Source organism: Ruegeria sp. AL1, from assembly GCF_056540905.1.
This window is the reverse complement of record NZ_JBQFXP010000015.1, coordinates 1-56,367: the sequence shown is the minus strand read 5'-3', so window position 1 is coordinate 56,367 and position 56,367 is coordinate 1. Positions and strand designations below refer to the sequence as shown.

Sequence of the window (56,367 nt, the reverse complement as noted above, 5' to 3'; positions counted from 1 at the left end):
TTGGGATCAGGAAGGGCAGGCAGGCAAGGGCCACAACTTGCACCAAAGCGGAAATGTACCAGTAGAAATGGATTTTTGTGCCGTTGTTTCTGGTTTCATCGTAATTCCCGAACAACAACCACCAGTCAGCCTTTACTGGTGTCAAGGCGAAGTGCACAAGTATCAGGATCAGGTAATACCAAAGAAGCACCTTACCCATGGATCGCAAGGCGACGCGCAAAACGTCGCCCTTGAACAAAGACTCGCTCTGGAATCTGGCGATGGAATAGCCGCTGAGGACAAGCAGAAAATAGGCGCCACCGCCCAGATAAAACTGGGTCGAATGATTGGCCAATATCACACAAATGGCTGCGACCCTGAACACCATTTCCATCGGCACCGCGCGCGAGGGCTGAATGTCCTTGGGGGTCTCATTGCTTTCGAGTGCAACCAGGTCTGCAAGCGGTCTTCTTTCCCACCCTTCCGGAACATCGTGTCCCTTACTGCTCAGAAACAGCTCAACCTCGAGATAGGAAAGGCTGTCACCGCCGTAATCGCTGAAGGATTTCGACAGGTCGATGTATTCGACCCGCAAGGCATGTTTCAAGACCGACAGGAAATCGTCAGTGCTCGTATCGGAAGAAGCCTCAATTTTTTCGGCCTGTGTCCGAAGTGCACGGTAATCGATCTTGCCGGATGGCAATGTCGGCGCCTGGTCCAGATACTCAATCTTGACCTGATTGGTTCCAAGCTTGAACCTGTCCCTCAGGCGAACCTCAAGCGAGGGCTCCGATTGGGATCCAATCACAAAGACCGCCAGCAAATCGTCTGTTCCACTGCAATACGCAGCAATCTGATCCGATCTGAGATACGCCTCGACATCATCAAGGTTGATGCGCAGCCCGTTGGGCTTGATGAATCTGGACTTGCGGCCAACGATTCTGAAAAAGCCGTCCTTGGTCCTTTCGGCGATATCGCCGGTTCTCAGTTCGGACAATTCATGCCCGTGTCCAAGGTCTCTTCGACTGGTCGCATAGCCCATCATGACGTTCGGGCCCCGATAAACCAGTTCGCCGGCTGTATTGGTCGCGGAAATCACGCTTTGGTCTTCGGCTACGATCGTAAGCTCACCGCCGGGGATGGCCTGACCGATCGTGTCGATTTCATCTGGGGCCGCTCCGAGTGGGACATACGATATTCGAGGCGATGCCTCGGTCTGCCCGTACATCGGGATAAAGCCCCAGCCCTCACGAACCGATAACGATCTGAAGGAACGCGCGAGGTCCTGCGGCAGCTTGCCCCCGGCTTGTAAGATCAGGCGCAAGCTGGGCAGTTTTGTGTTGGTGAAGCCCGACTTTTCCAACAGTTCAATCTGCAGCGGCACCAGAGGCAGAACAGAGACGTCAAAGCGCCGTGCCAAATTCCAGAACTCATCCGCTGTCGTTGGATGGTCGGTCAGTATGCACGTCCCGCCCGCAGCCAGTTGTGTGTTCAGCACCGACATGCCGTATGAGTAAAACCAGGGCAAAGAGGTTATCGCAACATCCTCATCGGTCAGCGACAAATACGTGACAATGGACCAGGTATTCGAAGCGATATTCCGGTCTGAAAGGCGAACCAGTTTGGCCGAGCCGGTTGTTCCCGATGTCGACAACAGAATCCGAAGCTCGGGCGACATCTCGGCCTGCAGGCTCGAACCAACTTGCGTATTGAGTTTGCCGTCGCGGTGAGAAACCGTCAGGTTTGGCTCGAATGCGCGCTGTATGCTATCCCGCGCCGATGGGCGATTGGGCTCTGTCAGTATGATTGGCCAGTTTTGCCGCAAAGCGCCAAGATAGGCGACGACAGCCATAGGGTGGTTTGATGCTTCCAGCGAAACGATCGGGCGTTCTGTTCCACAAACTTTTTTCGCATCGACCGCCCATTTGTCGGCCTGTTCTGCCAAATCGAGATAGGTCATCGAACCGGAACAGTGAATCAGGGCGATTTTGTCTCCGAACGTCTCAAGGGTTTCCCAAAAGAACAGCTCGTGCCAATCTTCGTTCATTAAATTAGAGCCTTGTAATCACGTAAGAAATTTGAACCACATCACATACAAGCGGTTTGTGCTTTGCTATGCCACAACTTCGTATCTGAGCGTTTGTGTTGGGTTCAATGAGATGTCACAGCTATGTGCAGAAAGTGTGGCAATTTGGATGTTTTGCTCTGAGTGCTGCGGTTTTTTAGTTTCTGCTGTGCGTATCAAGACTTTGGATTTGATACTGAGCGCAATCGTCCACGCGGATAGCTGCACGGAGTCTCGCTTCTTGAGAGAAGACCAGTTCGTCGCAACGTGGAAACGGCTTCTGGCTCACAACAAAACATACAGCTAATTGAACTTGGACAAAGTTGTGTCGTGGCCACCATCTGGGGGAGGAAGGAGTAGGGGTGTTGAACCTGCGGCCCCGGATCACCTCTGTTGACATGGCTGCAGGCTTCAAGATCACGTGCACTGCGAAGAGGGGCTAGGTCCCGCCTGGCGTTCGTGCGTCGGACGGTATTGCCGGGGCTTTGGTTCCTCTTGTCTAGAATCTGAAGATGTTTACCAATGGGGCCGTCATACCGATTGGAGGCCTGTCCATCCACCGGTTGAAGGGGTGAATTGCTATGACAGCTGCATATGACTTTATCATCGTTGGCGGTGGATCGGCCGGCTGTGCGCTGGCCGCGCGGTTGTCAGAAAACCCGGATGTGCGCGTTCTGTTGCTGGAGGCGGGCGGCAGCGACCAGCATCCGTTTTATCATTTGCCCGCAGGTTTTGCGAAGATGACCAAGGGGATCGGGTCCTGGGGTTGGGAAACGGTCCCGCAAAGATACATGCAGAACCGGGTGTTCAACTATACGCAGGCTAAGGTCATTGGCGGTGGATCAGCCATTAACGCACAGATCTACACACGCGGCAATGCACAGGACTATGACGAATGGCGTCAGATGGGGTGCGAGGGTTGGTCTTATGACGATGTCCTGCCTTTTTTCCGCAGGGCCGAGGACAACGACACCTACAACAACAAATACCACGGGCAAGGCGGACCACTTGGCGTCTCGCAGCCCTCGGCTCCACTGCCGATTTGCGAGGCGTATTTTGAGGCCGCCGGGCAGCTGGGTATTCCCAGGAATGAGGATATCAACGGCGAAAAGCAGGATGGCGTCTGCTTCTATCAACTGAATCAGAAACATGCGCGCCGGTCCTCGGCGGCGATGGCCTATCTTGCGCCGATCCGGGGGCGCGGAAACCTGACCCGCAGGTTGGGGACGCAGGTCGCCCGGATTGTGGTGGAAAATGGGGTTGCCAGAGGCGTGCTGTTGATGGACGGAACAACCCTGCACGCGGACAAAGAGGTGATCCTTTCCAGCGGTGCCATTGGTACACCGCGTCTGCTGCAACTGTCAGGGATCGGTCCGGCGGATCATCTGCGCGGATTGGGGATCGACGTGGTACTGGATCAGGCCAATGTCGGCGAGAACCTTCAGGATCATCTGGACCTCTATTGTATCGCCGAAGTGACCGGCCCACATACCTATGACCGGTACACCAAGCCGCATTTGAGCTTGATTGCAGGTCTTCAATACCTGCTGACACGCACAGGCCCGGTGGCATCCAGCCTGTTTGAAACCGGTGGCTTCTGGTACGCAGACCCCGACGCGCGCTCGCCAGATATCCAGTTTCATCTGGGGCTGGGCACAGGCATCGAAAAAGGGGTTGAGGCAATGCCCAACGGCGGCGTCACTCTTAACTCTTGCTACTTGCGGCCACGGTCCCGCGGCACCGTACGTCTAAAAAGCGCTGACCCGGGCAAAGCGCCGCTCCTGGATCCCAATTATCTGCAAGATCCACAAGACCGAGAGATGTCGATCCGGGGGTTGAAACTGACACAAGAGATCCTCTCGCAAAGCGCGTTGGCCCCGTACGTCAAAGCCATCCGTTTGCCGGGGCCAGACGTCAAGACGGATGAGGAATACTTCAACCACATCTGCGAACACTCCAAAACCTCGCACCATTGCGCGGGAACCTGCCGAATGGGTGCGGATGAGGGTGCCGTTGTCGACCCTCGCCTGCGATTCAATGGGATCGAACGTCTGCGCGTGGTCGATAACTCGATCATGCCGACGGTTGTATCATCCAACACCAATGCTGCGGCGATCATGATCGGCGAAAAGGCCAGCGACATGATCCGCGAAGATCATTCTTTCTGAGGATAGTTAAGCAGTTTTGGACCCATACCCGAACTGCCGGAGATTATGCAGTGTGGAGTGATCCGCATGTTCATCTGCCGGAGCTATCAAACAACGAGGGATCGTTGCGTCTATCGGCCATTCGGCAGAATTGAGGCCAAAAAAGAGTGCGTTGCGAAATTTGTCACTGACTGTAGAAACCTCGCGTCCTGCCGTTCGTTGGGGCATTTATCCCCCGCAACGCCATGCTCACTGAGCTTTCGTAAAATGGTGCTGTGAAGGTCGATGATGACCGACAGAATGTGTGATGGTAGGAGTGTGACCAAGACTGGTTCGAATGTGTCTGGCATTAAACGGCAGGCTTCGCCTCGTCCGAAAATACCAACGTCCTGAAAACACTCAGGCCTTACAAATTAATCGATCCAGCATCTGGAATTTACGTTCGACAAACCTGAGAAACCGGTTCGAAGAAGCCGACATGACGCGATCGCGAAGTGTAAGGCAGCCCAAGTGTCTATCAGGGTCACCGATCTTAATTGGAAGTGAGGTCAGGGTATTCTGGCGCTGCATCATGAACACGACAGAAAACGGCAGCACAGTAAGCGAGTCCGAGCCTGTCAGAACATTGGCGACCGCGCTCAGTGATCCCCCGGTGAAGCTGATTTTGAGATCGCGAACTCCAATGCCGTCCAATGTGTTCCTCAAGTCCCGAAACAGCGGGCTGTTCGCTGGTGGTGCTATCCAGGAATATTCGGTGATGTCGTCCAGCTTGACTTCTTTTTTGCGCGCCAAGGGGTGGCCAGCACGGCAGGCGATGACATTGCGGCCCGGTAGAATCTGACGAAACTCGAATTCGTCAGCCACGTCTGCCGGACGAATTGGCAGGATTGCCACATCCAGAGTTTCACCAGAAAGCTGGGACAAAAGTTCGGCTGGATATCCGTAAGACTGATCAATCCTGATATTGGGATGATCGGCCTGAAACTCTGCAATCACACTTGAGATCACACCGTCCATAAAGATCGGAGTTCCGGCGACACGGACCGCGCCCGCCAAACCCTGACGGTATTCCTCTACCAGACGGCTGGCAATACGACCTGCATCCAAAATGCGACGACCTTCCTGCGCCAGTGCAAGCCCCAACTCGGTTGGTTGCAGCGGTCTGCGCGTCGGCAGGAAGAGCGGTTCTCCCACCCGCTCTTCCAGTAAAGACACGCTTCTGGATACGCTCGGTTGGGATTTTCCAAGTAAAACAGCGCCCTCTGTCAAACCGCCCGCTTCGACAATGGCGGCGAGAATTTCCAGGTGTCTTGGGTCCAGCTTCATAACCCGAAGTTATATTGAGCGTAGAGAATTCGATCAAGCGCGCATTCTTGGCCTGCTAGCGTCGCACCAACCCGCAATTTCACGCAGGACAGGAACCCGTCCCATGGCCCCCAACATAACCAGCATCAACGGACAGAAAGTCCAGTTTGGGCAGGGGGTACGCAATGCAATTTGCACTGAGCTGGCCGAGCTTGGGTCTGACAAGACGCTGGTACTTTCGACGCCGCAACAAGCGGACATGGCGATGGAACTGGCAACCACGATCGGTGATCGTGCGGCGGGTGTCTTTACCCGCGCTTCAATGCACACCCCGGTCGACGTGACCGCCGAAGCTGTCGAACATGCACAGTCCGTTCAAGCCGATAGCATCGTTTCCATCGGAGGTGGCTCGACCATTGGGTTGGGAAAAGCGATAGCACTGCGCACGGGGCTACCACAGATCGCCATTCCGACCACATATGCCGGCAGTGAGGCTACTCCGATCCTGGGTCAGACCGAAGGTGGTATCAAGACCACAGTCACGGACCGGACGGTTCTGCCGCGGGTCATTCTGTACGATCCCGAACTTGTGGCGTCATTGCCACCCGCAATGACTGTGACCAGCGCTTTGAACGCAATGGCTCATGCCGCCGAGGCGCTGTATGCCAAGGACCGAACAGCGCAGACCACAGAATTGGCTATCGACGGCCTGAGGGCGTTTGCAGAGGGTCTTCCAACCGTTGTCGAAAACCTCAACGACCTGCAAGCCAGAGAAGAAACGCTGCGTGGCGCATGGGCCTGCGGCACAGTGCTTGGCCTGGTCGGAATGGCGCTGCATCACAAGCTGTGCCACACGCTGGGTGGGTCCTTCAACCTGCCGCACGCGGAAACCCATGCGATCGTTCTGCCTCACGCAATCGCCTATAACGCAGAGGGTGAGCCAGACCTTCTAACCCCTGTCTCGCAGGCTCTGGGAGGCACCGAACCGGGGCAGGCGCTTTGGGATTTCGCTAAGAAAATGGGCGCACCGATGGCTTTGAAAGACCTTGGGCTTGCCGAGGCCGATCTGGATCGCGCCACCAAAATCGCACTCAAGAACCCGTATTGGAATCCGCGTCCCGTCACGGCTGACGGGCTGCGGGTGCTTCTGCAAAACGCTTGGGCGGGCACCGCCCCAAGCGTTTGAGTTCACCGTGTCAAGGGAGGGACACATGATCACACGTCGCAAATTGCTGCAATCCAGCGCCGCAACAGGCCTCGGGCTGGCCGCCGGCGCGCTCGCCGCACCCGCCATCGCGCAGGGAGCGAAGATCAAGCTGGGCTATGTCAGCCCGCAATCTGGCCCGCTGGCCGCGTTTTCCGAGGCAGACAAGTATATTCTGGACAACTTCGCCGCATCCGAGGCCGGCGCGAATTTCGAAGTTATCGTCAAGGACAGCCAGTCCAACCCGAACAGGGCAGCAGACGTCGCGGGTGAGTTGATCGTGGATGATGAGATCGACCTGATGTTGGTCGCCTCGACCCCCGAAACAACCAACCCTGTTGCGGCCACCTGCGAGGCCGAAGAACTGCCCTGCATCTCGACCGTTGCCCCGTGGCAGCCGTGGTTCATCGGCCAGCAAGGCAACCCGGGCGATCCAGCCAGTTGGGAGCCATTCTACTACGCCTATCATTTCTTCTGGGGGCTAGAGGATGTGATCTCAGTCTTCACCGCGATGTGGAACCAGCTGGAGACCAACAAACAGGTCGGCGCTTTGTTCCCGAATGACGGCGACGGCAACGCCTGGGGTGATCCCAATGTCGGCTTCCCTCCGGTTCTGTCCGAGTTGGGGTATTCTCTGACAGATCCCGGCCGGTACCAGAACCTGACCGACGATTTCTCGGCCCAGATCAACGCGTTCCGGCAGGCGAATGTTGAAATCGTCACCGGCGTTCCCATCCCGCCTGATTTCACAACGTTCTGGAGCCAGGCCAAGCAGCAAGGCTTTAACCCGAAAGCCGCAAGTATTGGCAAAGCCATCCTGTTTCCGCAAGCAGTCGAAGCCTTGGGCAATGCCGGAAACAACCTGAGCTCCGAAGTTTGGTGGTCGCCGACGCATCCCTTCTCATCGTCGCTGACTGGCGCAAGCTCGGCTGAATTGGCGCAAGGGTACATGGCCGCCACAAGTCGCCAGTGGACCCAACCCATCGGCTTTGTGCATGCGCTGTTTGAAATGGCTGCCAACGTCATGGGACGTGTGGATGACGCGGGTGACGGGGATGCAGTCGCCGAAGCAATTGCGGCCACTCAACTGGATTCAATTGTCGGCCGGATCGCCTTTGATGGGGCGGGCCTGCCGCCCTTTGCGGCACAGAACGTGGCAAAAACGCCTTTGGTCGGTGGGCAATGGCGGCTGCTCGACAATGGAAGCTATGACCTTGTGATCGTCGACAACTCTTCTGCGCCCGAGATTCCCACAGCGGGCGTGATGGAAGAAATCTCCTGATCGCAATGAAACCAGAGCCCCGGACCCAAGTCCGGGGCAGGAACACCGGTATGACCATTCTTTCGCTCAAAAACGTCTCCAAAAGCTTCGGAGCCCTGACCGTTACGGACGATGTCAGCTTTGACGTCGAACAGGGGCAAGCCCTTGGGATTATTGGTCCGAATGGGGCTGGAAAGTCGACTTTGTTCAATCTGATTACCGGCAACCTGACCTCTGATACTGGATCAATCCATTTCGACGGGGCTGACGTGACGCGCGTGCCATCCATGCAGCGATGCCTGTCGGGCATAGGTCGTTCGTTCCAGATCCCGCAGCCATTTGATCACCTGACGGTGTTCGAAAACCTGCTGGTGGCGGCGACGCACGGTCAGAGCAAATCTGAACAGGAGGTCGAACAGGCTTGTGCCCAAATTCTGGAGCAAACGGAATTGCTGGACGTGGCGAATGACCCGGCCAGCGGCTTGCGTTTGCTGCAACGTAAGCGGCTGGAGTTGGCCCGCGCAATGGCGACGAACCCTAAGCTGCTGTTGCTTGATGAAATCGCTGGAGGCCTGACTGACGCGGAATGCACCGCCCTGATCAACACGATCAAGGGGCTACACAGCAGTGGCGTGACGATCATCTGGATCGAACACGTCCTGCATGCGCTCACTTCGGTCGTTGAACGGCTGCTGGTTCTGGATTTCGGCAAGGTCATCGGTCTGGGTGACCCGGACGAGATCATGAACAGCCGGGAAGTCAAAGAAATCTATCTGGGGATCGAAGTCTGATGAGCCTGCTGGAAACCCACGCGCTGACCGCCCATTATGGCGATTTCCAAGCCCTGTTCGAGGTGGATATCAACCTGGACGAAGGCGAAACCGTTGCGATCATCGGCGCGAACGGCGCCGGGAAATCGACCCTCATGCGCTCGATCTCGGGTGTTCTGACCAACGGGTCTGATCAGGTGCGCTTTGACGGGCAACCCATCGGCGATCTGCCCGCAGATGAGATCATGGCGCGCGGGGCGGCAATGGTGCCTGAAGGGCGTCGCCTGTTTCCTTCCCTAAGCGTCGAGGAAAACTTGCTGATCGGCACCTATGGCCGAAAGGTATCGGGTCATTGGTCTTTGCAAACAATCTACGACCTGTTCCCGATCCTGAAAGAGCGCCGCAACCACCCGGGCACAGCCCTGTCTGGCGGGCAACAGCAGATGGTGGCCATTGGCCGCGCCCTGATGAGCAATCCGCGCGTTCTGTTGTGTGATGAGATCAGCCTTGGTCTCGCACCTGTGGTCATAAAGGACATCTACGACGCAGTCCCTCGCATTCAGGAGGCCGGAGCCAGCCTGATCGTGGTGGAGCAGGACATTGGCCAGGCGATGAAAGTCGCAGACCGCGTCTATTGCATGATGGAAGGCCGCGTCACGCTGGAAGGCACCGCAGACACGCTCAGCCGTGAGGCCATACACGACGCCTATTTCGGAGGGGCCGCGGCATGATCTGGATCGACACCATCATTCAGGGCGTGCTGCTGGGCGGGCTCTATGCGCTGTTCGCCGCAGGTCTGAGCCTTGTGTTCGGGATTATGCGGCTGGTCAATCTGGCCCACGGGGATCTGATCGTCTTTGCCGCGTATCTGATCCTTCTGCTGGTCTCACTGCTTGGGCTTTCTCCGTTCCTGGCAGCGACCATTGCCGCACCGATCATGTTTGGCGTCGGCTGGGCCTTGCAGAGACATGTGCTGAACCGCGTGCTGGGACCTGATATCCTACCGCCTTTGCTTGTGACATTCGGTCTGTCGGTCGTCTTGCAGAATGCTCTGCTCGAAGGGTTCTCAGCCGATAGCCAACGTTTGCCAGCGGGTGAGATCGCTACGGCTTCCGTTCAAATGGGCGCGCTGAACCTCGGCGTTCTGCCGCTGCTGACCTTTGCATCGGCAATCCTTGTCATCATCGGTCTGAACCAGCTTTTCTATCGCACGGAATTGGGGCGGGCGTTCCGCGCGACCTCGGACGATGCGGTGACAGCGGGTCTGATGGGTATCCGTCCAGAACGTATCTTCGCCACTGCGACCGCCATCGCAATGCTCGTGGTCACGTTGGCGGCGCTTTATCTTGGAATGCGGGCCAACTTTGACCCAAATATTGGTCCTGCGCGCCTGATCTACGCTTTTGAGGCCGTGATCATTGGTGGCCTCGGCAGCCTGTGGGGCACGCTGATCGGGGGCATCATCATCGGCGTCGCTCAGACTGTCGGGGCTGCAATCAACCCCGAATGGCAAATCCTGGCTGGCCACCTGGCGTTTCTTGTCGTGCTTCTGATCAAACCCAGAGGCCTGTTTCCAAGGGCGGTGGACTGATGACAGATACTTCGATGTACCGCGTCCAGACTCAGACTCGCGCATCTTACAGTGCCGGAGCTGTCTGTATCGCTCTGATCATCCTGTTCATTCTGCTGCCGACATTTGCCAGCCGAGGATTGATTCAAGACCTGTTCTTCATCTTCACCATGCTTGTACTGGCGCAGTTCTGGAACCTGCTGGCGGGGTATGGCGGGCTTGTGTCCGTCGGCCAGCAAGCGTTCGTTGGCATGGGGGCATACGCCATGTTCGGAGGTGTCATCCTGTGGGGTATAGACCCGGTTCCCGCGATCCTGCTGGGCGGCGTTGCAGCCCTGATTGTCGCCATACCCACAGCCTTCTTCGCCTTCCGCCTGCAAGGGGCCTATTTCGCCATCGGCACATGGGTCATCGCCGAGGTCATGCGCCTGCTGGTGGCGCAATGGAAAGTGCTCGGCGGTGGCACCGGAACCTCTCTGCCGCGCACGGCTACGCGTGAGATGTGGGCGACCGAATGGATTCAGACGACGTTTGACGTTCGCGGTGCGGCCGCGCGGGATATTCTGACGTACTGGCTGGCCTTGGCGCTGGTGATCGCAACAATCGCAAGTATCTACTGGCTGCTCAGAACAAAACGTGGGCTGGCACTGGCTGCTGTCCGAGACAACGTTGAAGCCGCGAAATCCGTCGGTGTGGATGCGGTGCGGATGAAATGGCTGGTCTATCTTGTCTCAGCCGCAGGAACCGGGCTGACGGGTGCGCTGATCTACGTTCAGAAGCTGCGGATTTCGCCTGATGCCGCGTTCTCGGTCACCGACTGGACGGCTTATGTGATCTTCATCGTCGTGATCGGAGGCATCGGCACCATCGAAGGCCCGATCCTGGGCGTGCTGATCTTCTTCATCCTGCAAAGCCTGCTGGCCGACTACGGCTCCTGGTATCTCATGGTGCTCGGGCTGATCGGCATCGCCGTCATGCTCTTCGCACCGCGCGGCATCTGGGGGCTGATCTCTGAGAAGACCGGACTTCAAATATTCCCCGTGCGCCGTCGTCTGGTGATTGGCGCGCAGTTGAACAAGGAGGATTGATCCATGAAAACACTCGCATTGACGGTCGCAGTCACAGCTTTGGGAACTGGCGCATTTGCTGGCAGTTCACTGCCGGGAATGACAGGTACAGACCACGTGGGGTTTACAGTCCCGAGCGTCGATGAGGCCGTTACCTTCTTTCAGGACGTGATCGGCTGCAATGTGTTCTACCCGCTCGGTCCGTTCTCGGGCGGCGACAGCACATGGATGGCAGACCATCTGAACGTGGACGCCAAGGCCGAGATCCCGACGATGCGGCTGGTGCGCTGCGGCAATGGCGCCAATTTCGAGATCTTCGAATACACCGCACCCGATCAGGATACGAAACTGCCGCGCAACTCGGATATCGGCGGGCATCACATCGCGTTTTACACCACCGATATGGAAGGTGCCGTCAGCTATTTGCAGGACAAGGGTATTCAGGTCCTCGGCAACCCGACCACCATGACCGACGGCCCAAGCGCCGGTGAAACATGGGTCTATTTCCTCGCCCCCTGGGGCATGCAGTTGGAACTGGTCAGCTACCCGGACGGCAAAGCCTATGAGACCGAATATGACGGGCGCCTCTGGGACCCACGGTCCTGAGAAATTCAAAGAACAAGGGAGAGAGTTTATGGCCACCATCACAACGGATGTCCTGATCATCGGGACCGGACCGGCGGGGTCTGCAACGGCGGCTTTGCTGTCGAGCTATGGCGTCGAGAACATGGTCATCAACCGCTATCGCTGGCTGGCCAATACACCGCGCGCGCATATCACCAATCAACGGACCATGGAGGTGTTGCGCGACCTTGGTCACGAGGTCGAAGCCGAGGCCTATATGCACGCCGCGCATCAGGATTTGATGGGTGAAAACGTGTTCTGCGAAAGCCTCGCCGGTGAGGAAATTGGACGGATGAAAAGCTGGGGCAATCATCCGCTTTCCAAGGCCGAACACCTGCTGTCCAGCCCGACCATGATGAACGATTTGCCTCAGACTTTCATGGAGCCGATCCTGTTCGGCACGGCCTGTCGCCGTGGGACTCAAGCGCGGATGAGCACCGAATACCTGCGTCATGAGCAAGACGCAGATGGTGTGACGACGATCTGTTTGGATCGTTTGTCGGGCGAAGAAATCACGATCCGATCGAAATACCTGGTCGGCGCGGACGGGGGTAATTCTCTGGTCGCCGAACATGTCGGTCTGCCGTTCGAAGGTCAGATGGGTGTCGGCGGGTCCATGAATATCCTGTTCCGTGCGGACCTCAGTAAATACGTCGCGCATCGGCCATCGGTCCTTTATTGGGTGATGCAGCCCGGTGCGAATGTGGGTGGCATCGGCATGGGTCTGGTCCGCATGGTCCGCCCGTGGAACGAATGGCTCATCGTTTGGGGCTATGACATCAACCAACCTGCGCCCGAAGTTGACGCGGCCATGGCCACACAGGTTGCGCGCCAGCTTGTTGGCGACCCCGAGCTTGAGATCGAACTGATCAGCGCCAACACCTGGACCGTCAACAATATGTACGCGACCCATATGCAAAAGGATCGCGTGTTCATCATGGGCGACGCCGCGCATCGCCATCCGCCGTCGAACGGGCTGGGGTCAAATACTTCGATACAAGACAGCTTTAACCTCGCCTGGAAACTGGCAGCTGTCCTGAAAGGTCATGCGGGTGAGAGCTTGCTGGACAGCTACAGCGAGGAACGCGCGCCTGTCGCAAAACAGATCGTCACGCGCGCGAACCAGTCGATTGGCGAGTTCGGACCGATCTTTGAATCGCTGGGAATGGCTGAAGGCGTTGACCCGCAGGTCATGCAAAGCAACCTTGAGGCTCGCACAGGCTCAACACCGGAAGCTGCGGCACAAAGACAGGCCATTCGCGAGGCGATTGCCTTCAAGAAGTACGAGTTCGATGCACATGGCGTTGAAATGAACCAACGCTACGACTCCTGCGCGATTGAAACGGATGGTCAACCCAATCCCGGTTTTGATCAGGATGCTGAGCTGCACTACCAGCCCACGACTTGGCCGGGTGCTCGAATTCCACATGTCTGGGTTTTCGATCACAATACGGGCAACAAACATTCGACGCTGGACTTGTGCGGTCGCGGAGAATTCACACTGCTTACGGGAATCGGAGGCGAGGCTTGGGTAACCGCAGCCGAGGCTGTGTCTCGGGAACTGGGAATGCCCATTCGCTGTCACGTCATCGGCCCGCGCCAGACCTATGTCGACCACACCGGGGATTGGGCGCGGGCGTCGGAGGTTTCGGATACGGGCTGTTTGTTGGTCCGCCCTGATCAACACGTGGCATGGCGCTCAGCAAATATGGCTGCGGATGCCGAAGCCGAACTGCGACGCGCGCTGACCACAGTACTTTCGCGATGAGCCAATCTGGAGCAAGCTTATACAAGTCAGGAGGCCAAAATGCACGCGCATGAGAAGGGATACTTCACCGAGGAAAACTCTTCCGAGGTCGTCACCGCACGGAACAAAAATGCTGAAAGCGAACGCCTGAAGCAGGTGATGGAAGTCATCACGCGCAAGCTCCATGAAGCAGTGAAGGAAATCGAACCAACGCAGCAGGAATGGTTCGAAGCCATCATGTTCCTGACCAAGGTGGGGCACATGTGTGACGACTGGCGGCAGGAATACATTCTTCTGTCCGATGTTCTGGGCGTGTCGATGTTGGTGGATGCGGTGAATTCTCGTCGCCCAACCGGAGCTTCCGAGAACACCGTGCTGGGCCCTTTCCACGTAGGAGGTGCCCCGGAATACAAGATGGGCCACAACATTTGCCTCGACCAAAAGGGTGAGGACATGGTGGTGCGGGGTCGTGTTACGGATGTGGAAGGCAACCCGTTGGAAGGTGTCAAGATTGATGTCTGGCAAGCCAATGATGACGGGTTTTACGACGTACAGCAGAAAGGCATTCAGCCTGATTTCAACCTGCGCGGCGTCTTCACGACCGGTGCTGATGGAGCCTATTGGTTCCGTGCGGTGCGGCCAAAGAACTATCCGATCCCGGATGATGGGCCGGTGGGCGATCTGTTGAAGCGTCTTGGTCGACACCCGTACCGACCAGCACACTTACACTATATCGTTTCAAAAGACGGCTACGACGACCTGACCACGCATATCTTCGATCCCGATGACCAATATATCAACTCGGATGCGGTATTTGGCGTCAAAGAAAGCCTGATCGCCGAATTCAACCAGGTCGATGATCCGGCGCGATCTGCGGAAGTTGGCTTTGAAGGTCCGTATTGGGATGTCGAATTCGACTTTGTCCTCGCACCGAAAGAGGCCTGAAATGTCCGACCCCTGCATCATTTGCGTTGCAATAACCGGGTCCTTGCCAACCAAGGCCATTAACCCGGCTGTCCCCATAACGGTTGAAGAACAAGTCGAAAGCACACAGGCAGCTTTTGAGGCAGGGGCATCCATCTGCCATGCCCATGTTCGAAATGATGACGAGACACCGTCAAGCGACCCGGAAAAGTTCGCAAGGTTGAAAGAGGGGCTTGAGAAACACTGCCCCGGTATGATCATCCAGTTTTCGACAGGCGGGCGTTCAGGGGCAGGCAAGACGCGCGGAGGCATGTTGCCGCTGCGGCCGGATATGGCCTCTTTATCCGTGGGGTCGAACAACTTTCCGACACGCGTTTATGAAAACCCACCCGATCTGGTCGACTGGCTGGCCGACGAGATGAACAACTACGGCGTCAAGCCAGAGATAGAAGCCTTTGATTTGAGTCACATCCTGAAGGCCGCAGAAATGCATCAGAAAGGGCAAATTAAAGAAACGCCCTATGTCCAATTCGTTATGGGGGTGAAAAACGCGATGCCGGCCGATCGCGAAGTCTTTGACTTTTATGTCAAAACAGTTAACCGGCTGTTCCCGGAGGCACCTTGGTGTGCCGCTGGGATTGGAGCGAACCAAATTGTCCTGAATGATTGGGCAATTTCCTCCGGAGGCCACGCCCGGACAGGTTTGGAGGATAACGTTCGTTTGGACGGTAAAACACTAGCTCCATCAAATGCGGCTCTGGTGAAACGCACTGTAGAAATTTGCACCCAATTTAACCGCCCGGTCGCCACCCCAGCTCAAGCGCGAGAAATACTTGGGTTGGCGCCAATCTAAACTCTGGATCTTGTCAGAAAGACATGGCCGGAGCCGGTTTTCTGCGCTTCGGGAAGAAGTTTCTGCGCTGCCAAAAAAGCTTGTTGGAGAGGGTTTGATTACTGCCTGTTCTTGGCTCAATCGGTCAGATCTTTTCGTCCTGATTTCTCGACAGCTGGCACGTCAAGGGACCGCGCTTTTTGATAGCGCGATCCATAGAAATTGCTGAAACCACTGCGTTTTCAAAGACTGTCTTAGCTCTGTCGCGCAGCATTCGGTCGATCACGCCGCAGCGATCTGACGCGCCTTTTCAACCATCACTTCGGCCTGCCGGATCGAGGCATAATCAATCAGACGCCCATCCAGCGAGACCGCGCCTTTGCCTGCGGTTTCAGCCTCGGCCATCGCAACGAGGATACGCTGCGCCTTGGTGACTTCGGCGTCACTGGGCGACATAACGTCGTTCGCCAGCGCGATTTGACTGGGGTGGATTGCCCATTTGCCCTCGCAACCCAGAACGGCAGCCCGCTTGGCGGCGGCCTTATAGCCCTCGGGGTCCTGGAAATCACCGAACGGGCCGTCAATCGGGCGCAAGCCATTGGCACGCGCGGCGACCACCATACGGGCCAGCGCATAGTGCCACATGTCCCCCCAATGGGTTGCGCGGGCCGCGTCGCCATCGGGGTCGGTCAAAACCGAATAGTCGGGGTTCACACCACCGATGATCGTGGTCCGCGCGCGGGTGGAGGCGGCATAGTCCGCCACGCCGAAATGCAGGCTCTCGTTGCGTTTCGAGGCGGCTGCGATTTCGCTGACATTCTGCATGCCCAGGGCGGTTTCGATGATGTGTTCGAACCCGATGCGTTTCTTGTGGCCCATCGCGTCTTCGATTTGGGTGACCATCATGTCGACGGTATAGACATCCGCAGCGGTGCCGACCTTGGGGATCATGATAAGGTCTAGCCGCTCACCGGCTTGTTCGACCACATCCACCACATCGCGATACATGTAGTGTGTATCCAGTCCGTTGATCCGCACCGACATGGTCTTGGTGCCCCAGTCGATATCGTTTAGGGCCTGAATGATGTTCTTGCGGGCCTGTTCTTTTTCATCCGGAGCGACCGCATCTTCGAGATCAAGGAAGATCACGTCGACATCCGATTTGGCGGCTTTTTCGAACATGCCTGGTTGGCTGCCCGGCACGGCGAGTTCGCTGCGGTTCAGGCGCGCGGGGGCCTGTTCGATGGCATAAAAGCTCATGAGTTTGGTCCTTTGAAGAAGGTGCGTCAAATCACGCGGTCACGGGGTGGGCGGCCTGCGAAAAAGTCGCCCAGATTATCCAGCACGCGAAAGCCCATGGCCTCGCGCGATTCCTTTGTGGCGCTGCCCAGATGCGGCAGCATCACCAGATTGTCGCATTGCAGCAGGTCCGGGTTGATGCGCGGCTCGCCGTCAAACACGTCCAGCGCGGCACCGCCGATCGTGTCAAACATAAGCGACTGCACCAAAGCGCGCTCGTCCACCACCTCACCGCGCGCGGTGTTGATCAGGAAGGCGTCGGGTTTCATCAGGTCCAGCCTGCGCCCATTGATCAGATGCCGGTTCGCGGCCCCGCCGGGGCAATGCAGCGAGACGAAATCGCACTGCGGCAGCAAAGCGTCCACCGTCTCGACCTGCGTGGCGTTGAACTGTTTCAGCACATTGGGCGACACGGCGCTGCGGTTCTGCACGAGGATCTTCATGCCGAATCCGTGATGAGCGCGGCGGGCCATTTCCTGACCGATGCGGCCAAAGCCGATGATGCCCAGCGTCTTGCCGCTGACCTTGGTGCCCACCAGATGGGTCGGACGCCAGCCGGTCCAGCCACCTGCACGCAGCTCGCGTTCCCCTTCGCCCGCGCGACGGGCGGCCATCAGCAACAGCGTCATGGCCAGATCGGCGGTGCATTCGGACAAAACATCCGGCGTATTGGTGACGGTCATGCCCAGATCACGCGCCGCTGGTTCACAGATATGGCTGTAGCCGACACCGTAATTGGCCAGAATTCTGGTCTGCGCGGCGGGTACGTCCAGCGCCTCGGCACTGAGCGTGTCGGTGACGGTGGGCAGAACCGCGTCGTATGTCTTCAACGCGTCGCGGAGTTCAGCCGGAGACAATGGCTTGTCCCCGGTGTTCAGTACAGTGTTATAGTTCTCGGCCAGTTGCGCCTCGACGGCGGCAGGCCAGCGACGGGTGACAAGGACCGAAGGTTTGACCATCACGCAGCCTTTCCCATGACACGGGCGATAGTTTCGCCGATCACTGCAGGGTTTTCGGCCACGGTCACACCCGCTGCCGACAGGATTTCCACCTTCTCGCTGGCGCTTTCACCAAAGGCCGAGATGATCGCACCCGCATGGCCCATGGTCCGGCCCTTGGGCGCGGTCAGACCCGCGACATAGGCCACGACGGGCTTGGTGACGTGATCGCGTATGTATTCAGCCGCCTCGGCTTCCTGAGGACCACCGATCTCGCCAATCATGGCGATGACCTCAGTGTCTTCGTCCTGTTCGAACCGCTCAAGGATATCGCGGAAGGATGAACCATTGATCGGATCGCCGCCGATACCGACGCTGGTCGAGACACCGATACCACGCTCTTTTAGCTGCGCCGCGGCCTCATAGCCCAACGTGCCCGAACGTCCGATGATGCCCACATTGCCCGGCAGATAGATATGACCCGGCATGATCCCCAACAGCGCCTTGCCGGGGCTGATGGTTCCGGCGCAATTCGGGCCGGTCAGCACCATGCGCTTATCCTTGGGATAGCGGTACATGTAGCGTTTCACGCGGATCATGTCCTGCGCGGGGATGCCGTCGGTGATGCAGACGCAGTAACGGATGCCCGCATCTGCGGCCTCCATGATCGAATCTGCCGCAAACGGGGGCGGCACAAAAACAAGGCTGGCATCGGCTCCGGTGGCCTCGACCGCCTGTTTCACGGTGTCAAATACCGGCACGCCTTCGACGGTTTCACCACCCTTGCCGGGGACAACGCCGCCGACGACATTGGTGCCGTATTGCACCATGTCCTTGGTGTGCAGGCGCGCCATGCGTCCGGTGATACCCTGAACGATCACGCGGGTGTCTCGGTCCAGAAGAATGCTCATTACACGGCCCTCATCTTGGTGTTTTGGGACAGATCGTTGCGCCATGCGCCCACGGCGCGTTCGGCGGCTTCCATCAGAGTTGTCGCGCGGATGATCGGCAGACCCGATTTGGCCAGAATTTTTTGGCCTTCCTCGACATTGGTGCCCGCCAGGCGCACGATGACCGGCAGGTCAATCTCCAACTCGCGCAGCGCTTGAACAACGCCCTCGGCCACCCAGTCACAGCGGTTGATACCCGCAAAGATGTTAACCAGCACGGCCTGAACATTGTCATCTGACAGCACCAGACGGAACGCCTTGGCCACCCGCTCGGGCGAGGCCCCGCCGCCGATATCCAGAAAGTTGGCAGGCTCGCCCCCGGCCAGCTTGATCGTGTCCATCGTCGCCATCGCCAGACCGGCCCCGTTCACGATGCAACCGATATTGCCGTCCAGACCGACATAAGACAGACCGCGATCTGCCGCGCGGCTTTCGCGCGGGTCTTCCTGGCTTTTGTCGCGCAATTCGGCCACCTGGGGGTGGCGGAACAGAGCATTGTCGTCAAAACTCATCTTCGCGTCCAGCGCCAGCACCCGGTCGTCACCAGTGATGACCAGCGGGTTGATCTCGACCATGGTCGCGTCCAACTCGCTGAACGCGGCATAGCAGCCCTGCAAAGTTCGGACCATGTGCTGGATCAGGCGTGGTTCCAGCCCAAGATCAAAGGCAATTTCACGGGCCTGGAATTCCTGCAGACCGACCGCCGGTTCAACAATGGATCGCACAATACTGTCGGGACGCTCGGCCGAGATATCCTCGATCTCCATCCCGCCTTCCGAGGAAGCCACGATCATGATGCGCTGGCTGGAGCGGTCCAGCACGAAGCCCAGATAAATCTCGCGATCAATCGGCACGGCAGCTTCCACATAGACGCGATAGATGCCCTTGCCCTCAGGCCCGGTCTGATGCGTCACCAGCTTGCGTCCGAACATCTCGTCACAGGCCGCGCTGATCTCGCTTTCCGAGTTGCACAGTTTCACGCCACCAGCCTTGCCGCGACCACCTGCGTGGACCTGCGCCTTTACAACCCATTTGTCGCCACCCATTTCGCGGGCGCGATAGGCGGCCTGTTCGGGGCTGTAAGCCAAGGCACCTGCGGGCACATCGACCCCGAACTTCGAAAGAAGCTCTTTCGCCTGATATTCATGGATATCCATCTGCATTCCCTCCCGTTTATGCAGCGATAGATGTGCCGTAGCGGCTTTCCAGCAGCGCTTCGATGGCTTCGAAATCGACCGAGCCGCCCATTTCACGGATCGCCTCGGCAAACAGTCGGATAATGCGGCTGATCGACTGGTGGTTCAGCTGGTTCAGAATGCCGATGCGGACCTGAACCGGGGCGCTGAGCGTTGGCCAGATGCCAAAGCCACGGGCGCGGCAGTTCTGCACCAGTTCCATCTCGCGCCCAGCTAGTTCTGCGGGCAGGTTCAGCACCACAAGGCTGGGCATGTCCGAGGTGACCTGGCAGCCCATCGCGGTGACGGCATCGCGGAGAACAGCCTCGTGCGTGCGGTAGGAATGCGCGCGCTTGGCCAACCCTTCCTGCAGGGTCAGGCGCAGCGATTCATGGAAAGCGGCGACGGCATAGCCGGAATGGGTGCGATGATAGGTGCCTTTTTCTACGTCTTGCCCGTCAACGACACCCCAGTGGCGGGCCTCGAAGATCGGGTTGTGGACATAGGTATAGGCGCCCGAGGTTTTTAGTGCGTCGATGTAAGCGTCGGTGAAGCTGACCGGGGCGTAAGTCAGCGGCAGGCAGCACAGGCCTTTCTGCGGGCACGAGGCCCAACCGGCGACACCCGGATAGTCGTCAATGCGGAAGTCCGCGACACCCAGCGACGACACAGCGTCGATCAGACCCATCGCTCCGTGGCGTTCGCAAGCATCCGAAAAGCCCTGAATGTCGTTCACGCGGCCCGAGCCGGTTTCCCAATGCGCCATGAAGGCCCATTTGGGTTTGTGCCGCGCCAAAACCTCATCAACCATCTCACCAGTAACCGGCTGGCCATGAGGGACTTCGATCACGGTCACGCTGGCGGCTTGTGGGTCCAGTGGGCTCGCGGCATGTTCTTCTGGCGTTGCCGCCTTGATCCGCAACGTCAGCGCGTCGATGCCCGAGAAAGTGCCGTTGGTGAAGGCCACAACCTTGTCACCGGGCATGACGGCCGAGAACATGGTGTCCAGCCCGCTCCAGCCCGTTCCGGCCACGGCAAAGGTATAGGTGTTGTCCGTGCCCCAGATCTGCCGCAGCATATGCTTGCATTCGATCATGCCGCGCAGAACATCGCCATGCATGTGGTCGGCGACACCGGCGCTGGCAAAGGCTTTCAACACGCGGGCGTCGGTGTTGCCCGGCCCCGGGCCAGCTGCCAGCGTCTCGGGGATGTCGAGCGTGGGGTAGATCTGAAACGTCATGTGTTCCTCCTGTGAGTCGGGGATGTCCAATCCCGCCGATCGCGTTGACGTGAGGAAAACCGAAACTTGCGTCCGGGCGCAACGTAACTTACTACAGCTTTGGCATATCTAGTTCGGCGGGTGATTTCCTACCCGAATGGGTAAAAATACGAAAGTATACCAATAAAGAACCCGCCCGAACGGGTAGGTTTGGGCAAAATCAGACAGGAAAACAATGTCCGACATATCTCAGCGCCCCATCGATGTCATGCTGGCCAACAACAACCCGCTGGTGCTGTCTGCCATGTCCGAGATTTTCGAACGCGACCCGCGATTCTCTTTGGTGGCGACATCGTCTACTGCCGAGGGGTTTCTGGGCACGGTCATGCGGGTGCCGGTTCAGGTCGGAATTGTATCATGGGAATTGCCCGCCTTGGGCGCAGCCAAATTGATCGAGGTCTTGCGAGAACAGGCCAACGCACCACGCTTTGTGGTCTATGGGGATGAGGCCGGAGATGTTCCGCGACAAGCCATGCAGGCTGGGGCGGCAGGGTTCGCGCCACGCTCGGGCGAGGTCGAAGGCTTGCTGGAAACCTGTGTGGACGTCGCGAAAGGCAAAATGGTCTTCCCTTTCATCGACGTGCGCAAAATGCAGCAGAACCCGCTGCAAACTCTGTCGCGCAAAGAGCTTGCAATCCTCGAGTCGCTCGCCACGGGCATGTCGAACCTGGAATTGTCGAAAGAGTTAAATATCTCGACCAACACGGTGAAGTTCCATCTTTCGAACATCTACGAAAAGCTATCGGTCAGAAATCGCGCGCAGGCGATTGCATTCTTTTACGCGTCCAAGGCCGAGAACGGATAGGTTTGAGGACCTAAGGAGGCCATGGCGGGCCTTCTCAGCCGCTCCGACATCAGGGAAGGTGCCCACTGCTGACGCAAGAGCTTTAAACCTTTGCTTGGTCACTTCCATAAACACCGCAGGTGATGTTGGTCGGGGTCACACCGTCAAGCAAGGCAAATTCGTCGCACATGTGCCACTTTGCAAAACTCTGACCCAATCGACTGTTAGTGCCATGAAGTTCAGTCATCCAAGTCATGACCCGCAGTCACGCCGCTGATGAGCTGGTAGGACAGTAAATCGGCGATCATGGCAGGATCGCGGACCAGTGGTGTCAGCTGTGTCCGCAGGGCTTCTTTAGCCGTCCTGGCGCCCCGTTGGATAGCGACGGCCTGTTCCAGCGTCACGAAGGAGAATCGCAGGCATTCGCCCGGGCGTGCCTGTGCAACGCGTGGCAGGTCGGCGGGAAGGACCGATCCGATGCGAGGATACCCGCCTGTCGTCTGACATTCGCTGAGAAGCACAAACGGCGTGCCATCGCCGGTGATCTGTATGTCGCCCGGCACGATCACCTCGGACAAGACACTCAGGCCGGCCTCGCTTTGGAAACCCGCACCATCCGGGATCAGGCGCACACCCATCCGGTTGCCGCGCGCATCGCGTTGAAAGCGTGTCTCGGCAAAACGGGCCAGCTCGTCAGACGGAAACAGCTCTGTTTGAAGGCTGGCGACAATTCGGATGGCCCCGCCGCCAAACCGGTCTTCAATGGGCAGTTTCAGACCTGTCTCTGTTTTCTTGTCCATACCGACCGCAAGGCAAGCGCCCGCTTCGACATGACCCCCGAGGCCGCCTGCAAGATGGGCACTGCATGACCCTAACTGCCGAAGCCCCGAAATCCCCCCGCCCAGATGCAAATACCCGTATGTTCCGGTTTGCGCCGACGTGATCTGCAACCTTGCACTCTTGGGCAACAGATGACTTGCGTTCCAGGCGATGCGCGCGCCATCGATGCTCGCTGCCATCGGGGCGCCGGTCAGCGCAATGCGCATGTCTTCGCTTGCCTCGAACTCTCCGCCCATTCCGACCATTTCCAGTGCGGCTTGATCCGGCGTCTGCCCAAGCAGAGCGGCGCCTTCCGCCAAGGCCAACCGGTCCGCAGCACCGCCGCGCGACAAACCAAAGGCCAGGTACCCGGGTCTGCCAAGATCCTGCACAGTCGCACCGGGGCCTATGCGATGGACGGTCAGGGCGCGCGTCATCGGATGACCTCGTAGACTGCGCCACCATTCTCGTCGTGTCTCAAGTCCTCCAAAGTCTCTGGACTCGTCGGGTCAAACAGAACTTCGTCTCCGGGTCGAAACAGAAATGGTTCATCGGCGTCCGGTCGAAACAGGCGCAACGCGGTTTGGCCGATATGACGCCACCCGGTGGGGGTCGCCACCGGAAACAAGACCAGTTGGCGGATCGCAACGCACAGCCCCCCGGCGGGCACTTGAGCCGTCAACTCGGTTTGTCTTGGGATGTTCCATTCGGGGGCCAATTCACCCAGATACGGCATACCCGGAGCGAAACCGATGGTCTGCGCCCGGACGCGGGTTGTTGAAATCGACGCAATCGCCTCTGCCTCGCTGAGGCCTGCCGCTTGGGCGGCTTCAGCCAGTTGTGGCGCCAGATCGCCGCCATAAGCCGTCGGCACGCGCCACAACCTACGCCCCGTTGGCAGCGCCGCGGCATACCAGTCTTGTTCGGCCAGCAACCCGTCCAACGCCGCGCGCATCGCGCTGTGGTCGCATTCCAGCGGGTCGAACCTGAGATAGGCGGACACCAGCGAGGTCGAGCTTTCTTCGACGCCCGTCCAACTGGCCTTTTCGATGGCAAACCGAAACGCAAGCGCTGCCCGGTTCGCCGGTTCGCTCAAACTGTCGGCAAAGCTGACGACGAACCCGTCATACCCCGCGGTCCGAATCCGGGGCCACTTCGAAGACGCATCTTCAGGCATTCCATTCACTTCCTCAGGCAATGACGGGTAGGATTCGGACGCGGTACTCGAACTCCAGCGCGCGTGCCCTGACCGGGTCGGTAAGGCTCATGCGATAGGAGGTGGCGGGGCGTACCCCACCGATCGCCCCGAGAGTGCCGCAAAACATCGCCTGACCGTCGGACAGCCCGGCCCCCTCCATCAGATCCTGCAAGGGTCGGATCGCGGCCAGTGGACCATGCTGATACAGCACCCATTTACCACCTTCCTCGACCTCGCATTGAAGGATCAACTGGTCGAGATGGGGTTCCACTTCGTCGTACCGCCACAGGTCCCGGCAGACCGGTTTTGCACAGGCCTGTTTGGAGGCTGCGACAGATACGGCCTCAAGCTCTCGGTCCGTATGATCCGAGCCGAGCCCCAGATAAAGCGTGCCGTTCTGCCGGATGAGCAACGGCTCGACCTCTCCCGACGTGGCCGTTCCCAGAACATCGATCTCAGGCGATTGGGTTAGCAACGCAGTTGAGACCCGATAGAACAGCGGTACCTGACTGGGCGGGGCAACACCGATGGCTGCCAGTTCATCAATGTGATGCTGAACCGCTTCGGCGTCCCGCCCGGTCCAACCGGCAACAATCAGGTGATCGATCCGGCCCGCGATCGCTGTCTTACCTGCGAAAAACTGCATGATGTCTCACCCACCCAGAACCGACGGAAGATAAAGTGCGATGTCAGGAAAGGCGATCAACAGACCCGCCATAATCAGCATCGCGACCACATAGGGGATGCTGCCCAGCATCACCTCGCTCATTTTGCCCGACTTGCGGGCGCCCTGAACCACATAGAGGTTGAGGCCCACAGGCGGCGTGATAAGGGCCATTTCAATCAGGACGATCATCAGTATGCCAAACCAGATCGGATCAAAGCCCTGCGCCACCACCAGCGGCACGATGATGGGGATAGTGACCACCATCAGCGACAATGTCTCGATAAAGAACCCCAGCACGATATAGATCAGCACCACAACAAGAATCGTGCCCAGAGGCGACAGACCCAGACCGCCAAGGAAGGCTTCCAGCTCACGCCCCAATCCTGCGGAGGCCAGCGTGAAGTTCAGGAAAGAGGCCGCGATCACGACCAGCATGATCATCGAGGTGATCTTGACCGTACCCAAAATACTCTCGGTGAACATTTTCAGACTGATCCCGCCGAAAAACCCCGCAATCACCACCGCCCCGGCGACGCCGACAGCAGCGGCTTCGGTCGGGGTGGCCCAGCCCTTGTAGATCGTTCCGATGATGATCGTGAACAGCAGGACGATGGGGATCAACTGCAGCAGCGCGCGCAGCATTTCGGCAAAGGGAAACACGCGCCGGGTGCCGCCCAAGCCCGGGCGGATCATGCAAATCAGCATTGTGATGGCCATAAAGCCCAAAGCCAGTGCCAGGCCGGGCACCAGCCCCGCCAGAAACAGGCGCGGAATAGAGGTCTGGGTCAGAAAACCATAGACGATCAAATTGATCGAAGGCGGGATCATGATGCCCAATGTGCCACCTGCCGCGATGGCGCCCGAGAACAGCTTGGGATCATAGCCCAGCTTCTCGGCCTGCGGCATTGCGACCGTCGCGACCGTGGCGGCGGTGGCCACCGAAGACCCCGATGTGGCCGAAAACATCGTGGCCGTGGCGACATTGGCATGGACCAGACCACCCGGCAGCCAACTGACCCACCGATCGAGCGCGGCATAGGTTCGCATAGCAATACCAGAACGCACGAGAATCTCGCCCAGAAGGACGAAGAAAGGAATGGCAATCAGGGTTGCGTTGTTCGATGTCGACCAGACCTGATTTCCCAATCCCCGGATCAGCGGAAACGGGCTGAAAAAGGCGTCGACGCCGAAACCAAGCAGGAACAGCACGATGCCGACCGGAATAGACAGTGACAAAAGCCCCAGAAGCCCGATCGAGATATAGGTGATCACTTCACGGCCTCCTCTTCACCGAAGCAGCCGATTGCGGCCTCGGATTGGTCAAAGCGGCCTTTCGCGACCATGATCAAAGCAACCAACAATGTCAGCCACGACATGATCGCGAACCAGACCCAACCGGCGAACCAAGGGGCCTGCACCAAGGCCAGCGGTGTTTCCAGCGGCGTGTTTGCCCGCGAGGAATTGGCTAAAGAACGGGCAAGAACCGGCCAGCATTTGACAGCGATCAGAGTCACCGTTCCCGCCATCACCGTCATCGCAAAAAGATCGAACAGGGCGCGGGTCCGCGGCCCGGTGCGGGCGCGCAGAAAATCGATCCGCACATGCCCCAGCTCCAACAGCGTGAATGCCATGCCCCAAGAGGTGGCGATGGCCATGACATAGCCGGATATCTCATCCGTTCCGCCAAAAGAGGATCCGATCTGACGCAGCACGATATCCATCAAAACAACACACGCGCATCCCAACAGAACGATCCCGGTCAGAATGGCAACCCACCTGTTCACGCGACGTAGATTATCAAGAACCGTATGCTCCATGCGGGGCCTCTGACCTGTCTGTTGGCTCACAAATAACGGGCTGGATCATCGATGCTCAGATCCAGACGTTGCAAACCCAAGGGCTGGATGGGCGCATGCGCACCCACCCAATACACTTAGTTCGCGATGGTCACACCAACGGTGGAACCGACACTGGCGTTCCAGCGATCTGCCCAGTCGCCACCCGCGCGTTCAGCCCAGTCAGGCAGAACCTCGCCCACCAGTACCTCACGCGCCTTGGAAAAATCGGCATCCGAAACATCGACGAGTGTCATGCCGCGCGCCTCACCCGCAGGGCACTCCCCATTACCGGTGAGACATGCGATATCGTTCACCAACGCGTCCTGCGCACTGGCCCATGCCGGGTCTTCGAATTCAGCCGCGACCTGTTCGGAGATCAAAGCCTGCGTGTCGGCATCAAGGCTGTTCCATTTGTCCAGGTTCATGGCGGTCACAACACTGTCCCAGCCACCCAGAGGGATCGGCATCAGGTGCGTGGACACTTCCCACCAACCTGCGGAATAGCCGGAGCCCGCACCAGTCACCGCGCAATCCACAACACCTTTCTGTAGCGCACCGGGTACTTCGGAGAAGCTGACATTCACACCTTCGGCGCCCAAGGCTTCAAGGAATTTGGCCGTCATTCGGCCCGAGGCGCGCACCTTAAGGCCCTGCAGATCATCCAGCCCCGAGACCTCGGCATTGCAGAAGACCACCTGCGGCGGATAGGGCGCGATGGCCAGAACATGGCTGTTGAAGCGATCCTGATAGATGTCCACCACCATCGGACGGGCGGCATCGACCATGGCGCGCGCATCGTCAGCGTTCAGGGCAAGAAGCGGAACATCCAGCCCCTCAAGCTCTGGCGCGTCGGCAACGGCATAGTCTGCGACGGTCATCGCCACGTCATAGACACCATCACCCAACAGGCGGAATACGTCGCCCACGCCAAGGTTCATCTGGTTATGCGTGGTCAGGTTGACGGTAATGCTGCCGCCAGAAGCTGCTGGCAGCGTCTCGCTCCAGAACGGCGCCTCATATTCCTTGTGCAACGGCAGGCCGGACCAGCTGCCGACCACTGACAAGTCTTCGGCCAGTGCCGGCGCAGCCAGCGCTGTGGTGACGGCAAGGAATGCTGAAATTCGTTTCATCTGTGTCTCCTTGTTGAACATTTTGGTTGTGTCAGTCGAAAGTCAGAACCGGGTTTTCCGCGTCCTCGGCTACATCCGAGATCAGCATGTGCCCGGGTTTGTGTGTGATACAGAGCGGCAGGCGCGCCGCCTCGATCGCGACCTGTGGGGTCACGCCGCAGGCCCAGAACATAGGGATCTGGCCGGGTGCGACCGGGGCCGGGTCACCCCATTCGGGTCTTGAGACGTCTTCGATGCCGATCCCGGTCGGATCGCCCCAATGGATCGGGGCTCCATGGGCCAGCGGGAAGCGTCGGGAAATCCCGACAACCTCATCGATCCGGTCTTCCGGAATTGCCCGCATCGACACCACCATCTTGCCGGAAAACGGCCCTGCGGGCACTGTATCGATATCGGACCGAAACATTGGCACAGTGGTGTTGTTTGCGATATGCCAGACCGGAATCCCGGCCCGTATCAGCGCGTGTTCGAAGGTGAAGGAACAGCCAAGCGCAAAGGCCACAAGGTCGTCGCGCCATATGTCCCGGATATCATGGGCCGAGTTTGCCAGCTTGCCATCACGATAGATATTGTAGGCCGGAACATCCGTGCGGATGTCGATATCCCGGCCCATCGTGAACATCATCGGGTTGCCTGTATCGGACACTCCGGTCAAAGGACACGGTTTGGGGTTGCGCTGACAATAACGCATGAAATCCAGCGCATAGGCTTCGGGCATGATTGCGAGGTTCGCTTGCAGATAGCCCTGCCCAAGCCCCGCAGTATGCGCGCAGTAGTCCCCGGCCCGTATCGCCGTGCGTTGATCGCCCAGCGGGCGCGATTTGAGCAATTCGTAAGACCCGGTCACAGGAACCTCCTCGACTGCCCGGAGGGTCACAATTCGAGACTATAAAATCAAATTGATATTATTTGTCACATGCGATCAAAAATTTTTATCACCATGATATCTGTTCGCCACATCCAGCGCCATCTTCGCTGCAGTGTCTATCATGTGGCTTTTGGGCTCTCCCAGATACGAGGCTGTAAATTGCAGCGGCGAGGGCACCCATCCCGGATCGAACTCGACAATCCGTCCAGCCGCAACATGTTCCGCCCCCAAGGCGCGTGGCAGAACGGCGATGCCCAGATCGGCCTCAACGAGGCGGAAACAGGCTGATAACGAAGTGGATGGGAACAGCGAGACATCCGGCCCGACGCGGCCAAACAGCATCTCTTTCAGTTCGCGATAGGGTCGGGTGTTGCGGGCATAGGTCAAAACCGGCCGGTTCAGATCGTTCACGTCCGGCAGGTCGCCACGCGATGCAGAGGCATACCAGGCCAGATCGAACCCCGGCAGTTCGATATTGTTGACCTTGTGTTCGGAAATCGGCCCCAAAAGGATCGCAAGATCAATGTCCCGGCTCAGAAGACCTTCGCGCAGATGCGCCGAGATATCGACGTTGAACTCAATCTCAAGGCGGGGGTAACAACTGTGCAACCGTGACACGAGATCCGGCAGCCAACATTGGGCAATGGTCTCGGAAACGCCAAGCCTCAATCGCCCCTCGACACCGGCAGGATCGATCACGTCCCGTTCGACAAGTTCGGTCAGGTGTTCAAACTTCTCGGCATGCACCAACAAAAGCTCACCGCGCTTGGTCAAACGCATACCACCCGCTTCGCGCTCGAACAGGTCGCATCCCAGCGTGTCTTCCAGATTTTTGATCCTGGTCGTGGCCGCGGGTTGAGTGATGTTGAGCGCCGCCGCGGCCTTTCGAACGCCGCCGTGCCTGACGACGGTCAGAAACGTTTTCAACTGCTCTAGGTTGATCCTGGTCATTGCTGACTTGCTGCTCGACCATCCTGCCCCGGAAAGGACAACACGGCTTTCTTCGTGAAAATAACCGGACGTATCACCGGCAAATCAGTAAGTCCTGTTTTGACCCGGCTTGGCAAGATTTAAGTCAGATAACAAACCAAACTTAACCCCCGAGCTTCCTGCGAAATTCGCCCGAGGGTCAGGTTGTGCGTGGTTTTGGAAGGTTAAACATCTTGGGCGATCTTGTTGGAAACAGTCAGACTGCCCGGCAATTTTTTGAGTGAGGATCATTTGCGCCACTTAGAAACTCGCAAGTCTCACCACCGCTCAAACGAAAGCCTCGCAGTCCAGCTTTGACCAAGTGAGTCTTTTGATGAAACGATTGGGGTGACGCGACACGATGACATTGTCCGCCTTGCCAAACGCGGAGCATCGACCGAATTCCAGCTTCAGGGGGCCGTTGCAACGAAAGAGCAGCTTGCAGAACATATCCGGTAGCGGCACTATTCGGGTTGCCTTGCGACGTATGCCGGGGGTCGGAGATTGAAGCGACGATCTCGGACATTCCGTCTGCCACCAGCGAAGGAGCGTTGGATGCCAGAACGGGTCTTCCGTCGCTGCGCGAACCGGCCGGGGCGACGGACGATATCATAGTTGCAGAAATCCCGGACGACCAAAGTGCAAAGATGACCCAACTGGGCGGGTCGGGTACTGGTTTGGTTTTCGCCGAGGAAGCAGGGGCAATTTCAGTGTTGGCGGAAATTCTGTTCTGGATCACCAAAAAGCGGAATTATCTCTGATTTTATCGATCTACGAGCGACATTCCTGCAGAGGAAGAAATTGGCCTGCCCGTGCAGCAGATAGATGCCACGATAGAGCAGGTCGTAAACGTCCTAACTCAAACGCCCTGTGACCCAACCCCTGGTCACAAAAACAAGTTCAATTTCAAGCAGCACTGCGGTCCTTCGAGGCATGTCGGCAAATCTCAAGTCATGGAGAAATTCTTAGTGAGTGGGACGTGCCCGGATCAGACTTCCGCCGGCGCCGACGACCATAAAACAACTCATAAACAAGCACTTTTACGCGCGCTGTGCAAAATTTGTCTGCGAACTGGTGTTGAGATTGTTCTTGTTCAATAAATCGTTTGGTTTCAAAGCGGAACACCGCAGATGACCCGCCAAATCAAGCCGTCAGAGCGACTGACCCCAAGAAACAATATTCAGGATAGCCCTGAACGACGCCTCGTTTTTGACGGCTATTTTCTGCCGAACAACCCGCTTAAACAGAACTTCATTGCTTCGACTCGGCCGAGAAGTGCATAATCGGACATTATTTTGATCCATACTGTGGACGGGCCAGAACATGAGCCGCGAGCCATTTCAGTTTGAAGATTTCCCCGTTTCTTTCGCCGAGGCGTCGAAGGCGAACTACTTTCGATGTGTGTGTGAACATGTCGTGGATGGAGACACGATTGATGTCGTCGTTGATTTGGGTTTTCTCACCTACAGCTATGTTCCAATCCGCCTCAAAGGCGTAGATACGCCGGAATTGCGGGGCACCAGTGGAGCCACCCATGAACGGGCTGTTGCAGCCTTCGCGCTGACGCGTGATCGGGCATTGGGGCGTAAAATCCTGTTGCGGACAAGCAAGGGCGCGCGATCATTCGACCGCTTTGTTGGCACTGTGCTTGTTCCATCCGAGCCCGGTGCAGACCCCGCCAATGGCGTCGAAACCGTTTCCGGTACTGCTTGGACATCGCTCACGACGCTTCTGATCGAAAGCGGATTGGGGGACGCAATCAATTAACCAACTCAGCCATGACAGGAGGACATAATGGCCGACACGACGTGGCATGACACCCAAGCGCTTAACGGTATCGGCCCGGTAATGGCCGAAGAACTCGCTGGTGTTGGCATTCACCACACGGAGCAGCTCTTGGGCCATCCCGATATCGTCCTTGCGCAAAGCCTGGCCGATCTGAGCGGGCTCACGATCGAAAACCTGATGGCAGAATTCATCCCGCAAGCGCGGCTTTTGCGGTTGGACGGGTTGAGCATTGCACAAGCGCTGGAACTTGCCGAACGGGGACACGATTATGGCACACTGATGCTGTCAGACAGCGAAGACCTCATGTCCATGCTTGACGGAGCAGGGCATCCGATTGTGTTGCAAGACTTGCTGCAAGCTCAACTCGGTGCAGCACAGCGCTATCAGAAAGGCACAATTCTGGTGCGTGTTGTTGACCCGGACTTACTTCCCGTCGCCGATGCCGAGGTTTTCGTCATCGACCCGCCCGCGAGCGGTACAGCAGTCGCCTGGACCTATCATACCAATGAACACGGCTATGCCCTGATTGAAATGGTCGCGGCTGGACAAAGCGCGATCCTCGCTTTTGCCGATGATCGTGCCGCCTATCTGCCGATGGCGCTGACGGCGCAAGCACGGTCATTGATGCTGGTACTCGACCGCGATGCACCGGATGGTATCACGCATGATGAGGCGATCGACGGCCCCGTCGCGATGGCTGTACCCGCCAGCCGCCCGCACTTCGATCTTGCTGATCTGGCCGATGGCACGCTGTTGGAATTTTCGGGGATCCACGACAGCAACGGCGTTCTTACGGTATTCTTGCGCAAACGGTTCAAACTAACGTGGCGGATCGAAATCACCACGGTGTCGCAAGACGACCTGCCCGGCGAAACCAACCCCGGCGCACTTCTGCTCTGGTCAGGCGGCGCGCTTGTGGACACCGGCCTTACCAGCCTTGAAGCCCGCGTTACCCTGATGCAGGGCGAGCCCCTGCAAATCTGATCCTGGAGACCCGCCATGCCCCCGCCACCTCCCCCAAACAACTCATCAGTCACGGTCTACCAGTGGACCTTTGGACCACTTGGGTCGCCCTGTGGCGCATGTATGCAATTAGGGTCAGTGCCATCGCTCGTGCGTCGCTCCAGCCCGCATGCCTTCTGCGTATGTCTGGGCGACATTCCGACACCTTGGCCCTGTACATTTCAGGGTCGTTCGAACGTCGAATCCGAGACCGAAACGTTCGAAGTCCCGGGACCCGTCATACCTGCCGGGGGCAGCCGGAAATGGACAACCTCAGCCTCAGCGACGGGCAGTGTCTCAGTCACCGGCGAAGGTAACGGAACCGCGGCGACCGTGTCAGGCAGCACGACGGCAGGAGAATCGACAGAATGGAACCTCAGCAATCCAAATGATGATATGGCAATTCAGTTGTTCGAGCTCTGGAACAACATCAACGAAAGCTGGGTCGATACAGTGGAATGCAGCGTCTTGGGTCTGTCCGTGACCCATAACATTCCACGTAGCGAAGCGCGTCAGGAATTCGCCGGTTTTATCTCACGACCTTTCGTGCCTTGACGCAGGAGCAATGGATCCGAACCGCTCAAAGCTGTTCCAAAAGGCGGATCGGCCCCACAACCGACCTCTGAGCCAGAGCAGCATTTGGGCAGTTGGCTCACCTTTGTGCCATTGAGGACGACAATCGTCGGCTTTCGGGACAAGGCTTTGACCCTGCGGGTGCCCTTTATGCCATCGATCGTCGGCGCCGCTGAAGCAAATGCCCCGTACTCCGATATTGGCCGGATGCGTGCCGCGATGAAGCGACGGTCATACCTCATGGTTTTGTTCGGAAATCCCCGTGTTACCATCCGAAATCGAATTGAAAAGCCAAACCCATAGAGCACGTCATTGACAGCTGTTTGCCAATTCTCAAGCTTGGGGCTTTTGAACTTGCTATTCTGGTCCAGTCTCGGATTCCCGAGGATGTGGCCGTTGCCGGGTTCAACGGAACCTCGCGGGATCACGCGGTCAGGACAAGCCTGACCACGCAGGATGTGGATCGACGTGAAATCGGACGCTGTGCCGCGAAGCTGATTGTGGATCGGGAGGCGCTGCAAAACCCTGTTGATCTGGTGCCCGACAAGCTGGTCGTGGGAATGACCACTTAAGGCATTTGCACGCCGGACCTGTTCAGGGTGATGGCATAAAGGCTGGTCGAGGCGGTGATGAACATCTGATGTTTGGCGCGGCCTCCGAAACAGATGTTGGACACGGTTTCAGGGATCAGAATCTTGCCCAGCAACCTGCCGTCGGGCGAGATACAATGCACCCCGTCACCAGCCGAACTCCAGATATTTCCGTCGGAATCCAATCGGAACCCATCTGCCGCGCCAGCGTCCACAGTGAAGAAATGTGCCCCGTTCGTGGGCGCGCCGCCCGACATATCATAGCGCCGGATACAGCGCTGCGCGTCGGCATCGTACATCTTGCCGGTGTCGGCCACGTATAGCGTGTCTTCGTTCGGGCCGAAGGCCAGACCGTTCGGGCAGTCCATATCGGTGACCATGGCTGCGATCTCACGCGTAGCCGGATCGACGCGGTAGACATTGCAGGGCAATTCCTGCTCGGACGCAAACCCCTCGTAGTTGGTCATGATCCCGTAATGCGGATCGCTGAACCAGATCGAGCCGTCCGAGTGGACGATAACATCGTTGGGCGAGTTCAGCCTTTTCCCCTCAAAACTGTCGGCGATCACCGTGACCGAGCCGTCAAGCTCGGTCCGCGTTACCCGCCGTGTGCCGTGTTCGCAGGATACCAACCGGCCTTGCCCGTCGCGGGTATGCCCATTGGCATAGTTTGATGGCTGCCGATATGTGGTGATGCCGCTGCCCGGCGTCCAGCGCAAGATGCGATTGTTCGGAATGTCCGAGAACAGCAAACAGCCCGCATCGCCGAACCAGACCGGCCCCTCGACCCAGTCAAACCCGGTGGCAAGCTGTTTGACCGGCGCGTTGCCCAGAACATACGTCTCAAATACCGGGTCGTGGGCTTCAAAAAAGGACATTACTCGGGTTTCCTATCCAAATGTGATTTGCGCCTTCATAGCCTGCGTCCGATCCCCCGCCAGGTCAAAACCTGCCTGTGCCTGATCCAGAGGGACCGTATGCGAAATCAGCGGTTTCACATCCAGGCTGCCGTTTTGCATCAGGGCAATTGCGGTGGCGAATTCTTCGTGAAAGCGGAACGATCCGCGCAGGTCCAGCTCCTTGGCAGTCAGCATCTGCATCGGGATCGTCATGTCTCCGCCCAGTCCCAGTTGCAGAACGATCCCGCGCGGCCGCAGCGCCGCGATGCCAGCGGCCAGCGCCTGCGGGCTGCCCGAACATTCATATAGGATGTCGAACGTGCCTTTGCCCGCCTGATAAGCGTTCAGCGCGTCGGTATCCCGGGCCACGTTGATCACGCGGTCCGCGCCCACCCGGGAGGCAAAGCCAAGCGCGTTGTCCTCAAGATCGGTCACGACGATTTCGGTCGCTCCCGCCGCCCGCGCGGCCAGCACCGCCAGAGTGCCGATGGGGCCGCTGCCGGTGATCAGGACCCGCTTGCCGAGGATTTCGCCCGCGCGTCGGGTGCCGTGCAGCACGACCGACAATGGCTCGGCCATTGCGGCCTCGCCCGCGGTTAGGCCTGTTGCGCGCACGCATTGGCTGGCATCGGCCACCAGTACCTCGCGAAAGGCACCTTGAATATGCGGGAAGGGCATGGCCGAACCATAGAAGCGCATGTTTTCGCAATGGTTGCGCAGGCCTTCGGCGCAATATTGGCACGCACCACATGGGCGGGACGGGGACACCGCGACCAGATCGCCCACAGCCAGCCCGTCAACACCGTCGCCGAGGGCGTCAATATGGCCTGACACCTCATGGCCCAGGATCATGGGCTCGCGCAGGCGCACCGTGCCAAAGCCACCATGGTTATAGTAATGCAGATCCGACCCGCAGATGCCGCCAGCGGCCATTTTGATGCGGACCTGACCGGGTCCGGGCTCGGGCGTTTCGCGGGTTTCAATACGCAGGTCGCGGGCGGAGTGGATGACGATGGCGCGCATGGCTTACAGGCTCGCCGTGATGCCGCCGTCCACGAACAGCGTATGCCCGTTGACAAAGCTGGATGCCGGGGAAGACAGGAACACGCAGGCACCCACCAGTTCCTCGACTTTGCCCCAGCGGCCTGCCGGAGTGCGTTTTTCCAACCAGGCTGAAAATTCGGGGTCATTGACCAGCGCTTCGTTCAGGGGCGTGTCGAAATAGCCCGGCGCGATGGCGTTGCATTGAAGCCCGTGCTTGGCCCAGTCGGTGGCCATGCCCTTGGTCAGATTGCCCACCGCCCCTTTGGTTGCGGTGTAAGGCGCGATGCCGGGGCGGGCCAGCGCCGTTTGCACGCTGGCGATGTTGATGATCTTGCCCGCGCCGCGCCCGATCATATGCCGCGCACAGGCCTGCCCTACGTTGAACACCGTCGTGATATTGGTTTCCAGCAGCTTGCCGAACATCTCGGCCGGGTAGTTTTCCAGCTCAGTCCGGAACTGCATCCCGGCATTGTTGACCAGAATGTCGATCTGGCCCGAGGCTTCGTACCCGTCCACCGCAGCCATAACCGCAGCATGATCGGTGGCGTCGAAGGGCAGCGCCGTGACGCTGTGGCCTTCGCTGGACAGCTTGGCCACGGCGGCATCCAGTTTGGTCGTGTCGCGGCCATTGAGAACAACTGAGGCCCCGGCCTCGGCCAATCCCCGCGCCAGCGCGAATCCGATCCCTTGCGAGGATCCGGTGATGAGGGCGGTTTTTCCGGTCAGGTCAAATAGGGTCATGGCTTAGATCTCGACATAAACATCGTCGCCTTCAACAGCGACAGGATAGGTTTTCAGCGCCACACAGACCGGAGGCACGGTGGGATCGCCTGTGCGGTAATCGAAGGCCCCGAAATGCAGCGGGCATTCGATGTCGAACTCGTCCACCAACCCGTCGGACAGGTGCTGCTTTTCGTGGGTGCAATAACCGTCAGCCGCGTGGAAGTTCCCGTCCGGGCCGTGGATGATGATCAGGCTTTTGTCGCCATGGTCAAAGCGCATGACGTCTTCTTCTTCGATGTCGCCTGTTGAACAGACGCGGATTTTCTCGGCCATATCAGTCCTCAGATTCTGTCAATTTCGGTCATCAGCTTTTCGTATTCACCCGGTGCCATATGCGGCGTGATGCTGTCCGGCGGAAAGCTGCCATTGGCGGCCGCATCGCGAAAGGCGCTGACGGCGGCGACGCGGGCGGCGTATAGTTCACGGTGCAGACGGGCCAGATCGCCAAAGGCCTGCACATGACGCGGCGGGTTCTCGGTTTCGCCGGTCAGGTCGTTCTGGAACAGGAAATTCACATCCCCTCCGCCACCCGAACCAAGCGAGACGCAGATCAGTGCAGTGCGGCGGGCAATCTCGGTCATGGTCTCGCCGCAGATCACCTCGGATTCGACGGCAAAAGCCCCGGCGTTTTCAAGCCGCTTGAAATCGCGCAGAAGCTCCAGCGCCTCATCGGCGGTCTTGCCCATCGCCCGCATGCCGCCCGTCGCAACCGATTTGCGCGGCACAAGGCCCAGATGGCCCATGACCGGGATGCCTTCTTTGCTGAGCGTCTCGACCACGTCAAAGCTGCGCGGGGTGATCACCGCATCGGCCCCCAGATGCAGCGCATCCAGTGCGGCGCTCAGGATGTCATCAGTGGTCTTGACCTCGGTCAGTTTGATCGCTGCTGTGCAGAAGCTGGTTTTGTTGTTCTGGCGGACATGGTCCATGCTGGCGGCGTCCGACACGATCATGTCGATCCCGGCCTCTTCGGCGGCGCGCAGTTCGTCCGGAGTGTTGGCGGTGACCTGAGTCAGCTTGCGCCCCTCGGCCTTGGCCTGACGCATGCAGGGGATCGTCACCCTGCGCTGCGCGGGCTGGGCAGCAAAAGTGTAGATGGATTTCACGCGCCTAACCCCGCCCGATAAAGGGCATGGCGGTGGCCATGACGGTCATGAACTGAACATTCGCCTCAAGCGGCAGGTTGGCCATGTGCAGCACTGACAGGGCCACGTTCTCGACGCTCATCACCGGTTCGGGCTTCAGCGACCCGTCCGCCTGCGGCACACCGCCGGACATTTTCGAGGTCATCTCGGACGCCGTATTGCCAATGTCGATCTGCCCGCAGGCGATGTTGAACGGTCGCCCGTCCAGCGAGATCGACCGGGTCATGCCCGTGATCGCGTGTTTGGAACTGGTATAGGGCGCCGAGCCCGGGCGCGGCACCGCCGCCGAGATCGATCCGTTGTTGATGATCCGACCGCCTTGCGGGTCCTGATCCCGCATCACGTTGAACGCCCCACGCGCGCAGAGAAACGCACCGTAAAGGTTCACGTTCATCACGGTCATGAAATCCTCGGGCGGGATATCCCCGATTGGTGCTGCGGGCACGTTGTTGCCCGCATTGTTGAACAGCACATCCAGCCGCCCATGCGTCTGTTTGATCGCATCATACAGGGCATCGACCTGCGCTGGGTCCGTCACATCGCAGGCGATGGCCTGACCCCCACCCATGGCGGCAACGGTCTCGTCCAGGGGCTCCTGCCGTCGTCCGGTGACCGCAACCGTGTACCCGTTCTGGGCCAGTTTCACCGCGCAGGCCCGACCAATGCCCGAGCCGCCGCCTGTCACCAAAGCAATCTTGCTCATGTTTCGTTTCCTCCCTTGGGTGCCAGCCGCGCGGGCAGGCGGTTATTGTCTTCATACAGCGCAAGATGGCCGCGTATGGCGTCCAGACAGGCGGGCAGGTCGCGGGCAATAGCAGCGTCATAAATCGCCCGATGCTCGGCCCGCGTCACCGGCGAGAATCCAAACCCGTCAATCTGGGACACTGCGTACATCCGGAACGTGTCATAGACGGATTTGTAGGTTCGCATCAGCAGGTCCGAATCGCATGCCCCCAGCAACGTGCTGTGAAACAACCAGTCCTGCCGTGACCAGCGCCTGAGAAAAGGTGTGATATCTTCGGCCTGCTCCATACGCGCTTCGATATAGTCAAGGTTGTGATGGGCGGCGTTCAATGCCATCTCCCATTCAAAATCACCCTGTTTCAGAGCCAGTGCGGCCGCCTCGCCTTCCAGCAACTGTCGCAGATGCGCCGCTTGCCGGAATGTCTCTTCCGAGTGTTGTACGGCGCGAAACCCGTGGTTCTTTTCGTTTTCAACAAAGCCCTCTCCGGCCAGCCGCAACAATGCCTCGCGCAGGGCGGCGGTGGTGCAGCCGAACTCGACCTTCAGGTGTTGGGGTTTAAGCCGTTCGCCGGATTTCCAGCGCCCCCAGATCAGCCCGTCGCGCAGGCTGTCGTAGATATCTGGCGGCGGTTTCGGGGCAGAGGAGGCATCCATTCCAACAGGCGTAAGGACAGGTCGGCGGCAGGTCAAGGAAATTTTGGTAGACGCTCGCAATTTCGTCAAACCTAAAAAGTTTCGAAACTTTTGTTGACGGAACGGTGGAGCCTGTCTATCCGATTAAGTGGTCGGAAACGCACTTTGGCACGGATTCGGCCAAGGAAAGGGCATGTCATGGCGAAGAAACCCAAGATCACGATTGACGAACATGGCCAGGAGCGAAACCGCCGCGGTGAGTGGTGGTCGGGCCGCCCGGTCTATCTTGAGCCACTTTTTGACGATCCGCTGAACTTCCCGAAAATATTCAAATGGCTGACGGGTTTCCCGGGATTCTTCCTGCCGTGGTTTGCCATCTATATGGTGCTGATCGGGGTCAGCTATGTCTGGTTCACGCCCGAGTTGACGCGCATGGAAACGTTCCAACTTGGTTGGATGGCCGAGATCCTTCTGCGCAATCTGGTCCTGATCTGGGTCTGGACCGGGATATTCCACCTGTGGTTCTGCGGTTATAAGATGCAGGGGCGGCTCAAGAAGTACAACGCCAATATGCAGGCCAAGAACAACCCCACTTTCCTGTTCGGCGATCAGGTTTGGGATAACATCTTCTGGGCGCAGGTCGGCACGCTGATCTGGACGGGATATGAGTGTTTCCTGTGGTGGGGCTATGCAAATGGCTGGATGCCCTATCTTGACCCGGCGGAGCATCCGATCCTGTTCTGCCTGCTGATGATGGCGATTCCGTTCTGGCGCAACTTTCACTTCTACTGGATTCACCGCCTGATCCACTGGAAACCGCTGTATGACTGGGTGCATTACCTTCATCACAAGAACGTAAATGTCGGCCCATGGTCCGGGATGGCAATGCACCCGGTCGAGCATCTGATCTATTTCTCGTGTATGCTGATCCACGTGATCGTGCCCAGCCATCCGCTGCATATGATGTTCAACGGGTTCCAGACCGCGCTTGGCCCCGCCGTCAGCCATTCGGGATTTGATGAAATCGTGTTTGGCGATGAGCTGGCGCTGCGCAATGACCGCTATATGCACTATCTGCATCATCGCTATCACAATGTGAATTTCGGAGAGAGCAACGTGCCCCTCGACAAGTGGTTCGGCAGCCTGCACGACGGCACGCCCGAGGCCGATGAACATTTCCGCAAACTGCATACCGAGCGTACTAAAGCCATGCGCAGTACCCAGGCATGAGCGGTATCGTAATCGTCGGCGCAGGCCATGCGGGTCTGCGCGCGGCGACCTCGGCCCGCAAGTCGGAGTTCGAGGGTCCGATAACGCTGATCGACCGGGATGCGGTCTGGCCACCGCATGAACGCCCCCCCTTTTCAAAGTGGCGAGAGGATGGGGTGGAAGCGCGCCCTATTGTACCCGCTGAACATGTCGATGCGGCGGGGGTGACGTTCCGGCATGATTTGGTCACGGCGATTGATCCCGACGCCCGGATTCTGACGCTGTCCGGCGGCGCATCCCTTGGGTTTGACAAACTGCTGTTGGCCACCGGCGCAGCGGCGCGCGCCTTTCCGGATGCCATGACCCTGCGTACCAAAGCCGATGAGGATGCGATCCGCGAAAGGGCGACGGGTGCCGAAACCGCCATCATCATCGGGGCCGGATTCATCGGCTTGGAACTGGCATCCAGCCTGCGTGCAATGGGTGTTGCTGTGCGTGTGGTCGAGCAGGCAGACCGTATTCTGGCACGTGGCGCGACTCCGGCGGTCGCCGCTATTGTGCAAGACCGCCACGTCGCGGAAGGCGTCGTGTTCAGTCTGAACCATAGAACAACGCCCGAGGAACTGGCGCAGGCCGATCTTGTCATTGCCGGTATCGGCTCGACCCCGATGGTCGAATTGGCCGAGCAGGCCGGGCTATCGGTTGAGAACGGGGTATTGGTGGACCGCCATTTGCACACCTCGCACCCAAATATCTTCGCCGCCGGCGATTGCTGTGCGGCGCCGGTCACGGGAGACCAGCCAACCCGGCTGGAGGCCTGGACTGCCGCTGGCCAGCAAGGCGAAATCGCAGGTCATAACATGGCCTGCCCCGATGACCTGCGATCCTGTGAATTGACGCCCTGGGTCTGGTCGGATCAGTATGACTATGTGCTGCAAAGCGCTGGACTGCAAAGCGCGGATCACCAGATCATCGACCGCGCGTATGGGCCTGACCACCATATTTCCTTCGGCCTGTCAGACTGCAAACTGGCGTTTGCCGTAGGCATCGCGAAAGGCGTCAAGATTGCAAAAGATATGCGTCTTGCGATGAAGCTGATAGAAAGCGCGCGTTTGGTGGACAGCGCGGCCCTTGCCGATCCTGCCATTTCACTCAAAAGCCTGCTTAAGGGATAGGAAAAAATGACCAAGCCAGATATCCTCGTTGTAGGGTCTTATGCTGACTACGATCAGGTCCCGATGGACGAAGCCTTTACTGTCTGGCCGATGGAGGAAGGCGGCACGCCAGACCATCTGCCAGCCGAGGCGCTGACCGCGATCCGCGCCATCGCCTTTCGCGGCCACTCGTTCCTGAGCGGTGAGGTCATGGACCGGTTTCCCAATCTGGGGATGATTGCCAATCTGGGTGTTGGCTACGACACAATCGACGTAGCCCACGCGGTGAAACGCGGCATTCTGGTGTCCAACACTCCGGATGTCCTGACCGAGGATGTTGCCGATCTGGGCATTGGCATGATGATCGCGTGGTCGCGCGGCATTCCGGGTGCGCAGGCTTGGATACGATCCGGCGAGTGGGCGCAGCACGGCGAATACCGGCTGCAGCGCAAAGTGTCGGGCAAACGGGCGGGGATCGTCGGGCTGGGCCGCATCGGTCGTGCGCTGGCTGAACGGCTGGTGCCCTTCAATATCGACATCAGCTATTTTGCGCGGACCGAAAAGGACACGCCGGGTTGGACCTATTTCGACGACATCCCAACCATGGCCGCGCAGGTCGATGTGTTATTCGTCTGCGTGTCCGGCGGCCCGGAAACGGCGGGTCTTGTGGGGGCTGACGCCCTTGCGGCACTGGGGCAAATGGGGCTGCTGGTGAACATCTCACGCGGGACGACCGTTGACGAGGGCGCACTGCTCGAAGCGCTGGAGAACGGCCAGATCGCCGGAGCTGCGCTGGATGTATTCCTGAACGAACCCAATATCGATCCACGATTCCTGCAACTGGACAACGTGTTGCTGCAACCGCACCAATCCTCGGGCACGATTGAGACGCGCACCGCGATGGGGGCCCTGCAACGCGAAAATCTTGCGGCTTTCTTTGGCGGTCGTCCGCTGGTGACACCCGTGCCCGAGTGCGCCTAGATTGTGCTGCCCGGAACGAAGCGGAAACTGACCGGTGTGACATCCTTGACCGGTCGGTTGTTGATCGCGGCCAGAATGGAATCGGCGGCTTGCTGACCCAGTTTCAGATGCGCCACATGCATCGTCGTCAGCCGCTGCGGCAGGATTGAGGCGATGGGCAGGTCTCCCCAACCTGCAATTCCGATATCGTCCGGCACGCTGAGGCCACGGGATTGGGCAAACATCAGCCCCCCGGCGGCCATGTTGTCATTCTGGTAGTAAATGGCATCCAGATCAGGTGTGCGGCTCAGCATCTGCTCCGTCGCATAATACCCGGCATAAAATCCGGGCGTATCTTTCAGAACATAGCTGTCGGCGATTGAGCCGTCGCCATCCAATACAGCCGATTTCCACCCTGTAAATCGGCTCTCGGCGGAATGGGCGGTGTCATGATGAGTGCCGATATAGCCCATCCTGCGGTGGCCGCGTTCGACCATATACCGCCCCATCGCATAGCCGCTGTCATAGTGGTTCAGCCCGACGCTCAGATCGACGGGTGAGGTGTTGAGATCCCACAGTTCGACCACCGGAACACCCGCCCCGCGCAGCAGTTTTCGGGTGCGTTCAGAATGATTGCGACCCGTGACGATCAACCCCGCCGGGCGCCATTCCAGAACCGTTTCGATCCAGCTTTCGACTGATTCCATATCGTATTGCGACACACACAGAACCGCCTGATATCCCGAGGCGTTCAACCGCCGCTCGATCCCTTCCAGAACCTGTGCAAAGACCTCATTGCCCAGATCGGGAATGGACACACCGACGAAGGTTGAAGTGCTTTCGGACGAGAACGCCACCGCCATCCGGTCGTGGACATAGCCCAGCCTCCGGACCTCGGCCATGACGCGATCCCGGGTGTCCTCGGAAAACCCCTTGCCTTTGTTCAGCACCCGCGAGGCAGTCATTTTCGACACGCCTGCGGCCTCGGCAACCTCGGCTAGTTTTATTCTTGTTCGTTTTCTTGGGCTCATTCCGGCTCCGAGAGTTACCCGTAACTTTTTTGTTGACTCATCGCTGATCTGAACGCAGCGTAAGGGAGAGATACCGGTAACTCAACAAAAATGTCGGTACGCTTCAGGGAGGAACATGAGTGTCGAAGGCCGTTTTAAACGGGCTGGTTTTTGACCGTATTGCCAAGCACTTCGGTGGGAACTATGCGTTGAAGGACGTGTCGCTTCGGGTGGCGCGCGGCGAAATTGTCGCGTTGCTGGGCGAAAACGGTGCCGGTAAATCGACACTCATCAAGGTGCTGGGCGGCATTTATACGGCCGACAGCGGCGAGGTGCGCATTGACGGCCAACCCTATCGCCATTCACCGGGCAGTTTCGGTCAGCGTCAGAACGTGGCCTTCATTCACCAGGACCTGGGTTTGATCGAATGGATGACCGTGGCCGAGAACATGGCCCTGTCCCTTGGATTTGCCCGCAAGGCTGGTTTTGTAAGCTGGCGGGGTGTTGAAAAGTTCGCCCGTCAGGCGCTGGACAAGGTGGGGTGCGATTTCGATCCGACAACGCGCGTATCCAGCCTGTCGCGCACGGAAAAGTCGCTGATCGCGATTGCGCGCGCTTTGGCAGTGGAATGCGATTTTCTGGTTCTGGATGAACCGACCGCCTCGCTTCCGGCGGATGAGGTTGAGGGGCTGTTCGATGCCATCCGCCCTTTGAAAGACCGGGGTGTGGGGATGATCTATGTCTCGCACCGTCTGGACGAAGTATTTGCGATCTCGGACCGCGTCGCGGTGCTGCGCGACGGCGAGATGGTCGGTATGCGCGATACGGGCCACACCACGCCGGAAGAGTTGGTGCATATGATTGTCGGCCGCAAAACCCGCGCGGTCCAGAAGGCCGACGTGGTGCCGGGTGCGCGTGTGGCCGAGGTGCGCGATCTGGCCTGCGAAGGGGTGGGGCCGGTCAGCTTCCATCTGGATCAGGGCGAAATCCTCGGGCTTGTGGGCCTGCGCGGCGCGGGGCATGAGGCCATCGCGCGTGCGATGTTCGGGTCGGAACCCTATCAGGGCGACATCGAGATCAATGGTGACCGTCCCGATCTGTCATCGCCAAAGGCCGCGATGGAGTCCGGGATCGGGCTTGTCGCCCGCGACCGGACCGAGGAATCGGTGGCCGGTACGCTGACGATTCGCGAGAACACCTTTCTCAACCCCGCCGCATTCCAGCGCGGTTTCTGGAACGTCCAGTCGGCCCGGACCGAGGCCGGAAAGGCGGCCGAGATCGGCTCGGCCCTTGGGCTGTCACCCAATGATCCGGGCCTGAATGTCGAGGCGCTGTCGGGCGGCAATCAGCAAAAGGTTGTTGTCGGGCGCTGGCTGGCGACAGATCGCAAGCTGTTGATCTGCGAAGATCCCACCGCAGGCGTCGATGTGGGCGCCAAAGCCGAGATTTACGCTCTGATCCAACGCGCCGTGCGCGAAGGCGTGGGGGTCATCGTAGTGTCGACCGATTTCGAAGAGGTTGCCGCGATTTGTACCCGCGCCCTGATTTTCAGTCAGGGCACGATTGTCGACGAATTGTCCGACCATCGCCTGAACACCGAACAACTGATCCAGTCTGCCTCGGCAGGCAATGTAACGACCCAGATGGAAACACCGCATGCAGTCCATTGAATCCAACGCGCTGGAGCCGACTAAGGCCGAAATGCAGAACCTGTCAGTGGCCGCGCGCCTCGGGCGTCTGGTGCCGGTCTATGGCCTTGTGGTGCTGACCATCGCCCTGATCCTGCTGTTCAGCATCCTGCTACCGGACACCTTCCCGACCATGTTGAACTTGCGGTCGATCCTGGCGGACAAGGCGATTATCGCGATCCTGTCGCTGGCGGCAATGATCCCGATGGTGACGGGCAAGATCGACCTGACCGTCGGATATGGCATCGTGTTGTGGCATATTCTGGTCATCAGCCTGCAGATCGCCGGTGTACCATGGCCGCTGGCCTGCGTTCTGATCCTGATCGCAGGGGCCTTTGTGGGGTTCCTGAACGGATTGCTGGTCGAAGTGGCCAAGATCGACAGCTTCATTGCCACGCTTGGAACCGGCACCATCATCTATGCACTGGCCCTGTGGCATACGGGCGGGCGGCAGGTCGTAGCGCAGTTGGACCCGGGTTTCTACAAGCTCAGCACCACCTTTGTGTTTGGCCTGCCCATCACCGCCTATTACGTGCTGGCGCTGGCTGTTCTGCTGTGGCTGCTGCTCGAATACCTGCCGCTGGGGCGCTACATGTACGCCATCGGCGCAAACCCTAAGGCGGCGACGCTGAATGGTATCCCGGTTGCGCGCTATACCATGCTGGCCTTCATTGCGTCGGGGGCCCTGTCGGCGCTGGCCGGTGTGCTTCTGGCGTCGAAACTGAGGATCGGACAGGCAAGTGTCGGCCTTGAGTTTCTGCTGCCCGCGCTGGTCGGGGCCTTTCTTGGATCGACCACGATCAAACCCGGGCGGGTGAACGTATGGGGCACGATCATCGGTGTCATCATACTTGCCGTCGGTATCTCGGGGATCCAGCAATTTGGCGGGTCGTTCTGGGTTGAGCCGATGTTCAACGGTGTGACCTTGCTGGTCGCGATCGGCATCGCGGGTCTGGCACAGCGCCGTCGGGCCGCAACGCATTTCGGGGCCGCCGGGGCCGAGGAGGGGCCTGCGGAGAAATCATCGGAAACTTGATAAACGGGAGGATATAATATGTTCAGAAGAACTCTGCTGGCCAGCGCCGTCGCGGCATTGGCACTGACCGGAGGCGCAGGGGCGCAATCGGTGGACGAAGCGAAGGACTTCATCGCTCAATTCGCATCACGACAGGACAGCTGGACCGGCCCGACCACGGGTCCGGCAGCGCAGCCGGACAAGCTGGTTGTCATGCTGGCCTCGGACCTCACGAACGGAGGTGTTCTGGGCGCGGCTGAAGGCGCGCAAGAGGCCGCCGAGGCCATCGGCTGGGACCTGCGCGTGATCGAGGGCGGCGGCACCGTTTCGGGCCGCACTGGCGCGTTCAGTCAGGCGCTGGCGCTGAACCCCAACGGCATCATCATCAACGGGTTCAATCCGACGGAGCAGCAGGTGGGGATTGCTGCCGCGCAAGAGGCGGGGATACCGATGGTCTCGTGGCACGCCACGTCCGACAATGGCCCTGCGCCGGATGTGGGTATCTTTGCCAACATCACGACCAATGCGCGCGATGTATCGCTGGCGGCGGCCTATTGGGCCTTTGTCGATGCGGATGAACAGCCTGCCGTCGTGATCTTCACGGATTCGACCTATCAGATCGCCATCGACAAGGCCGACTGGATGAAGGAAGCCATCGAAAAGCTGGGCGGCACGGTGCTGGAATATGTCGATACGCCGATTGCCGAAACCTCGACCCGGATGCCGCAGCTGACCACCTCGCTGTTGCAGCGCCATGGGGCCAAATGGACTCATAGTCTGGCCATCAACGACCTGTATTTCGACTTCATGGGCCCCTCGCTGGCTGCTGCGGGCATTCCCGGGGATGGCGGGCCGATTGCCGTGGCAGCGGGTGATGGCAGTCAGGCCGCATACCAGCGCGTGCGCACGCAGGAGTATCAGGCTGTTACCGTGGCCGAGCCGCTGAACCTGCAGGGCTGGCAGATGATCGACGAGTTGAACCGCGCCTTTGCGGGCGAAGACTGGTCAGGCTTCAACTCACCGCTGCATGTGGTGACGCCGGACAACATCGAATTCGATGGCGGACCCAACAACACCTTCGATCCCGATAACGGCTATCGCGATGCCTACAAGAAAATCTGGGGTGTAGGCGGTTAAGTCTCCCCGAACCGCCTTATCGTCCGGCGCGCCGCAGGTGCGCCGGACACAACCAACACGAAAAAGGGCACCTTCATGACGGACAAGTCACCCATAGTTTCCATGCGCGGAATCTCGAAACGTTTTGGCGGCGTCCACGCTTTGGAGGGCGTCGATCTCGACGCTTACCCCGGAGAGGTTCTGGCCATTGTCGGCGATAACGGGGCCGGTAAATCGACGCTGATCAAGGTTCTGACCGGCGTGTACCAGCCGACGGAAGGTCAGATCCTGCTGGATGGTCAGCCCTTCGCCATGACCAACCATTCCGACGCCATCGCAAATGGCATTGATGCGGTTTATCAGAATCTTGCACTGGCCGATCACCTGACGCCCGCGCAAAACCTGTTTCTGGGCTCGGAGCTGACGCGCAAGGTACTGGGCATAGAAATCCTCGACAACCGGCGTATGCGGGACGAGGCGCGCCGCGTTCTGCAGGACCGTCTGGGGGTCAATCTGGGCTCGATGGAAGTGGAAACCGACAGCCTGTCGGGTGGTCAGCGCCAGGCGGTCGCCATTGCGCGCGCAGTCCGGCATGACGATCTGCGCGTGCTGGTCATGGATGAACCCACCGCCGCCCTTGGACCGCAGGAAACCGCGCGAACCCTGAAGCTGATCAAGACGCTGCGCGATCAGGGGCTGGCGGTGATCGTGATCTCACACTCGCTGGATGACGTGTTCGAAATATCCGACCGCATCCATGTGCAGCGGCGGGGCGAATGCGTGGGCGTTGTCAAAACCGCCGAGGTCACCAACGAAGATGTGCTGGGCATGATTGTCGGCACCAAGACGGCTGCCTGAGGGAGAGAGACATGAACGACACAACTGCCACTCGTCCCCAATCCCTGACAGCAAGGCTGGATGCCTATATGGGCGTTCTGGGTCCGCTTGCCATGATCCTTTTGATCGGGCTGTTCATGGCTGCGGTGGAACCGGCCCGGTATTTCCGCCTGTCGAACCTGAACCAAATTCTGCTGGATGCCGCGCTGTATATGCCGATGGCAATGGCGATGACCTTTGTCATCACGCAGCGCGGGATCGATCTGTCTATCGGCTCGGTCGCCGCTTTGTCGGCGATCTGCATGGCTTTTATGGTCAAACAATGGGGGCTTGCGCCCTGGGCCGGGGTTCTTGTCTGCATCACGCTGGGCGCGCTTCTGGGTCTGGTCAATGGACTGGTGATTACCGTGTTCCGCGTGCCCGACCTGATCGGTACACTGGCGATGGACCTTGTCTACCGGGGCTTTGCGCTGGTTTTGGCCAAAGGGCTGGTGCTGGCCCGGTTCCCCGAGCTGATCACCGAGATCGGGCGCGGCCAGATGTTTGTCATCCTGCCCACGCCGGTGGTCATCGGGATACTGACGCTGGTGATCGGCTACTTCGTCCTGCGTGACACCTATTTCGGGCGCTACACGATCGCCATCGGCTCAAACCCTGAAGCCTCGGAGATGACGGGGATCGCGGTCGACCGCTATCGCATCTACGCCTATGTGCTGATGGGCGCGATGGCGGGGCTGGCCGGGCTGATGCTGACCGGCAAGCTGAACGCGGTGCAGGCGACGTCAGCGCCCTACTTCAACCTGCATGTCATCGCTGCGGTGGTCGTCGGCGGCACCTCGCTGTTCGGCGGGCGAGCGTCGATCATCGGGTCTTTTGCGGGCGTGCTGTTGCTTTCGATGATGGTCAACGCTCTGGTGACGTTGCGGATTGAATTCTTCTGGCAATCGGTCGCCTCGGGCGTGGTCATCATCCTGTCCGTCGCCGTCTATACCTGGATCGGTAAAAAGGACCGCGATGGCAGCGGCAGCATCGGCGCGCTGTTCGCCAGCGCTGAAAACCGCCGTATCGTCAAGCTGATCGCGGTTCTGGTCGCCGCATTCGTGGCCGTCGTTGTTCTGGGCATGTTGTTCGGAGGGGATCCGAACCCAAGCGGCTAACACCAAAAAAGTAATCAAACCTAGGGAGGATAATATGAAACTACTCAATACGACGGTTCTTGCGACCAGCCTTGTCGCATCCGCAGCCATGGCGCAGGAGTTGCCGCTCAAGGCGCTGCCCGATGACGGAGAGCGGGATTTCTGGCTGATTGAACAGGTGAATGAGCCGGGCAAACTGGAAGCCCTGCAGGATGTGACAGGGGCCGAGGCGGTCGCGTTCAAGGGCACACAGGAAAATCCGATTCAGATCGCCTTTATCTACCCATCGGCTGATGTCTCGGACTTCTGGGCGCGTTCCTATCTGGCAACGACCAAGCGTCTGGATGAATTGGGTATCAACTACGAGACGCGCGAATTTGCTTCTCGTCAGATCGAACATTCGCTGCAATCGACCTATGCGCAGCAGGTGGATCAGGATGCCGATATCTATGACTTCGTGATCTTCGGACCCTCGGAACTGGCCACGCAAGCCGACAATATCGACAAACTGTCGGCCAATCCCGATCTGACCACCTTTGTCTGGGCGTTCCACACGCCATTGCAGTATCTTGAGAACCAGCCGGATATGTGGCTGGATTTCTCGTCCGCTTATGGTGCGATCAAGATCTGCGACTACATGGTGGAACGACTGGGCAATGACGTTGTCTATGCGATGAACCGTGGCATTCCAGGCATCACCGATAACCAGCGTTCAGGCGATTTCAAGGATTGTGTGGCCGAGAAAGGCAACTGGGATGTCGTCTATGAACATTACGGCGAATACCAGCGCGAAGGCGGGTTCGAAGGCACGCAGCTGATCCTGCAGGCCTATCCCGAGGCCACCGTGATCCACAACGCCAACACCGCCATGTCCATGGGTTCGGTCGAGGCGCAGTTGGCGGTCGGCAAAGAGAAAGAGATCTTCTCGACCGGCTGGGGCGGCACAGGTCTTGAGCTGGAGGCGATCCGCCGGGGTGAGCTTGACGCGACCCCGATGCGCATGGGCGACGATGTGGGCGCGGCCACTGCCGAGGCGATCAAGTACCACCTGGAAGGTCGTCAGGACGAACTGCCGCTGGTGTTCCTGGGCCGCATCACCGTGGCACATGACGAGATGTCCATCGACGAGATCGACGCCCTTGAACAAGAAGCCTTCCGCTTCTCGGGCGTCGGCAAGCTTGAGCGGTAACCTACCGACGTAAATGAAAGATCGACGGCACCTGCACAGGCAGGTGCCGTCTTCGTTTCGCATGATCCGTCAGTCAGTGATTGTTGGGTTTCGTGGCAAATTCCTTTGAAGGCTGAGGAGATGGCGCAGTCGGGTTGATGACTCTGCCAGTTGAGGAAACTGCCGAAATGCAGAGAATCGGGGCGTGAATTGGCCTTTGCGGATCATGTTGACCAATTCTATGTCTGCCAGGGCAGATGCAGCGGAATCGAAAGACTTGAAACCCATCATGGGCCTGATCCGTCGTTTTGATGAATCGATAGTCTTGTTCGATGATGCTAATGAGGTATTTCCGCCTGACCATCTCAATCGGTGCCGGACAACCAAAGCCTGTCATCCTTTTTGTTTATGGCTTTGATGTCGGCAGTGTTGGCTCCGCGTTTGTCGATGGCAATCTTTCGCGGCAAACCGATCACCTTAAGCGCACGAGCGAAGAATTTCGTCGCCGCAGCTTTATTCCGGCGTTTGGAAAGCATGAAGTCCGGGGTCTTGCCGTGTTTGTCCATGGCGCGATAGAGATAAACCCACTCGCCCTTCACTTTCACATAGGTCTTATCCATGCGCCACGAACGGTCGGCAGGGCGCTTTTTGTACCGTTAAGCATCAGCTGCAAGACCGACGTATCGGCTCAACCAGCGGTTCAGGGTCGCGTGATCCAGTTCAACACTACATTCTACGATGATTTCTTGCAGATCCCGATATGGCACTCCGCATCGAAGATAGAAGAAAACAGCGTGTAAGATCACGTTTTTCGGAAAATGTGCACCCTTAAATGAGATTGTCACGGTCTGCTCCTGTCATTTTGAGCATGCGCTGCCAAAACGACACTCAGCCTGACAGGTGGGAAAAAAGTTTGCGACAGAACCTTCTGAAGCCCGGGGTGCGCGAGGTGAATTGATTGCTTTGCATTGGAAATAAAGACTTATATATTGATCTTAACGAATTAAAAAGTTAAGCAAAGGATACTATATTGATCTTTAATTTTGAGTCACAGACGCCAGGCGCGGCACAGGATGAGATTCGCTCTGCTGCCCGCAGGTTGCGTCTGGCTCATAACATGACACAGAAGGCTCTGGCCGAAAAATCGGGTGTGCCGCTATCGACGCTCAAGCGGTTTGAACAAAGCGGTGAGATCTCGCTGGCTTCGCTTCTGGAGATCGCCGGGGCGTTAGGTGCGTTGGATGCGTTTGGCTATCTGTTCCCACAGCCTACGGCCATGTCTCTGGATCAGTTGAAATCGGTCGGCGTTGACCGCAAGCGTGCTGGAAAAAGGCGCAAGTGATGGTGGATCGTCTGAACATCGAACTGGACTTTGGCGATCACCGGCGTGAGGTCGGACAGGTCGCTTGGGTCAAAGACCAACGTCGTGCGGCCATAGAATGGGCGAACGATTTCGTTGCACGCCCGCTGCCGATATCGCCTTATTCGATCCGGTCCTGGCAGGGGCTGCATTTCGGGGAGCACACGCCATTTGACGGCTTGCCGGGTCTGTTGGGGGACTCATTGCCCGATGGTTGGGGTCATCTGCTGATTGATCGCGAACTGGCGCGACAGGGCAGGGCGGTTCATGACCTGACACCGGTCGACCGGTTGGCCATCGTGGGCCAGCACGGTATGGGGGCGCTGAGCTATCATCCCGAAGAAGAATTGACGAAACAGGACAGTATCGATCTGGATTGGTTCGCTGAAACGGTGCAGCACATCGAAGAGGATGTGGCGGTCGAAGACCTGCGCCGCTTGCGCGCAGGCAGTGGCGGCTCGGCGGGAGCACGACCGAAATTCGTGGCACTGGTGAACGCTGACACCGGGGTGTTGCGGGACTATCGCAGCGCGGCACAGGAGGGATTCAGTCACTACCTGATAAAATTCCGATCCTCGTCAGACCCTGTCAGCGCAGCTCGCGAGGAACAGGCCTATGCCGAAATGGCGCGCGCAGCCGGGATCAATATGTCCGACACGCAGGTTTTGACGACCGGTGAGGGGGATGATCTGTTCGCCACCCTTCGATTCGACCGGCCCAGCGGTCGGCGGCTGCACATGCATACGGTCGCGGGCATCCTGAATGCGGATTTCACTGCTCCGGCTGTTGATTATGAAACCCTTCTGAAATTGACCTATTTTATGACGAATCACCAAGGAGACGTCGAAGAGATGTTCCGGCGGATGGTGTTCAACGTTCTGAGCCACAATCGCGACGACCACATCAAGAACCACGCCTTTCTGATGGACCAGCATGGCACTTGGCGTCTGTCTCCGGCGTATGACCTGAGCTTTTCGGATGGCCCCGGCGGCGAGCATCATCTCAGCGTCAATGGCAATGGGCGAAACCCAACGCATCAAGACCTGATCGCAGTAGGGCAGGGGGCGGGTCTGAAGCCGCGCCGCATCACTGAAATCGTTGAACGGGTTCGCGAGGTCACCCATCAGTGGCTGGCCTACGCAGATGCCGGTGGTGTTCCGGCAGTACGAAGCCGGGAAATCGCCGAGAGACTGGCGCTGGTTGACGTGAACTGATCGATCCGGTTTCTTAGCTGGCAGCGTCGAAAACACGATCCTGCCGGGGAGGTCGTCCGAATTTACGAGTGTATTCCCTGGAGAATTGTCCGGGGCTTTCGTATCCGACCCCGAAGGCGATATCGGATACTTTGGAACGGGTCGTTCGAAGCGTATCCCGTGCCTGCAACAGTCGCAGATCCTTTTGATATTGCAGGGGCGAGGTTCCGGTGACGGCTTTGAACTGTTCGAAGAAAGCCGAACTGCTCATACCGATGCGCCTGGCAAGATCTCCGACTATAAGTGGCTTGGCGAGATCGGATCGAATTTCGTGCGTCGCGGCAAAAATCCGGCTGGCGGTGGTGTCATTCCACAAAAGCTTCTGGAGCACGCCGCCATGACGCCCTAACAGCAGGCGGGCATGAATTTCGCGCGATGTGATCGGGGCCAGAAGTTGCTGCATCTCGTCTGTCTCGCACTGGCGAAAATAGCGAGTGATGGCGTTCTCCATGTCGGTATCTGTCTCTGCAAGGCATATTGAAAATGGGTCAGGCGCCCGAGCGGTGGCGGAAATCGGCACCGAAGGGGCCAGGCTGCGCAGCACATCCATATCCAGAGGAAAAACAAGTGCTACGTAAGGTTGTTCCGTCGTTGCCTCAGTAATCCGCGACACAACCGGCAGGGCGTGGCTAACGATCAGCGACTGTCCGGCCCGGACAGTCACGCTCTTGGTGCTTGTCCCGACCTCTTTCGCCCCTTGCAGAACGGCGCAGAACAAAGGGCGATACACGCTCGATTCCAAGCGGGTGGTTGAGGGTTGGATCAGCAGATGCGTCCCGGTTTGCTCGTGTGAAACCCCTCCGTGCGCGACCCCTTCCCGTTCAAGAAGGGCTTGTACATAGCCCAACAATCCCGCCTGCGTCATAGGTGCCTCCTTCGCCGTGCCCAGCCTTAGCACGATATTCCTCAAGAATTTATCGAAAAGTCTGATTTCTGGGGGATCGTGTAAGTAATTAGGACTTAAAGCGACGAAAACCGTGAAAGTTACAGCTATCGTAAAAGCATGAACTGGAGGAAAATGGATATGAAGACCATCCTAATCACCGGGGCTTCTTCGGGCATAGGGGCCGCGACCGCGCGGTATTTTCAGACAAACGGCTGGAATGTCATTGCCACGATGCGCAATCCCGCAGCCGAAACGGATCTCGCTACTTCTGAGAACGTTCATCTGACCCGGTTGGATGTGACCGATCCCGGCTCGATCTCGACCGCCGTGGCTGAAGGGATCGACCGTTTCGGACAGATTGATGTTCTGCTCAACAATGCGGGCTACGGCGCCTATGGTGCGCTTGAAGCGTTCTCGATGGATCGGATCCGGCGCCAGTTCGAAACCAATGTGATCGGGCTTCTGGAGGTGACCAAGGCCGTTCTGCCTCATATGCGGCAGAACCGTTCCGGCACAATTATCAATATCTCTTCCATTGGCGGTCAGATCACCTTTCCGCTCGGGTCGCTCTACCACGGCACCAAGTTCGCAGTGGAAGGGCTGTCCGAGGCGCTGCATTACGAACTGGAGCCGCTTGGTATCCATGTTCGGATTGTCCAGCCGGGCATGATCAAGACCAATTTTGGCGGCAGTTCCTTTGATTTCGCTATGGACGAAGGCCTGACCGATTATGCGCCCACCGTCGATGCCATGGGGCGTTTGTTCGGCAGGCTGGCCTCGGATCCATCTGCCCCGGAAACTGTTGCTGGGGTCATTTGGGACGCTGCAAACGAGACCAGTGATCGCCTGCGCTTTCGCGCAGGACCCGATGCAGAGAGGCTGCTTGATGCACGCAAGGCACAGGACGACGCAACCTTTATCGGCAGCCTCAAAAAGCAAATGGCGTCCTGAAGCAGAATTGGAAGGGAAGGCACATGTACAAAAATGTTGTCAAAGAAGGCGGTTTGGCGGTGGTGACAGGGGCGGCCAGCGGTGTCGGAAAGGCCGCTGCGGTTCGATTTCTGCAAGACGGATTGGGGGTCATTCTGGTCGATCTTCCGGGGGAAGCCTTGGAGGCAGCCGAAACGGAGCTGCGCGGCATGGCTGGACACTCGGCTCTGGTCCGTGCGGTTCCCACCGATGTGACCGACGCCGCAGCCGTAACCGCGCTGGCGGATGAGGTCTTTTCATTGGGTGATATTGCGGTTTTGATGAACAATGCCGGAATTGCCCTGCCGACCGGCAGTTGGGAAAATGCCGGGAATTGGCGCAAGCTGATCGAGGTAAATCTATTTGGCGTCATGAATGGCGTACATGCCTTCTTGCCGAGGATGATCCAGACAGATCGCCCGGCCGTTGTCATTAACACCGGCTCTAAACAAGGCATCACGACCCCGCCAGGAAACCCGGCCTACAACACCAGCAAAGCGGCGGTGAAGGTCATGACCGAGATGTTGGCCTATGACCTGCGTCAGGCACCGATCACGGCCCACCTGTTCGTGCCTGGGTTTACCTACACCGGTATGATTCAGAAATTCATGCCGGAGAAACCCGCTGCTGCCTGGACCAGCGAACAGGCAGTCGATTATCTGGTAAGCCGTATGTCAGCGGGAGATTTCTATATTCTCTGCCCGGACAATGACGTGTCGCAGTCGCGTGATACCAAACGCATTGAATGGGCCTTGGGCGATATCATCAACAATCGCCCAGCTCTTTCGCGCTGGCATCCGGATTTTTCAGACGCATTTGCTGCGCATGAGAACCCCGAATAGGGGGCTGTTTGATCGCCAGAGGGGTCAGCAAGACCTGTGTAGGGCCGCATTTTCCTAAAAGATCAAGTGCAGGCGGCACACAATATCGACTTTGAAAACAGAACGCTTGTACCACCGTTACAAGGACAATTTGTTGAGCGATGAGGTCAGGGCCTGCAACCGATCGGTTTGGCGCAGGTTGAAATGGGTCAGGAACTCGGGCTTGCCAAAGGGGACGTTCTTGGCGCGGATGGCCTCGACGCAGGTCTGGGCTTTGGTGTCATTCCCGGCTTCGGCGTGTACGACCGCGCCGATCATGAAGACATAAAGGTGGGGGTTGGGCGCACTCAGAGCGTGCTCGGCATAGGCGCTGGCCGCAGCCAGATTGCCAGAGACAAACGCCGCCAATGCGCGCGTGCCGTACATGGATTGCAGATGCGGGTCCAAGGGGCTTAGCCTTAACGCCGTCTCCACGTTTTCGTCCGCAGTTTGACCGTTGCACAGCACGGTGTTCAGCGTGGCGTTGTTGTAATAGCCGAACGCATAGTTGGGGTTCAGATCAATGGATCGGTCCACCCAGACCAACCCTTGTTCAGCGTCGCCCAGAAGCCATTTTGCGCGTCCGTAGATCAGGTTGCAGAACGGGTCCAACGGGTCCAGTTGCAGGGCATCTTCGGCATGTCCCAACGCCAATCTGGCGTGCAGGCCTGTATCGACCGCGAAATGCTGAAACGCGTTCTGGAACTCGGTATAGGACAGCCCGCAATGGGCGCGCGCAAATCCGGGGTCCTGAGCAATGGCAGTGCGAAAGTGACTGGCCGCGATCTCGTTATCAGCACGGTTGTACCGGTACATATGCCGTATCCCGAGGTGGTAATGCCCCCACGCATCAAGGTTTTCCGAAGGGATGTGCGTCAGACGGTCAGCCTCGTGTAACGGTAGGCGCAGTTCCAGTGCCATGGCAAGGTCGCGCGCAATACGGGCGCGCATGTCGTATACATCCGCGATGGCTCCGGTGACACGGTCGCTCCAGATCACTTGGCCTGAGCGTGCATCCGAAAGCTCGGTGTAAATGGCAAGCCGGGTGCCCTGCCACTCCACGGTGCCTGACGCGACGAACTGCGCGGCCAGTTGCGACCCCATGTCGGTCAGATCGGTTTCAGGCCCCGCGAACC

56 protein-coding genes and 1 pseudogene (1 of these 57 only partly in view) are annotated in these 56,367 nt (G+C 58.5%); 30 read left to right on the top strand and 27 right to left on the bottom strand.

Features of this window, described 5'->3' with window-relative positions; translation table 11 throughout:
- Positions 1-2,026 carry the 5' portion of an AMP-binding protein gene (locus ACRZ9X_RS20575; RefSeq protein WP_480521947.1) on the bottom strand. The gene continues 629 nt to the left of window position 1, outside the view, so only the first 2,026 of its 2,655 coding nucleotides appear in the window; it begins with the start codon at positions 2,024-2,026; its stop codon lies off the left edge, out of view.
- 599 nt (positions 2,027-2,625) lie between these two features.
- Between ACRZ9X_RS20575 and ACRZ9X_RS20570 the strand changes: the two genes are divergently transcribed.
- The gene (locus tag ACRZ9X_RS20570) at positions 2,626-4,212 is read left to right on the top strand and encodes a GMC family oxidoreductase (protein WP_480521946.1); all 1,587 of its coding nucleotides are present in this window, start codon (positions 2,626-2,628) and stop codon (positions 4,210-4,212) included.
- Between the two features lie 378 nt (positions 4,213-4,590).
- Here ACRZ9X_RS20570 and ACRZ9X_RS20565 read toward each other — a convergent pair whose 3' ends face one another.
- Entirely contained in the window at positions 4,591-5,517 is a 927-nt protein-coding gene (locus tag ACRZ9X_RS20565; protein WP_480521945.1) for a LysR family transcriptional regulator, read from the bottom strand.
- A 103-nt stretch (positions 5,518-5,620) separates the two neighbouring features.
- Between ACRZ9X_RS20565 and ACRZ9X_RS20560 the strand changes: the two genes are divergently transcribed.
- Genes ACRZ9X_RS20560 through ACRZ9X_RS20515 form a run of 10 tightly spaced genes read left to right on the top strand, consistent with a single transcriptional unit; the run spans position 5,621 to position 15,516 of the window.
- Complete coding sequence (locus ACRZ9X_RS20560; RefSeq protein ID WP_480521944.1) at positions 5,621-6,682, top strand: maleylacetate reductase; 1,062 nt, start codon at positions 5,621-5,623, stop codon at positions 6,680-6,682.
- Between the two features lie 25 nt (positions 6,683-6,707).
- A complete protein-coding gene (locus ACRZ9X_RS20555; RefSeq protein ID WP_480521943.1) occupies positions 6,708-7,982 on the top strand; it encodes an ABC transporter substrate-binding protein in 1,275 nt (424 codons plus the stop codon).
- Between the two features lie 50 nt (positions 7,983-8,032).
- Positions 8,033-8,752, top strand: coding sequence for an ABC transporter ATP-binding protein (locus ACRZ9X_RS20550; protein WP_480521942.1), 720 nt, complete (start codon positions 8,033-8,035; stop codon positions 8,750-8,752).
- Positions 8,752-9,462, top strand: coding sequence for an ABC transporter ATP-binding protein (locus ACRZ9X_RS20545; RefSeq protein ID WP_480521941.1), 711 nt, complete (start codon positions 8,752-8,754; stop codon positions 9,460-9,462). Before ACRZ9X_RS20550 ends, ACRZ9X_RS20545 begins: the two co-directional genes overlap by 1 nt.
- Positions 9,459-10,322, top strand: a complete 864-nt coding sequence (locus ACRZ9X_RS20540) for a branched-chain amino acid ABC transporter permease (RefSeq protein ID WP_480521940.1) — start codon at positions 9,459-9,461, stop codon at positions 10,320-10,322. The genes ACRZ9X_RS20545 and ACRZ9X_RS20540 overlap by 4 nt, the downstream gene beginning before the upstream one ends.
- Entirely contained in the window at positions 10,322-11,389 is a 1,068-nt protein-coding gene (locus ACRZ9X_RS20535; protein WP_480521939.1) for a branched-chain amino acid ABC transporter permease, read from the top strand. Before ACRZ9X_RS20540 ends, ACRZ9X_RS20535 begins: the two co-directional genes overlap by 1 nt.
- Positions 11,390-11,392: 3 nt before the next feature.
- Complete coding sequence (locus tag ACRZ9X_RS20530; RefSeq protein WP_480521938.1) at positions 11,393-11,974, top strand: VOC family protein; 582 nt, start codon at positions 11,393-11,395, stop codon at positions 11,972-11,974.
- Between the two features lie 28 nt (positions 11,975-12,002).
- Positions 12,003-13,760 (top strand): FAD-dependent oxidoreductase, encoded by a 1,758-nt coding sequence (locus tag ACRZ9X_RS20525; RefSeq protein WP_480521937.1) that lies wholly within the window; start codon positions 12,003-12,005, stop codon positions 13,758-13,760.
- Positions 13,761-13,799: 39 nt separating this feature from the next.
- Positions 13,800-14,684, top strand: coding sequence for an intradiol ring-cleavage dioxygenase (locus ACRZ9X_RS20520; RefSeq protein ID WP_480521936.1), 885 nt, complete (start codon positions 13,800-13,802; stop codon positions 14,682-14,684).
- Between the two features lies 1 nt (position 14,685).
- Positions 14,686-15,516, top strand: a complete 831-nt coding sequence (locus ACRZ9X_RS20515) for a 3-oxoadipate:acetyl-CoA acetyltransferase (protein ID WP_480521935.1) — start codon at positions 14,686-14,688, stop codon at positions 15,514-15,516.
- Between the two features lie 261 nt (positions 15,517-15,777).
- Here ACRZ9X_RS20515 and ACRZ9X_RS20510 read toward each other — a convergent pair whose 3' ends face one another.
- From ACRZ9X_RS20510 to ACRZ9X_RS20490, 5 genes are read right to left on the bottom strand one after another with little or no spacing between them, the layout of a single operon-like run.
- Entirely contained in the window at positions 15,778-16,755 is a 978-nt protein-coding gene (locus tag ACRZ9X_RS20510; RefSeq protein ID WP_480521934.1) for an HpcH/HpaI aldolase/citrate lyase family protein, read from the bottom strand.
- A 26-nt stretch (positions 16,756-16,781) separates the two neighbouring features.
- Positions 16,782-17,753: a 2-hydroxyacid dehydrogenase gene (locus ACRZ9X_RS20505; protein ID WP_480521996.1), complete on the bottom strand. Its 972-nt coding sequence runs from the start codon at positions 17,751-17,753 to the stop codon at positions 16,782-16,784.
- Positions 17,753-18,643 carry a succinate--CoA ligase subunit alpha gene (sucD, locus tag ACRZ9X_RS20500; RefSeq protein WP_480521933.1) on the bottom strand — a complete coding sequence of 297 codons (891 nt, stop codon included), beginning with the start codon at positions 18,641-18,643 and terminating at the stop codon, positions 17,753-17,755. Before sucD ends, ACRZ9X_RS20505 begins: the two co-directional genes overlap by 1 nt.
- Positions 18,643-19,839, bottom strand: a complete 1,197-nt coding sequence (locus ACRZ9X_RS20495) for a malate--CoA ligase subunit beta (RefSeq protein ID WP_480521932.1) — start codon at positions 19,837-19,839, stop codon at positions 18,643-18,645. The genes sucD and ACRZ9X_RS20495 overlap by 1 nt, the downstream gene beginning before the upstream one ends.
- 16 nt (positions 19,840-19,855) lie before the next feature.
- Positions 19,856-21,097 carry a pyridoxal-phosphate-dependent aminotransferase family protein gene (locus ACRZ9X_RS20490; protein ID WP_480521931.1) on the bottom strand — a complete coding sequence of 414 codons (1,242 nt, stop codon included), beginning with the start codon at positions 21,095-21,097 and terminating at the stop codon, positions 19,856-19,858.
- Positions 21,098-21,311: 214 nt separating this feature from the next.
- On the opposite strand from ACRZ9X_RS20490, the gene ACRZ9X_RS20485 reads away from it, so the two are divergent.
- Positions 21,312-21,941, top strand: a complete 630-nt coding sequence (locus ACRZ9X_RS20485) for a LuxR C-terminal-related transcriptional regulator (protein ID WP_480521930.1) — start codon at positions 21,312-21,314, stop codon at positions 21,939-21,941.
- 82 nt (positions 21,942-22,023) lie between these two features.
- Here the strand turns inward: ACRZ9X_RS20485 and ACRZ9X_RS20480 are convergent, their stop codons facing one another.
- From ACRZ9X_RS20480 to ACRZ9X_RS20440, 9 genes are all read right to left on the bottom strand, one after another.
- Entirely contained in the window at positions 22,024-22,167 is a 144-nt protein-coding gene (locus tag ACRZ9X_RS20480) for a LamB/YcsF family protein (protein ID WP_480521929.1), read from the bottom strand.
- Positions 22,160-23,176 (bottom strand): 5-oxoprolinase subunit C family protein, encoded by a 1,017-nt coding sequence (locus tag ACRZ9X_RS20475; protein WP_480521928.1) that lies wholly within the window; start codon positions 23,174-23,176, stop codon positions 22,160-22,162. Before ACRZ9X_RS20475 ends, ACRZ9X_RS20480 begins: the two co-directional genes overlap by 8 nt.
- Positions 23,173-23,916 (bottom strand): 5-oxoprolinase subunit B family protein, encoded by a 744-nt coding sequence (locus ACRZ9X_RS20470; RefSeq protein ID WP_480521927.1) that lies wholly within the window; start codon positions 23,914-23,916, stop codon positions 23,173-23,175. The genes ACRZ9X_RS20475 and ACRZ9X_RS20470 overlap by 4 nt, the downstream gene beginning before the upstream one ends.
- A gap of 13 nt (positions 23,917-23,929) precedes the next feature.
- A complete protein-coding gene (locus ACRZ9X_RS20465; protein ID WP_480521926.1) occupies positions 23,930-24,583 on the bottom strand; it encodes a DUF2848 domain-containing protein in 654 nt (217 codons plus the stop codon).
- A gap of 6 nt (positions 24,584-24,589) precedes the next feature.
- On the bottom strand, positions 24,590-25,876 hold the full coding sequence (locus ACRZ9X_RS20460) for a TRAP transporter large permease (protein ID WP_480521925.1): 1,287 nt from the start codon (positions 25,874-25,876) through the stop codon (positions 24,590-24,592).
- Positions 25,873-26,421: a TRAP transporter small permease subunit gene (locus tag ACRZ9X_RS20455; protein ID WP_480521924.1), complete on the bottom strand. Its 549-nt coding sequence runs from the start codon at positions 26,419-26,421 to the stop codon at positions 25,873-25,875. The genes ACRZ9X_RS20460 and ACRZ9X_RS20455 overlap by 4 nt, the downstream gene beginning before the upstream one ends.
- A gap of 116 nt (positions 26,422-26,537) precedes the next feature.
- The gene (locus tag ACRZ9X_RS20450; RefSeq protein WP_480521923.1) at positions 26,538-27,572 is read right to left on the bottom strand and encodes a TRAP transporter substrate-binding protein; all 1,035 of its coding nucleotides are present in this window, start codon (positions 27,570-27,572) and stop codon (positions 26,538-26,540) included.
- 31 nt (positions 27,573-27,603) lie between these two features.
- The gene (locus tag ACRZ9X_RS20445) at positions 27,604-28,419 is read right to left on the bottom strand and encodes a putative hydro-lyase (protein ID WP_480521922.1); all 816 of its coding nucleotides are present in this window, start codon (positions 28,417-28,419) and stop codon (positions 27,604-27,606) included.
- A 75-nt stretch (positions 28,420-28,494) separates the two neighbouring features.
- Complete coding sequence (locus ACRZ9X_RS20440) at positions 28,495-29,391, bottom strand: LysR family transcriptional regulator (protein WP_480521921.1); 897 nt, start codon at positions 29,389-29,391, stop codon at positions 28,495-28,497.
- A 569-nt stretch (positions 29,392-29,960) separates the two neighbouring features.
- Here ACRZ9X_RS20440 and ACRZ9X_RS20435 point away from each other — a divergent pair.
- The 5 genes from ACRZ9X_RS20435 to ACRZ9X_RS20415 all read left to right on the top strand — a co-directional run bounded on the left by ACRZ9X_RS20435 (position 29,961) and on the right by ACRZ9X_RS20415 (position 33,344).
- Positions 29,961-30,170, top strand: coding sequence for a hypothetical protein (locus tag ACRZ9X_RS20435; protein ID WP_480521920.1), 210 nt, complete (start codon positions 29,961-29,963; stop codon positions 30,168-30,170).
- A 562-nt stretch (positions 30,171-30,732) separates the two neighbouring features.
- Positions 30,733-31,176 (top strand): thermonuclease family protein, encoded by a 444-nt coding sequence (locus tag ACRZ9X_RS20430; RefSeq protein ID WP_480521919.1) that lies wholly within the window; start codon positions 30,733-30,735, stop codon positions 31,174-31,176.
- Positions 31,177-31,203: 27 nt separating this feature from the next.
- Positions 31,204-32,181 carry a hypothetical protein gene (locus tag ACRZ9X_RS20425; protein WP_480521918.1) on the top strand — a complete coding sequence of 326 codons (978 nt, stop codon included), beginning with the start codon at positions 31,204-31,206 and terminating at the stop codon, positions 32,179-32,181.
- A 102-nt stretch (positions 32,182-32,283) separates the two neighbouring features.
- Positions 32,284-32,754 carry a hypothetical protein gene (locus tag ACRZ9X_RS20420; RefSeq protein WP_480521917.1) on the top strand — a complete coding sequence of 157 codons (471 nt, stop codon included), beginning with the start codon at positions 32,284-32,286 and terminating at the stop codon, positions 32,752-32,754.
- Positions 32,755-33,095: 341 nt separating this feature from the next.
- Complete coding sequence (locus tag ACRZ9X_RS20415; RefSeq protein ID WP_480521916.1) at positions 33,096-33,344, top strand: substrate-binding domain-containing protein; 249 nt, start codon at positions 33,096-33,098, stop codon at positions 33,342-33,344.
- Here the strand turns inward: ACRZ9X_RS20415 and ACRZ9X_RS20410 are convergent.
- The 7 genes from ACRZ9X_RS20410 to ACRZ9X_RS20380 are packed head-to-tail and all read right to left on the bottom strand — an operon-like array spanning position 33,341 to position 38,631.
- Positions 33,341-34,240: an SMP-30/gluconolactonase/LRE family protein gene (locus ACRZ9X_RS20410; protein WP_480521915.1), complete on the bottom strand. Its 900-nt coding sequence runs from the start codon at positions 34,238-34,240 to the stop codon at positions 33,341-33,343. The two genes, ACRZ9X_RS20415 and ACRZ9X_RS20410, sit on opposite strands and share 4 nt — an antisense overlap.
- A gap of 12 nt (positions 34,241-34,252) precedes the next feature.
- Entirely contained in the window at positions 34,253-35,284 is a 1,032-nt protein-coding gene (locus ACRZ9X_RS20405; RefSeq protein WP_480521914.1) for an L-idonate 5-dehydrogenase, read from the bottom strand.
- Between the two features lie 3 nt (positions 35,285-35,287).
- Positions 35,288-36,046, bottom strand: coding sequence for an SDR family oxidoreductase (locus tag ACRZ9X_RS20400; RefSeq protein WP_480521913.1), 759 nt, complete (start codon positions 36,044-36,046; stop codon positions 35,288-35,290).
- A gap of 3 nt (positions 36,047-36,049) precedes the next feature.
- Positions 36,050-36,361: a Rieske 2Fe-2S domain-containing protein gene (locus ACRZ9X_RS20395; RefSeq protein ID WP_480521912.1), complete on the bottom strand. Its 312-nt coding sequence runs from the start codon at positions 36,359-36,361 to the stop codon at positions 36,050-36,052.
- Positions 36,362-36,369: 8 nt separating this feature from the next.
- Positions 36,370-37,194, bottom strand: a complete 825-nt coding sequence (locus ACRZ9X_RS20390; protein ID WP_480521911.1) for a 3-methyl-2-oxobutanoate hydroxymethyltransferase — start codon at positions 37,192-37,194, stop codon at positions 36,370-36,372.
- 4 nt (positions 37,195-37,198) lie between these two features.
- On the bottom strand, positions 37,199-37,936 hold the full coding sequence (locus tag ACRZ9X_RS20385; RefSeq protein WP_480521910.1) for an SDR family oxidoreductase: 738 nt from the start codon (positions 37,934-37,936) through the stop codon (positions 37,199-37,201).
- A complete protein-coding gene (locus ACRZ9X_RS20380; RefSeq protein ID WP_480521909.1) occupies positions 37,933-38,631 on the bottom strand; it encodes a GntR family transcriptional regulator in 699 nt (232 codons plus the stop codon). Before ACRZ9X_RS20380 ends, ACRZ9X_RS20385 begins: the two co-directional genes overlap by 4 nt.
- A 177-nt stretch (positions 38,632-38,808) precedes the next feature.
- Between ACRZ9X_RS20380 and ACRZ9X_RS20375 the strand changes: the two genes are divergently transcribed.
- Genes ACRZ9X_RS20375 through ACRZ9X_RS20365 form a run of 3 tightly spaced genes read left to right on the top strand, consistent with a single transcriptional unit; the run spans position 38,809 to position 41,954 of the window.
- Positions 38,809-39,840, top strand: coding sequence for a sterol desaturase family protein (locus tag ACRZ9X_RS20375; protein ID WP_480521908.1), 1,032 nt, complete (start codon positions 38,809-38,811; stop codon positions 39,838-39,840).
- Positions 39,837-40,994 carry an NAD(P)/FAD-dependent oxidoreductase gene (locus ACRZ9X_RS20370; protein WP_480521907.1) on the top strand — a complete coding sequence of 386 codons (1,158 nt, stop codon included), beginning with the start codon at positions 39,837-39,839 and terminating at the stop codon, positions 40,992-40,994. The genes ACRZ9X_RS20375 and ACRZ9X_RS20370 overlap by 4 nt, the downstream gene beginning before the upstream one ends.
- 6 nt (positions 40,995-41,000) lie before the next feature.
- On the top strand, positions 41,001-41,954 hold the full coding sequence (locus ACRZ9X_RS20365; RefSeq protein ID WP_480521906.1) for a 2-hydroxyacid dehydrogenase: 954 nt from the start codon (positions 41,001-41,003) through the stop codon (positions 41,952-41,954).
- Here ACRZ9X_RS20365 and ACRZ9X_RS20360 read toward each other — a convergent pair.
- Positions 41,951-42,964: a LacI family DNA-binding transcriptional regulator gene (locus tag ACRZ9X_RS20360; RefSeq protein WP_480521905.1), complete on the bottom strand. Its 1,014-nt coding sequence runs from the start codon at positions 42,962-42,964 to the stop codon at positions 41,951-41,953. The genes ACRZ9X_RS20365 and ACRZ9X_RS20360 overlap by 4 nt on opposite strands.
- A 119-nt stretch (positions 42,965-43,083) precedes the next feature.
- On the opposite strand from ACRZ9X_RS20360, the gene ACRZ9X_RS20355 reads away from it, so the two are divergent.
- The 6 genes from ACRZ9X_RS20355 (at position 43,084) to ACRZ9X_RS20330 (ending at position 49,924) form a co-directional block, all read left to right on the top strand.
- On the top strand, positions 43,084-44,613 hold the full coding sequence (locus ACRZ9X_RS20355; protein ID WP_480521904.1) for a sugar ABC transporter ATP-binding protein: 1,530 nt from the start codon (positions 43,084-43,086) through the stop codon (positions 44,611-44,613).
- Positions 44,600-45,667 (top strand): ABC transporter permease, encoded by a 1,068-nt coding sequence (locus tag ACRZ9X_RS20350; protein ID WP_480521903.1) that lies wholly within the window; start codon positions 44,600-44,602, stop codon positions 45,665-45,667. The genes ACRZ9X_RS20355 and ACRZ9X_RS20350 overlap by 14 nt, the downstream gene beginning before the upstream one ends.
- Positions 45,668-45,685: 18 nt before the next feature.
- Complete coding sequence (locus ACRZ9X_RS20345; protein ID WP_480521902.1) at positions 45,686-46,783, top strand: substrate-binding domain-containing protein; 1,098 nt, start codon at positions 45,686-45,688, stop codon at positions 46,781-46,783.
- Positions 46,784-46,858: 75 nt separating this feature from the next.
- Entirely contained in the window at positions 46,859-47,620 is a 762-nt protein-coding gene (locus ACRZ9X_RS20340; protein WP_480521901.1) for an ATP-binding cassette domain-containing protein, read from the top strand.
- An 11-nt stretch (positions 47,621-47,631) separates the two neighbouring features.
- Positions 47,632-48,756, top strand: a complete 1,125-nt coding sequence (locus tag ACRZ9X_RS20335; protein WP_480521900.1) for an ABC transporter permease — start codon at positions 47,632-47,634, stop codon at positions 48,754-48,756.
- Between the two features lie 34 nt (positions 48,757-48,790).
- Positions 48,791-49,924 carry a substrate-binding domain-containing protein gene (locus ACRZ9X_RS20330; protein WP_480521899.1) on the top strand — a complete coding sequence of 378 codons (1,134 nt, stop codon included), beginning with the start codon at positions 48,791-48,793 and terminating at the stop codon, positions 49,922-49,924.
- Between the two features lie 144 nt (positions 49,925-50,068).
- Here the strand turns inward: ACRZ9X_RS20330 and ACRZ9X_RS20325 are convergent.
- A pseudogene (locus ACRZ9X_RS20325) lies at positions 50,069-50,748 on the bottom strand (IS6 family transposase); the annotation flags it as partial.
- A 185-nt stretch (positions 50,749-50,933) separates the two neighbouring features.
- Between ACRZ9X_RS20325 and ACRZ9X_RS20320 the strand changes: the two are divergent.
- Positions 50,934-51,245, top strand: a complete 312-nt coding sequence (locus ACRZ9X_RS20320) for a helix-turn-helix domain-containing protein (RefSeq protein ID WP_480521898.1) — start codon at positions 50,934-50,936, stop codon at positions 51,243-51,245.
- Positions 51,245-52,477 (top strand): type II toxin-antitoxin system HipA family toxin, encoded by a 1,233-nt coding sequence (locus tag ACRZ9X_RS20315; RefSeq protein WP_480521897.1) that lies wholly within the window; start codon positions 51,245-51,247, stop codon positions 52,475-52,477. Before ACRZ9X_RS20320 ends, ACRZ9X_RS20315 begins: the two co-directional genes overlap by 1 nt.
- Positions 52,478-52,490: 13 nt before the next feature.
- Here the strand turns inward: ACRZ9X_RS20315 and ACRZ9X_RS20310 are convergent, their stop codons facing one another.
- Complete coding sequence (locus tag ACRZ9X_RS20310; protein ID WP_480521896.1) at positions 52,491-53,381, bottom strand: AraC family transcriptional regulator; 891 nt, start codon at positions 53,379-53,381, stop codon at positions 52,491-52,493.
- 159 nt (positions 53,382-53,540) lie between these two features.
- Between ACRZ9X_RS20310 and ACRZ9X_RS20305 the strand changes: the two genes are divergently transcribed.
- Both ACRZ9X_RS20305 and ACRZ9X_RS20300 read left to right on the top strand, forming a co-directional pair.
- The gene (locus ACRZ9X_RS20305; RefSeq protein WP_480521895.1) at positions 53,541-54,353 is read left to right on the top strand and encodes an SDR family oxidoreductase; all 813 of its coding nucleotides are present in this window, start codon (positions 53,541-53,543) and stop codon (positions 54,351-54,353) included.
- Between the two features lie 23 nt (positions 54,354-54,376).
- Positions 54,377-55,213, top strand: coding sequence for an SDR family NAD(P)-dependent oxidoreductase (locus tag ACRZ9X_RS20300; protein WP_480521894.1), 837 nt, complete (start codon positions 54,377-54,379; stop codon positions 55,211-55,213).
- 117 nt (positions 55,214-55,330) lie between these two features.
- Here the strand turns inward: ACRZ9X_RS20300 and ACRZ9X_RS20295 are convergent.
- Positions 55,331-56,367: tetratricopeptide repeat protein (locus tag ACRZ9X_RS20295; protein ID WP_480521893.1), on the bottom strand; the 1,037-nt coding region annotated here is incomplete at its 5' end.

Bases quoted from the DNA above. Each gene is read 5' to 3' on its own strand.
- ACRZ9X_RS20440 (WP_480521921.1), bottom strand. From the start codon at position 29,391: ATGACCAGGATCAACCTAGAGCAGTTGAAAACGTTTCTGACCGTCGTC.
- ACRZ9X_RS20395 (WP_480521912.1), bottom strand. From the start codon at position 36,361: ATGGCCGAGAAAATCCGCGTCTGTTCAACAGGCGACATCGAAGAAGAA.
- ACRZ9X_RS20475 (WP_480521928.1), bottom strand. From the start codon at position 23,176: ATGACGCGCGCCCTGACCGTCCATCGCATAGGCCCCGGTGCGACTGTG.
- ACRZ9X_RS20410 (WP_480521915.1), bottom strand. From the start codon at position 34,240: ATGTCCTTTTTTGAAGCCCACGACCCGGTATTTGAGACGTATGTTCTG.
- ACRZ9X_RS20525 (WP_480521937.1), top strand. From the start codon at position 12,003: ATGGCCACCATCACAACGGATGTCCTGATCATCGGGACCGGACCGGCG.
- ACRZ9X_RS20450 (WP_480521923.1), bottom strand. From the start codon at position 27,572: ATGAAACGAATTTCAGCATTCCTTGCCGTCACCACAGCGCTGGCTGCG.
- ACRZ9X_RS20365 (WP_480521906.1), top strand. From the start codon at position 41,001: ATGACCAAGCCAGATATCCTCGTTGTAGGGTCTTATGCTGACTACGAT.
- ACRZ9X_RS20495 (WP_480521932.1), bottom strand. From the start codon at position 19,839: ATGGATATCCATGAATATCAGGCGAAAGAGCTTCTTTCGAAGTTCGGG.
- ACRZ9X_RS20420 (WP_480521917.1), top strand. From the start codon at position 32,284: ATGCAATTAGGGTCAGTGCCATCGCTCGTGCGTCGCTCCAGCCCGCAT.
- ACRZ9X_RS20310 (WP_480521896.1), bottom strand. From the start codon at position 53,381: ATGACGCAGGCGGGATTGTTGGGCTATGTACAAGCCCTTCTTGAACGG.
- ACRZ9X_RS20470 (WP_480521927.1), bottom strand. From the start codon at position 23,916: ATGCCTGAAGATGCGTCTTCGAAGTGGCCCCGGATTCGGACCGCGGGG.
- ACRZ9X_RS20560 (WP_480521944.1), top strand. From the start codon at position 5,621: ATGGCCCCCAACATAACCAGCATCAACGGACAGAAAGTCCAGTTTGGG.
- ACRZ9X_RS20380 (WP_480521909.1), bottom strand. From the start codon at position 38,631: ATGGATGCCTCCTCTGCCCCGAAACCGCCGCCAGATATCTACGACAGC.
- ACRZ9X_RS20505 (WP_480521996.1), bottom strand. From the start codon at position 17,753: ATGGTCAAACCTTCGGTCCTTGTCACCCGTCGCTGGCCTGCCGCCGTC.
- ACRZ9X_RS20400 (WP_480521913.1), bottom strand. From the start codon at position 36,046: ATGACCCTATTTGACCTGACCGGAAAAACCGCCCTCATCACCGGATCC.
- ACRZ9X_RS20375 (WP_480521908.1), top strand. From the start codon at position 38,809: ATGGCGAAGAAACCCAAGATCACGATTGACGAACATGGCCAGGAGCGA.
- ACRZ9X_RS20340 (WP_480521901.1), top strand. From the start codon at position 46,859: ATGACGGACAAGTCACCCATAGTTTCCATGCGCGGAATCTCGAAACGT.
- ACRZ9X_RS20305 (WP_480521895.1), top strand. From the start codon at position 53,541: ATGAAGACCATCCTAATCACCGGGGCTTCTTCGGGCATAGGGGCCGCG.
- ACRZ9X_RS20385 (WP_480521910.1), bottom strand. From the start codon at position 37,936: ATGAGCAAGATTGCTTTGGTGACAGGCGGCGGCTCGGGCATTGGTCGG.
- ACRZ9X_RS20315 (WP_480521897.1), top strand. From the start codon at position 51,245: ATGGTGGATCGTCTGAACATCGAACTGGACTTTGGCGATCACCGGCGT.
- ACRZ9X_RS20430 (WP_480521919.1), top strand. From the start codon at position 30,733: ATGAGCCGCGAGCCATTTCAGTTTGAAGATTTCCCCGTTTCTTTCGCC.
- ACRZ9X_RS20300 (WP_480521894.1), top strand. From the start codon at position 54,377: ATGTACAAAAATGTTGTCAAAGAAGGCGGTTTGGCGGTGGTGACAGGG.
- ACRZ9X_RS20520 (WP_480521936.1), top strand. From the start codon at position 13,800: ATGCACGCGCATGAGAAGGGATACTTCACCGAGGAAAACTCTTCCGAG.
- sucD (WP_480521933.1), bottom strand. From the start codon at position 18,643: ATGAGCATTCTTCTGGACCGAGACACCCGCGTGATCGTTCAGGGTATC.
- ACRZ9X_RS20515 (WP_480521935.1), top strand. From the start codon at position 14,686: ATGTCCGACCCCTGCATCATTTGCGTTGCAATAACCGGGTCCTTGCCA.
- ACRZ9X_RS20510 (WP_480521934.1), bottom strand. From the start codon at position 16,755: ATGAGCTTTTATGCCATCGAACAGGCCCCCGCGCGCCTGAACCGCAGC.
- ACRZ9X_RS20480 (WP_480521929.1), bottom strand. From the start codon at position 22,167: ATGACTGAACTTCATGGCACTAACAGTCGATTGGGTCAGAGTTTTGCA.
- ACRZ9X_RS20335 (WP_480521900.1), top strand. From the start codon at position 47,632: ATGAACGACACAACTGCCACTCGTCCCCAATCCCTGACAGCAAGGCTG.
- ACRZ9X_RS20565 (WP_480521945.1), bottom strand. From the start codon at position 5,517: ATGAAGCTGGACCCAAGACACCTGGAAATTCTCGCCGCCATTGTCGAA.
- ACRZ9X_RS20540 (WP_480521940.1), top strand. From the start codon at position 9,459: ATGATCTGGATCGACACCATCATTCAGGGCGTGCTGCTGGGCGGGCTC.
- ACRZ9X_RS20330 (WP_480521899.1), top strand. From the start codon at position 48,791: ATGAAACTACTCAATACGACGGTTCTTGCGACCAGCCTTGTCGCATCC.
- ACRZ9X_RS20345 (WP_480521902.1), top strand. From the start codon at position 45,686: ATGTTCAGAAGAACTCTGCTGGCCAGCGCCGTCGCGGCATTGGCACTG.
- ACRZ9X_RS20350 (WP_480521903.1), top strand. From the start codon at position 44,600: ATGCAGTCCATTGAATCCAACGCGCTGGAGCCGACTAAGGCCGAAATG.
- ACRZ9X_RS20360 (WP_480521905.1), bottom strand. From the start codon at position 42,964: ATGAGCCCAAGAAAACGAACAAGAATAAAACTAGCCGAGGTTGCCGAG.
- ACRZ9X_RS20485 (WP_480521930.1), top strand. From the start codon at position 21,312: ATGTCCGACATATCTCAGCGCCCCATCGATGTCATGCTGGCCAACAAC.
- ACRZ9X_RS20530 (WP_480521938.1), top strand. From the start codon at position 11,393: ATGAAAACACTCGCATTGACGGTCGCAGTCACAGCTTTGGGAACTGGC.
- ACRZ9X_RS20545 (WP_480521941.1), top strand. From the start codon at position 8,752: ATGAGCCTGCTGGAAACCCACGCGCTGACCGCCCATTATGGCGATTTC.
- ACRZ9X_RS20370 (WP_480521907.1), top strand. From the start codon at position 39,837: ATGAGCGGTATCGTAATCGTCGGCGCAGGCCATGCGGGTCTGCGCGCG.
- ACRZ9X_RS20425 (WP_480521918.1), top strand. From the start codon at position 31,204: ATGGCCGACACGACGTGGCATGACACCCAAGCGCTTAACGGTATCGGC.
- ACRZ9X_RS20570 (WP_480521946.1), top strand. From the start codon at position 2,626: ATGACAGCTGCATATGACTTTATCATCGTTGGCGGTGGATCGGCCGGC.
- ACRZ9X_RS20490 (WP_480521931.1), bottom strand. From the start codon at position 21,097: ATGACGTTTCAGATCTACCCCACGCTCGACATCCCCGAGACGCTGGCA.
- ACRZ9X_RS20535 (WP_480521939.1), top strand. From the start codon at position 10,322: ATGACAGATACTTCGATGTACCGCGTCCAGACTCAGACTCGCGCATCT.
- ACRZ9X_RS20465 (WP_480521926.1), bottom strand. From the start codon at position 24,583: ATGCAGTTTTTCGCAGGTAAGACAGCGATCGCGGGCCGGATCGATCAC.
- ACRZ9X_RS20405 (WP_480521914.1), bottom strand. From the start codon at position 35,284: ATGCGCGCCATCGTCATCCACTCCGCCCGCGACCTGCGTATTGAAACC.
- ACRZ9X_RS20550 (WP_480521942.1), top strand. From the start codon at position 8,033: ATGACCATTCTTTCGCTCAAAAACGTCTCCAAAAGCTTCGGAGCCCTG.
- ACRZ9X_RS20455 (WP_480521924.1), bottom strand. From the start codon at position 26,421: ATGGAGCATACGGTTCTTGATAATCTACGTCGCGTGAACAGGTGGGTT.
- ACRZ9X_RS20555 (WP_480521943.1), top strand. From the start codon at position 6,708: ATGATCACACGTCGCAAATTGCTGCAATCCAGCGCCGCAACAGGCCTC.